We start from the raw sequence: 57,671 nt of genomic DNA, 5'->3' as shown, positions 1-57,671 counted from the left end.
GTATCCTCATCCTCTGGTATGTCCTTCTGCGTTGATTGACGATTATTGCTAACCTCGACCCTGTAAACACATTTTGCAGGCTATTGTAAGGAGACTTATTGTGTCTGAGCTGTCTCAGTTATCCACACAACCACTATGGGATATTTTTGCCCGCATCTGTGCCATCCCTCATCCGTCCTATCATGAACAACAGCTCGCTGAATATATCATGGGATGGGCGAAAACGCGGGGATTAGAGGCAGAACGCGATCAGGCGGGTAACATTCTTATCCGTAAAGCAGCGACGCCAGGTATGGAAAACCGTCAACCCGTCGCTTTACAGGCACATCTTGATATGGTGCCACAGAAAAACGACGATACTGCTCATGATTTCACTAAAGATCCGATTCAGCCTTATATCGACGGTGAGTGGGTCAAAGCGCGTGGCACCACGCTGGGGGCAGATAACGGCATTGGTATGGCTTCCGCACTCGCGGTGCTGGCCGATGATAACGTCGTTCATGGCCCGTTAGAAGTACTATTGACAATGACAGAAGAGACCGGCATGGAGGGCGCGTTTGGTTTACAGCCCAACTGGCTGCAGGCCGATATTCTGATTAATACCGACTCAGAAGAGGAAGGCGAAATCTACATGGGCTGCGCGGGAGGGATCGATTTTACCTCTCAACTGACGCTGATCCGTGAACCCATTCGCCCTGGTTTCCAGTGTGTTAAATTGACCTTAAAGGGCCTGAAAGGGGGTCACTCCGGGGGAGAGATCCACCTCGGTCTAGGGAATGCCAATAAATTACTGGTTCGTTTTTTTGCCGAATATGGCCAGGATCTGGATTTACAATTGGTGGATTTCAACGGTGGCTCATTACGCAATGCCATCCCACGCGAAGCGTTCGCGACTTTCGCTGTCGCTGCCGATAAATGGGATCTGCTGCAAACACGGGTCAATCATTACCAGCAAATCCTGAAAAATGAACTGGCAGAAAAAGAACCGAATCTGCAATTACTCAGCGATCAAGTCGCCGATGATCGCCGCGCACTCAGCACACAGTCCGCTGATACATTTATCTATCTGCTGAATGCGATGCCGAATGGTGTGATCCGTAACTCCGATGTCGCAAAAGGCGTCGTTGAAACTTCACTGAATGTGGGTGTGGTGACCATGACGGAAGATAATGTGGAAATTCATTGTCTCATCCGTTCACTGATCGACAGTGGCAAAGCCTATGTTGTCAGTATGCTGGACTCGCTGGGGAAACTGGCCGGTGCCCGCACACAAGCGAAGGGAGAGTATCCCGGCTGGCAACCCGATAGCCACTCACCCGTGATGCACCTGGTACGTGATACCTATCAGCGCCTGTTCCATAAGACGCCGAATATCCAGATTATTCATGCCGGGCTGGAGTGTGGCCTGTTCCGCAAACCCTATCCTGATATGGATATGGTCTCCATTGGGCCGACCATTACCGGCCCACACTCTCCGGACGAACAAGTGAATATCGCCAGCGTTGGCCATTACTGGAAATTACTGACGGAAGTACTGAAAGCGATCCCTGAAAAATAAGCGATTTGCGATTCAGAGCGTGTCTCTCCTGTCATCAACCGATGATGGCAGGAGTCAATGATAGATCCGGTTAAAATTAAAGCGCGAGTGACAATTGCTGATCCCGCTGAGGATCGATTAAGGTCACATGCAATCCCACCAGCCGTACACCACGTCCACGCCGTCGTTGATGCCAGGTGTGATAAGCGGTGGTCAGCAAATCCTCTTTATTCAGACAGGGCCAGATATGCTCCTGAGTGGTCAGCTGAAAATCATTGAATTTTAGCTTAACCCCCTGACGGGCAATCAGCAGGTCGGGTTTTACCTTCGCCAGTCGCTGTTCCAGTTTCTGATACAGCGTGTTAATAATCGCGGCACAATCATCCCATTGATAAATATCCTGCGCCAGTGTGCGTTCAACACCTATCGATTTACGCTGCCGGGTGCTGATCACTTCACGTTCATCGATACCGTGGCTGCGCTGCCATAATATGCGGCCCAACTGGCCAAAGTGACGAAGGAGTGTTAATAAATCACTCTTTTGTACATCCTCACAGGTATGTAAACCCATTTTTTCCAGCCTGGCGGCAGAAGCCTTCCCCACACCAGGGATACGGATAAGCGGTAGCGTTTTTACAAATCCCTCGACCTGATGTGGCGTAATCACAAACTGGCCATTGGGTTTATTGATATCTGAAGCTATTTTGGCCAGAAATTTAACCGGCGCAATCCCCGCAGAGGCTGTCAGTTGCAGTTCGTCATATATCGTCTGACGAATTTCTGCCGCTATTCGCGTAGCAGAACCCTGACAATGAGGACTGTTACTGACATCAAGGTAGGCTTCATCCAGTGAAAGCGGCTCAATCAATGAAGTATAACGGGAGAAAATCTCGTGGATTTGGCACGATACTTTTTTATAGGCTTCAAAGCGGCCTGGCAGCAGTGTCAAATGTGGGCAGCGTTTAAACGCCAGGGCGGTTGGCATGGCGCTATGAATGCCAAACTGACGCGCCGGATAGTTCGCGGTGCTGATCACGCCACGCTGCATAAGGCTGCCACCGACCGCCACAGGAATATCCCGCAAAGCCGGGTTATCACGCATTTCAACTGCGGCAAAGAAACAGTCCATATCAATATGGATGATTTTACGCATCATGACCCCCATCAATACCTGTATAATAATACAGTATTACGCTGACAATACAGGGGCTAAGAAGGAAAAAATCTCAGGATAAGAACCTCCCTTGCGAAAAAAATAGCGGAGTGATAAAGTATGACATCGAGTACAAAAAATACCCGCCCCTGGATTTTTCTTGCCGTTCTGGCAAAACGATTGGTGATTTATCAAGGAACAAGCTGTATGCGTAAAATCGCACTCTTTATTGCGATACTTCTGTTGCCATGCATATCATTTGCTGGCTTACTGAATAATAGCAGCCCTAATAAGCTGACTAATAAAGAATATAAACAAAAGTTTATCGGTTCACCGGTTTATCTTGAGCTGTTCAAAGAAGAGCGCATGCTCAATCTTTATGTCAAAGCAGGCGAAACCTATCAGCTGCTGGATAGCTACCCAATCTGTAACTACTCCGGCGGTCTCGGGCCGAAAAAGCGCCAGGGGGATTTAAAAAGTCCGGAAGGGTTTTATAACGTGACCCGTAGCCAACTCAAACCCGATAGCCAGTATTATAAAGCCATTAATATTGGCTTCCCCAACAGCTATGATCGTATACATGGCTATAAAGGGGACTATCTGATGATCCACGGTGCCTGCGTCTCAATAGGCTGTTATGCCATGACCGATGCCAGTATTGATGAAATTTTTCAGTTTGTTACCGGTGCACTGGTATTCGGGCAGCCGAGTGTGCAGGTCAGTATTTATCCTTTTCATATGACCAATGAGAATATGGAGCGTCATAAATACTCTCGTTATGCAGATTTCTGGAAACAGCTAAAACCGGGTTATGACTACTTCCAGCAAACCCATCAGCCGCCGAGTGTCGCCGTGATGGATGGACGCTATATTGTCAGCCAGCCACTCAGCAGTGATATGGCTCAGCCGCAACTGGCATCAAACTACACGTTCACCCATATAAAATAGCGCCCACTCGCCGGGCATTATCTTATTCCATGTCTCATCACCCGTCAGTGGCTGGGTGGCAATCACGGAAACCACATCATTCGGTGTGGTTTCCTGTTGAAAATCGATTTTGACGTCTCTGTCAATCAGTGTCGCCATCCCAAAGGGCGCCCGACGCGTGATCCAGTACAGGCTGGTCGAGCAAAATGCCATCACATAGCAACCATCCGACAATAACATATTGAAGACGCCCTTCTGGCAAAGCTCCCCGGCCAACGTGGCGATATATCTGAAGACACGCATCCGGTCTTGCGGAGAACCAGAATAGTGTTCAGCCAGGCCGTGTAATAGCCAGCAGAAAGCGCGTTCGCTATCGGTTTCACCAATTGCCTGAAGTTTCCCTGTCGCCAGCGATTCATAATCATTCAGCTGGCCATTATGGGCGTAAGTCCAGTTACGCCCCCAGAGTTCACGGGTAAAGGGATGGGTATTTTCCAGCGCGACGATACCACGATTAGCCTGGCGGATATGAGCAATTACTGAGCACGATTTAATCGGGTAGTCCTGCACCATCTTCGCTATCGGCGACTGAAAGCTGGGGCAGGGATCTTTAAAAGTACGACACCCCTTTCCTTCATAAAAAGTGATCCCCCAGCCATCTTTATGCGGGCCGGTTCCCCCACCGCGCTGAATTAATCCGGAAAAACTAAAGCAGATATCTGTCGGCACATTGGCACTCATGCCAAGCAATTCGCACATATTCCCGTCGTCCCCTGCCCCCCTTTTCAGGGTTTGAGCATCTCTTTTTCAATCAGCATGATCAGAATATGGATAACTTTAATGTGGATTTCCTGGATCCGATCAGCATAACCAAAATGCGGCACCCGAATCTCTACATCGGCATAGTCGGCTAATTTACCCCCATCCTTTCCGGTTAACAGGATCACTTTCATTCCCCTGGCACGCGCCGCTTCAGCGGCAAGGATAACATTGGCGGAATTACCGGATGTTGAGATGCCAAGCAGGACATCCCCTTCCCGACCAACGGATTCGACGTAACGGGAGAAGACATACTCATAGCCAAAATCGTTACTCACACAGGAGAGATGGCTGACATCAGAAATGGCGATCGCCGGATAACCTGGGCGATTCTCACGATAGCGTCCGGTTAACTCTTCTGCAAAGTGCATGGCATCGCAATGAGAGCCCCCGTTGCCACAGGAGAGCACTTTACCCCCGGCTTTAAAACTGTCCGCCAGCAGTACCGCAGCACGCTGAATGGCCTGGATATTGGCTTCATCCTGCATGAAATGCGTCAGCGTTTCCGCCGCTTCATGCAGTTCATTACGAATAACAACCTGGTACATAAGGAGGGTCCTTTAATATAAAGAGAAAAACCTGCTCAGTTTACCGGATAGCAATCGAGGCGAGAAGCGGCAGAAGTCATGACAGAACAGATATATATACTGGTCGATCCACCGTTCAGCGCGTTAATAACACGCATTACTGGCCGCATACCTCATCGCTATGCGGCCATAAGTACAGCGGCTCCCCTGTTCGGGGATTGCCAGTGATGGCGAGATAGCTTACGGCTGATTAAATGAGATCACCATCCGACCAGTAAACTTACCTTGTTCCATCTCTTCAAAAATATCGTTGATCTCTTCCAGATGACGTAAGGTGACTTTAGGGACGACTTTGCCTTCTGCGGCAAACTGGAAGGCTTCCTTGAGATCTTCACGTGTACCCACCAGAGACCCCACCACCTCAATACCATCCAGCACTAAACGTGGAATGCTTAAATCCATGGTATCGACGGGCAACGCCACCGCGACAATACGTGCACCGGCTCTGACGCTGTTTACCGCAGAATTAAAGGCGGCTTTTGCTACTGCCGTAACGACCGCTGCATGGGCACCGCCGACTTCACGCTGAATGATCGCATCGACATCATCGGTTCTGGAGTTAAGCGTCATATCCGCGCCCATCTCACGCGCTAATGCCAGCTGTTTATCATTGACATCAATGGCGATAACTTTCGCCTGAAAGACGTTTTTGGCATATTGTAATGCTAAATTGCCCAGACCGCCTAATCCATAAATCGCGATCCATTGCCCCGGCTGAATATGCGAAACTTTGATCGCTTTATACGTTGTCACCCCCGCACAGGTAATACTGCTGGCGGCCTCCGAGCTTAATCCATCCGGCACTTTCACCGCATAATCTGCGACGACGATACACTCCTCAGCCATCGCTCCATCCGCGGTATATCCGGCATTTTTGACCTCACGGCAAAATGTTTCACGCCCGCTATTGCAATATTCACAATGGCCACATCCCTCGAAAAACCATGCAACACTGGCTCTGTCACCCACTTTCAGGGAGGTGACCCCCTCACCGACTTGGGTCACAACGCCGACACCTTCATGCCCTAATGTTACGCCAGTAACATCACCAAAATCGGCATTTTTAACGTGTAAATCAGTATGACAAACGCCACAACAGCACATTTTTAATAATGCTTCACCGTGTTTTAATGGCCGTAATTTTTTATCTTCAATGGCAACAGATTTATCTTTTGTGACAACCGCAGCTTTCATAATAACGACTCCTTATAAAATTACAGAAATGGCTCTTTCCTGAAAAATTCGATAAAAAATACTAAGTTAAAAACATAAAGAGGGTAAAGTTAATTAAATTCATCTCTGTCACCAGGGATGCGTTTTTGTGACAAACTTCATAAAATCCATGCTTATTTTTATCTTATTTATTTCCCGCGTAAAGGTTTTACGCTCTTTCAGCTGATAGACCCGGATAACCGGCGGTTTGTGCTCATCCTCCTCATCGTACTCAACCGCCTTCAGTTCACTGACCGGAAAGCCCATCCCCGGATGAGGGGCAAAACACACCGGATCATCGGCCGGATGACTGGTGGAACCCATCGGCGACCGGTGCGGATGATGCTTCTCCAGCAACTGGCAGAAACGATAAAAATTTATCTGCTGAAGGTCAGCCGGGAATACGGCGGTTGTGTTTCTCTTGCCATTCCAGACGCTCTCCGGTCGGTTGCAGGATGATAATCAGACGGTTAAACAGATAGATATCGGTATACAGAGCGAAGAAGCGGCTCAGCATCTCGCCAAACAGGCAGATATCACCGCGCCCGGCAAAACCGTGGCTGTCGAGCGTCACTTCAATCTGCCCCCCTGCACCAGGTAGCCCTGCTCAAAGCGTTCGGTTTCGCTGTGCCGGACGTCGGTAATCGCTTCGAGACGGCGGCGGTTCATCTCGCTGTCGGTCCACTCGTACAACGCCAGGGTGCCGCGCAGCACTTCGGCATTGTCCATCATCGACAGGAAGCTGCTGCCGAGGTGGCTCAGTACACGCCAGTGAAAACGGTCCTGCGCTGGCGGATAGCAGGGCAGCGTCGGCGCACAGAGGTTGCGGACGCCGAGGCTGGCCGAAAGGGGTTTCATTATCATGTCCAGCACGGTACTCTGCAGCGCCCGGCGTGGCAGCTGGCCATTGGTGCCGGTAAGTGTCGGCGGATCGGATTCTAGCGGAAACAGGTTAATCACGGGCACGCAGTTCAGGCGCAGATGCTTTTCGCTGAAACTGAAATCGTGCGCCCAGCGCTCCGCCAGCACCATCTCGATCTCAAACCACGGGAGTTTCGCCGGCAGAACCACCTTCTCCAGTCCGCGCAGCCCGCAGCCCGGTGAACATAAATTTCTCGCGGAAGGTGAAATACTCCAGCAGCAGCTGGTAGCCACTGAAACTGCTGCCGCTCTTCGGCCACAACGTGTCATCATCGCCAAAGCCCAGCGCGGTAAAATAGCCGTCGAACGCTCTTCTGTCCGGGTCGCCCGACATCCGCAGCCACAGCCGATCAACATTCATGGTAAAGGCTTCATGCATCGCGCAAGCCAGCGGCGCGTCGGCGTTGAAGTACAGCGGGAGATGACTGAGCCCAGTCGGTAAGCGGACTGCAGCTGAAGCGCAGGCTGATGACCGAACGCCCGTCGGGGTCGGTCGACAGACGGGCATGCGCCAGCGACAGCGGCTGAAGGGTTATCGCCTGGGTGGTGGTGTAACGGCAACGGGTGCCCTTCTCACCCACCGGTCTGGAGAGCACCTCGAAACCTTTGTCAATGCGTATCGGCTCTTTCATTTCAAGCCAGTCGGGGGGAACTCGACCACAGACATCGACGGAATGGTACGCAGGTACTGCGGCCACAGCAGGCTGACCAGCCCTTCGGTCAGTTCCGGCAGGTCGTCATCAAGCTTTTCACGCAGGCGGCCCATCAGGAAGGAGAAACCCTCGAACAGGCGCTCGACGTAAGGGTCGCGCGCCCCCGCTTTATCAAGATTAAGCATCGCCGCCTGCTCTGGATGGGCACGGGCAAACTCTTCACCGGCCTCCAGCAGGTAGCGCATTTCAGCGTCGTAGTAACGCAGGGTTAAGTCATCCATATTTATTTCTGCTTAGTTAATTGCGATGTGATCAGCGATGACCGGTGTTCCAGAAAACGACAGTCTACTCCAGATAAAAAGGCTGTTCATCAGCAAGGTTGACGGGAGAGTGTTGTTTTCACATAACCCGTGACTGTGTCGGGCATCCTCCCGATGGAATGTATTAGGAAAACCGTCATGTTATCTAATTATTGGCACACCTTGTGATTCAAGGAGATAAATAAGAGCCTATCCCACCAGGCGTTATTGGCGCAGCCAGTTTGGACACGGACAGCGCGGAGAAACTGCAGCGTACACGGAGTACGTGAGGATTTCGAGCACTGCCCAGGGCCAAAATGGCCAGTAAAATAGCCTAATGGGATAGGCTCTAAGCCAATATTTATAATGGAAGCGCTAACAGAAACGGAAAATTGTTAATCAATCGCTTTCAGGTTGATTTAACTCAATATTTATAAATTAAAAATATCCATTCATTACAAAATTATCGTGTTAGCGTAAAAGGTAATATAAGAAAGTACGCAGGATGGCGGGAGGCTATATCCACATTTAACGTGAGAAATAAGGTATAACAGTGAATACAGAAAAGAAAAAGCCCACGCTATTAATAGCATGGGCCTGAATAGTGGCGGAACGGACGGGACTCGAACCCGCGACCCCCTGCGTGACAGGCAGGTATTCTAACCAACTGAACTACCGCTCCACTGGCTCTCATTTAAGAGAACGGGGCGAATGTTACGGATTCACCTTAATGCCGTCAATGCTTTTTCTTCGTTTTTTCACTTCTTGCTGTAAAAATCATCTGAACGTCTGTTTTTAAAACATATTTCATGCCATCAGGCACGCCATAAGCAAGATCCACCTTTCTTTTGTACTAAATCGAGCCGCGCTTCATGCGCCGCCACCTCTTCCTGAGTGGCATGAATGACCCGTAATTGACTGGCAGTACGCGCAATACGCTGAATTTCGATTTCACCACGCTGCTGCGAGTGCTCATTCTCGATTGAAAATGCCATTGCGGTCTGTCCGCCGGTCATCATCAGATAGACATCGGCCAGAATCCGGGCATCAAGTAATGCGCCATGGAGGGTACGTTTACTGTTATCTATTTCATAGCGCGAGCATAGCGCATCAAGGCTGTTACGTTTGCCTGGAAACATCTTTCGCGCCAGTGCGAGCGTATCCGTGACCTGACAAAAAGTATTCGTTTTCGCAATACCACGTTTCAGTTTATTAAACTCATAATCCATAAAGCCAATATCAAACATGGCGTTATGAATAACCAGCTCCGCACCACGGATGTAGTCCAGAAATTCATCCGCAACATCCGCAAAGACTGGCTTGTCGATTAAAAACTCATCAGCAATACCATGAACGTTGAAGGCATCAGGATCCACCAGCCGATCAGGTTTGAGATAAATGTGAAAATTGTTGCCAGTGAGGCGACGATTAATGATCTCCACCGCACCAATTTCAATAATTTTGTGTCCTTCATAATGCGCACCCACCGTGCTCATACCGGTCGTTTCAGTATCAAGAACAATTTGTCGCGTAATTGCAGTGCTCATATCCGCCATTTATGTCAGACTTATCCGTTATGTACCCATTCTATTTACAGGAAGTCTATCAGATATGCTGAAACAGGTAGAAGTTTTCACCGATGGATCATGTCTCGGCAATCCAGGGCCTGGCGGATATTGCGCGATTTTACGTTATCGTGGAAAAGAAAAAATTTTCAGTCAGGGTTATCATCTTACTACCAATAACCGTATGGAAATGATGGCGGCAATCGCTGCCCTGGAAGCCCTGACAGAGCATTGTACGGTGATACTCTGCACCGATAGCCAGTATGTTCGCCAGGGGATCACGCAATGGATCCATAACTGGAAAAAACGTGGCTGGAAAACCGCAGATAAAAAGGCGGTGAAAAATATCGATCTCTGGCAACGGATGGACACCGCCCTGTCTCAACATCAGGTTCAATGGCAATGGGTCAAAGGCCATGCCGGACATCCAGAAAATGAACGTTGTGATGAACTGGCTCGTGCCGCTGCAACCAGACCAACGCAACACGATACGGGCTATCAGCCAGAGAACTCATTCCGTCCATGATGCTACTGACGGGGAATGCCCAGCGCCTGGCGTAGTGGTATTTTGATTTTTATTAATTTTGTTGGCTTAAGCGTCAAGGGGAGCGTGCGTTTACGAGCGACAACCAATTGTAAGCGGCCAAATAGTGGCAGATGGGTATTCAGTAATCTGTCAACATGATCACTACCGGTCAGCACACCATAGCAACCATAGTGCAAAACTTCAAAATTCAGTAAAGCCAGCCAGTCCAGTTGACGTTTTAAGGTAAACATTCGACTGTTCCAGGGAACGCTTTTGCCTGCTAATGGCACCAGTTTACGTAGTCCCATCAAACTGATGGGATTAAATCCGCTTAATATCAGCCAGCCATTATCAATCAATACTCTGTCTGCCTCACGCAATAAACGATGCGGATCGTGACACCAGGGAAGAATATGCACCAGCAAACAGGCATCCACTGACTTTTCTGCAAAAGGGAGATAAAGCGGGTTCGCTTTCACCTGAAGCGGCGAACCCTGCAAAGAAATATTCACTTGATGTGGGATTGCGCAGGCTTCTGTATTGATTTGCGCACTCAAGTTACCAATCTTAAGCAGATGAGAGCCATATAACTTAGCCAGCCATGGCCTCATTTGCTGTTCCAGCAATCTGCAATAATATTCACCACATGGCATACTGGACCAGTTTTCTGGCGCTATAGCGAACTGAGGTATCTTTGCCTGCTTCATCGCGACCTTCCGCTACGACTATTGAGGAGTCATTTATGCATCTTACCAGCATTTCCGCGTTTGAGGATAACTACATCTGGGTTCTGAGTGAGGATAATGGTCGCTGTCTGATTGTCGATCCTGGTGATGCAGCGCCCGTACTGGCTGCAATAGAAGAAAATCACTGGCAACCTGAAGCTATTTTGCTGACTCATCATCATCACGATCATGTCGGTGGTGTCAGACAACTATGCGAGAGATTTCCTCATCTTACTGTTTATGGCCCGGTAGAAACACGGGATAAAGGAACCACCCATCTGGTGGCCGAGGGTGACCAGATCACTATTTTAGATCGTGATTTTTCTGTGTTTGCCACACCGGGTCATACGTCAGGGCATGTTGCTTTTTATTGCGCCCCTTATCTGTTTTGTGGTGATACGCTGTTCTCTGGTGGCTGTGGACGACTCTTTGAAGGTAGCGCAGAGCAAATGTATCAATCACTAAAAAAAATAAATACCCTTCCAGAAGATACGCTGATTTGTTGCGCACATGAGTATACGCTAGAAAACATGAAGTTTGCCTTGAGCATCCTGCCTCATGATGAGGATCTCATTCATTACTATAATAAAGTGAATGCATTACGTGCTAAAAAACAAAAAACGCTGCCTGTAACATTAAAAAATGAACGATGCATCAACCTGTTTTTACGTACTGATGATGATTTAACCACAAAAAATAAAAAAACAACAAATTTGCAACATGGCATACAGCAATTTACATGGTTAAGGTCAAAAAAAGATAACTTTTGATATTTAATTCTTGTCATTCGCCTCCTTCATCGTTATCCTTGCCCATCTTTTAGGCAACTATTGACACACACATGAAGGTACGAGCGATTTTACTCGTCTCTGTCTTGTTGTCAGGATGCCAGGTGTTTAAGCACGATGGTGTCCAGCAACATGCACAAAGCCTTTCTGCGGCTGGTCAAGGGGAAGCAGGTAAGTCAACAAGTCAAGCGCGCTGGTTAGATGATGGAACGTTCTATGCGCAGGACCAGGATCTGTGGACTTCCATAGGCGACGAGCTGAAGATGGGGATTCCGGAAAACACCCGGATTCGCGAAGAGAAACAAAAATATTTACGTAATAAGAGCTATCTCCACGATGTAACTTTACGGGCAGAACCGTATATGTACTGGATAGCCGGGCAAGTTAAGAAACGTAACATGCCAATGGAACTGGTATTAATACCCATAGTGGAGAGCGCTTTTAATCCGCATGCTACATCCAGCGCTAATGCGGCTGGTATCTGGCAGATAGTCCCGAAAACCGGACGTAATTATGGTTTAAAACAAACAGCAAGCTACGATGCGCGCCGTGATTTTATCGCCTCTACGACAGCAGCATTAGATATGATGTCGCGGCTGAACAAAATGTTTGACGGCGACTGGTTATTAACAGTCGCAGCTTATAATAGCGGTGAAGGCCGGGTGCTTAGCGCAATAAAAGCGAACCGTTTAAGTGGTAAACCGACTGATTTCTGGTCGCTACCCTTGCCGCAGCAAACCCGAGCCTATGTTCCTAAGATGCTGGCGTTAAGTGAGATTTTCAAAAACAGTAAAAGCTATGGTATGAAGTTACCGACTACTGATGAAAGTCGCGCACTGGCACGTGTTCATCTCAATAATCCGGTTGAGATAAACAAACTGGCTGATATGGCAGGGATCCCTGTTGATAAGCTCAGAACATTCAATGCCGGTGTAAAAGGTTCTACCCTTGGGATCAACGGTCCAAACTATGTAATGGTACCGCAAAAACATGCTGAGCAATTACGCGAATCGCTGGCCGCGAATGATGTTATTAGCGCTGCACAGCCTGCTGACTTAGCCAGCAAAAAAGCTATATTATTGAGCAGCAATAGCATCACTTATCGTGTACGTAAAGGTGACTCATTATCGAGCATTGCAAAACGTCATGGTGTAAAAATGCGGGATGTTATGCGCTGGAATAATGGTACAGGAGATCTGAAACCCGGTGATCAACTGACATTATTTGTCAAAGATAGTAATAATGCGGATTCGTGATCTATCTGATAAAAACCAAAGGTGCCTGTCGGCACCTTTTTTCTTAATATCTTACCATTCGAATGATAACCGCGACGCAAATACTTCTTATCTCAGCTAAGCGGTTGTCGGTATTACTCATGTATGTAGATATCTCGTTATTTATTCATAACTGAATTCAACCAGCAAAGGGTTATGGTCAGAGGCTTGTGTCACTAATATAGAGGCATCATTGACACCTAATCCCCGATAAAATACAAAGTCCAGTGGATGTCCAAATATACGGCTTCGTTGATCGTCAGCAAAATGCACTTCCTGTAAGGACATTTCATGTGCGAAATGATAAAGCGTATTTATACGTGGCCGACTCCAGGCATTAAAATCACCTGCCATAATCACCGGGCCACTGTGACGGGTGATCTGCTGACCGACTGATAATAGTTGTTTACTATAGACATTAACACCAAGACTAAAGTTAATCGCATGGATATTCACGACCATTAATAAACGCCTGTCCGGCAATGGATAAACGGTTATCAGCGCCGATTTCGCCAGGCGCAAAATCGGCTCCCGTTCACGAAAGGGGTAACAGTAAACAGGATTGACCAGAGCCATCGTCATCACACCCGATGGAGATTGAGGTAAATACAAAGCGGGAACTTGATCAGCTGCGCGGTAGTAGGTCGTAGCAAATTTAACCATCTCAGGCGTTGTTTGTGCTTCCTGTAACAACATCAGGTCGGTATCTTTGCCAAAACCTGTGAGAATAGACTGCCATTCAGCACGCTGCTGCTTAAAAATATTCCATACCAGGACACGAACGACTCCACGGGTACTTAATGTCGCAGCAACAGGAAGTATCTGATCAGTGCTGATAAAGGATGCCGGAGGCATAATTATCTTTTCAGGTTGTCCCGGTACATAGCGTATGGCATAAGTTTTCTTGTGCACTTTCAGAACTGAACCTCAGTAACATGAACTTAGCATGGCACTAGCCGTTTCATTTTTATATATTTTTTTACAATAATTTTCAATACGAGCGACGAAAATTATTTATCTGAGGTAAAGAGATATATGTGGGTAAAATCAATATGCAAAACAAGAAATATAGCCAAAGATGGAAGGTATTGCAGGCTGTTGAGAACCCATTGAGTGCTTGTTATTCTTTTCTGCATAGAAAAGAAAAATGCCATGCTAACAAGTAGCATGGCATTTTATTCTGGCGGAACGGACGGGACTCGAACCCGCGACCCCCTGCGTGACAGGCAGGTATTCTAACCAACTGAACTACCGCTCCAGCAACTCTTTCTGCTGTCACCGGCTTTTATACCGGTGTTCACTAATTTTAAAGCCTGGCAGCTCCCTGCTCTCGCATGGGGAGTCCCCACACTACCATCGGCGCTTCGGCGTTTCACTTCTGAGTTCGGCATGGGGTCAGGTGGGACCACCGCGCTGTCACCGCCAGGCTGATTCTTTCTAATCCTTCCTCGCTCTTCTTCCGGACCTCGCTGAAAATCTTTCTCTCTCTCTCCGCTCCACGCTTCCGATAAAACACCTTCGGCGTTGTAAGGTTAAGCCTCACGGGTCATTAGTATCAGTCAGCTCAACGTGTCACCACGCTTACACACCTGACCTATCAACGTCGTCGTCTTCAACGTCCCTTCAGGATATTTTCATATCAGGGATAACTCATCTCAGGGCAAGTTTCGGGCTTAGATGCTTTCAGCACTTATCTCTTCCGCATTTAGCTACCGGGCTGTGCCATTGGCATGACAACCCGTACACCAGTGATGCGTCCACTCCGGTCCTCTCGTACTGGGAGCAGCCCCCTCAGTTATCCAGCGCCCACGGCAGATAGGACCGAACTGTCTCACGACGTTCTAAACCCAGCTCGCGTACCACTTTAAATGGCGAACAGCCATACCCTTGGGGCCGCTTCAGCCCCAGGATGTGATGAGCCGACATCGAGGTGCCAAACACCGCCGTCGATATGAACTCTTGGGCGGTATCAGCCTGTTATCCCCGGAGTACCTTTTATCCGTTGAGCGATGGCCTTCCATTCAGAACCACCGGATCACTATGACCTGCTTTCGCACCTGCTCGCACCGTCACGCTCGCAGTCAGGCCAGCTTCTGCCATTGCACTATCCTCCTGATGTCCGACCAGGATTAGCTGACCTTCGTGCTCCTCCGTTACTCTTTGGGAGGAGACCGCCCCAGTCAAACTACCCGCCAGACACTGTCCGCAACCCCGCTCAGGGGCGCGTTAGAACATCAAACATTAAAGGGCGGTATTTCAACAGCGGCTCCATGCAGACTGGCGTCCACACTTCTTCGCCTCCCGCCTATCCTGCACATCAAGGCTCAAGGTTCAGTGTCAAGCTGTAGTAAAGGTTCACGGGGTCTTTCCGTCTTGCCGCGGGTACACTGCATCTTCACAGCGAGTTCAATTTCACTGAGTCCCGGGTGGAGACAGCCTGGCCATCATTACGCCATTCGTGCAGGTCGGAACTTACCCGACAAGGAATTTCGCTACCTTAGGGCCGTTATAGTTACGGCCGCCGTTTACCGGGGCTTCAGTCAGCTGCTTCTCCTTTCAGATTACAGCATCATTTAACCTTCCGGCACCGGGCAGGCGTCACACCGTATACTTCCACTTGCGTGTTTGCACAGTGCTGTGTTTTTAATAAACAGTTGCAGCCAGCTGGTCTCTGCGACTGACCTCAGCTCCACGCGTTAAGCGCTTCACCTTGCGTCAGCGTGCCTTCTCCCGAAGTTACGGCACCATTTTGCCTAGTTCCTTCACCCGGGTTCTCTCAAGCGCCTTGGTATGCTCTACCTGACCACCTGTGTCGGTTTCGGGTACGATTTCATGTTACCTGTCGCTTAGAGGCTTTTCCTGGAAGCAGGGCTTCTGTTACTTCGGCACCTCAGTGCCTCGTCATCACGCCTCAGTGTTATGGTGTTCCGGATTTGCCTGAAACACCCACCTGCACGCTTAAACCGGGACTTCCGTCACCCGGATAACATAGCCTTCTCCGTCCCCCCTTCGCAGTAACATAAAGTACGGGAATATTAACCCGTTTCCCATCAGCTACGCCTTTCGGCCTCACCTTAGGGGTCGACTCACCCTGCCCCGATTAACGTTGGACAGGAACCCTTGGTCTTCCGGCGTGCGGGTTTTTCACCCGCATTATCGTTACTTATGTCAGCATTCGCACTTCTGATACCTCCAGCATGCCTCTCAGCACACCTTCTTCAGCCTACAGAACGCTCCCCTACCCAGCAGCTTGCGCCACTGCCGCAGCTTCGGTGCATGGTTTAGCCCCGTTACATCTTCCGCGCAGGCCGACTCGACCAGTGAGCTATTACGCTTTCTTTTAATGATGGCTGCTTCTAAGCCAACATCCTGGCTGTCTAAGCCTTCCCACTTCGTTTCCCACTTAACCATGACTTCGGGACCTTAGCTGGCGGTCTGGGTTGTTTCCCTCTCCACGACGAACGTTAGCACCCGCCGTGTGTCTCCCGTGGTATCATTCTCCGGTATTCGCAGTTTGCATCGGGTTGGTAAGTCGGGATGACCCCCTTGCCGAAACAGTGCTCTACCCCGGAGATGAACCCACGAGGCGCTACCTAAATAGCTTTCGGGGAGAACCAGCTATCTCCCGGTTTGATTGGCCTTTCACCCCCAGCCACAGGTCATCCGCTGATTTTTCAACATCAGTCGGTTCGGTCCTCCAGTTAGTGTTACCCAACCTTCAACCTGCCCATGGCTAGATCACCGGGTTTCGGGTCTGTACCCTGCAACTAGTCGCCCAGTTAAGACTCGGTTTCCCTGCGGCTCCCCTATTCGGTTAACCTCGCTACAGAATACAAGTCGCTGACCCATTATACAAAAGGTACGCAGTCACCCCACCACTAAGCCCCCTCTGCTTCTTTTGGCGGCTGGGCGTCGCTCACGCCCCGCCTGCCCTGCCTTACAGCAAAGGATGCCTCGTGGAATCTCACCACTGGCTTAGTGGTGGGGCTTCCACTGCTTGTACGTACACGGTTTCAGGTTCTCTTTCACTCCCCTCGCCGGGGTTCTTTTCGCCTTTCCCTCACGGTACTGGTTCACTATCGGTCAGTCAGGAGTATTTAGCCTTGGAGGATGATTTTCCTTCTTCAGACAGGATTTCTCGTGTCCCGCCCTACTCTTCGAGTCCACAGCATGCGCGCTTTCGTGTACGGGGCTGTCACCCTCTTTTGCCGGACTTTCCAGACCGTTCCACTAACACCCATGCTGATTATGACTCCGGGCTCCTCCCCTTTCGCTCGCCGCTACTCGGGGAATCTCGGTTGATTTCTTTTCCTCGGGGTACTGAGATGTTTCAGTTCCCCGGTTCGCCTCGTTAACCTATGAATTCAGTTAACGATGATGTGATTACTCACACCGGGTTTCCCCATTCGGACATCGCCGGGTCACAGACCCATATCACCTCGCCGGCGCTTTTCGCAGATTTGCACGTCCTTCATCGCCTCTGACTGCCAGGGCATCCACCGTGTACGCTTAGTCACTTAACCTCACAACCCGAAGATGTCTCTTCCGGTCGCTTCGCTTTGAGAGACCCGGACACACTTCTTCGTGTGTCCTCTTTCAATTTTCAGCTTGATCCAGTTTGTTAAAGAGCAATATATTTCACAAATGACCTCCCGGCCATCTCTGAAATACAGTCCGGCTGTGCCTTTCACCCACAACCCGCAAGTGGCGTCCCCTGGGGGATTCGAACCCCCGTTACCGCCGTGAAAGGGCGATGTCCTGGGCCTCTAGACGAAGGGGACTCTCTGTCTCGTTCGCAAGACGCCTTGCTCAATCTCTCGTCAGACAATCTGTGTGAACACTTCAGAAATCCAGAACCCTCAGTTTAAGGAGGTGATCCAACCGCAGGTTCCCCTACGGTTACCTTGTTACGACTTCACCCCAGTCATGAATCACAAAGTGGCAGGCGCCCCCCTTTCGGTTAAACTACCTGCTTCTTTTGCAACCCACTCCCATGGTGTGACGGGCGGTGTGTACAAGGCCCGGGAACGTATTCACCGTGGCATTCTGATCCACGATTACTAGCGATTCCGTCTTCGTGGAGTCGGGTTGCAGACTCCAGTCCGGACTACGACGCACTTTATGAGTTCCGCTCACCCTCGCAGGCTCGCCTCCCTTTGTATGCGCCATTGTAGCACGTGTGTAGCCCTGGTCGTAAGGTATGATGACTTGACGTCATCCCCACCTTCCTCCAGCTTTTCACTGGCAGTCTCCCCTGAGTTCCCGGCCAAACCGCTGGCAACAGAGGATAAGGGTTGCGCTCGTTGCGGGACTTAACCCAACATTTCACAACACGAGCTGACGACAGCCATGCAGCACCTGTCTCACAGCTCCCGAAGGCACCCCTCCATCTCTGGAAGGTTCTGTGGATGTCAAGACCAGGTAAGGTTCTTCGCGTTGCATCGAATTAAACCACATGCTCCACCGCTTGTGCGCCCCCCGTCAATTCATTTGAGTTTTAACCTTGCGGCCGTACTCCCCAGGCGGTCGATTTATCGCGTTTGCTTCGAAAGCCACTCCTCAACGGGAACAACCTCCAAATCGACATCGTTTACAGCGTGGACTACCAGGGTATCTAATCCTGTTTGCTCCCCACGCTTTCGCACCTCAGCGTCAGTCTTCGTCCAGTAGCCGCCTTCGCCACCGGTATTCCTCCAGATCTCTACGCATTTCACCGCTACACCTGGAATTCCACCCCCCTCTACGAGACTCCAGCCTGTCAGTTTCAAATGCTGTTCCCGGGTTAAGCCCGGGGATTTCACATCTGACTTAACACACCGCCTGCGTGCCCTTTACGCCCAGTTATTCCGATTAACGCTCGCACCCTCCGTATTACCGCGGCTGCTGGCACGGAGTTTGCCGGTGCTTCTTCTGCGGATAACGTCAAAATGAAAGTGTATTAAACTTCCATCCTTCCTCACCGCTGAAAGTACTTTACAACCCGAAGGCCTTCTTCATACACGCGGCATGGCTGCATCAGGGTTTCCCCCATTGTGCAATATTCCCCACTGCTGCCTCCCGCAGGAGTCTGGACCGTGTCTCAGTTCCAGTGTGGCTGGTCATCCTCTCAGACCAGCTAGGGATCGTCGCCCAGGTGAGCCATTACCTCACCTGCAAGCTAATCCCGTCTGGGCACATCCGGTGGCGTGAGGCCATAAGGTCCCCCACTTTGGTCTTCCGACATTATGCGGTATTAGCTACCGTTTCCAGTAGTTATCCCCCTCCACCAGGCAGTTTCCCAGACTTTACTCACCCGTCCGCCACTCGTCAGCAAAGCAGCAAGCTGCTTCCTGTTACCGTTCGACTTGCATGTGTTAGGCCTGCCGCCAGCGTTCAATCTGAGCCATGATCAAACTCTTCAATTCAGGTCTGATCGCTCGTGAATTAAACTTCGTAAATGAATTACGTGTTCACTCAGAGACTTTTTAAATTTGCTTGACCGTCACCGACGGTCAGGCTCTGTCTTCCTGAGTGCCCACACAGATTGTCTGACTGATTGTTAAAGAGCGGTACTTCAATGAAGCGGGCGCATATAATACTCTCATGCGCTTCAGAGTCAAGTGTTTTTTTCACTTCCCCTGCCTGATTCCCGGTGGATTCGCTCCGTTATTCCGGGTCAGTGGGGGCGTATTATAAGGCGGGAACGAGGAATAACAAGCGAAAAAACAGAATTTCACTGCAAATGTTCACCTTTTACTCATAAGGCTTATTTTTTCTGCTTTTTGATCGTTTCAGGCAGTTCCGCCAGGCTATTAAGCACCCAATCAGCGGCATTTTCCGCTGCCGGGGTGAGCGCTTTGCCCGTCCGTACCAATACCTTAGTACCAATATTTGCAGCGGCAGCCGCTTGCATGTCTTCAAGTTTGTCACCGACCATATAGGAAGCAGACATATCAATATGCAGATAATCCCGTGCCGAGAGAAACATCCCGGGCAGGGGTTTACGGCAGTCGCAAACCTGGCGATATTCTTCTACAACACCCTGGGGATGATGAGGGCAATAGTAGATACCGTCCAGGTCAATACCACGATCAGCTAACGACCAGTCCATCCACTCGGTCAGTGTGTTAAACTGTGCTTCGCTAAATTTACCACGCGCAATACCGGACTGATTTGTCACCAGTACCAGCATATATCCCATTTCTTTTAGTTGTCGCATGGCATCAATGACGCCATCGATAAATGTAAAATTGTCAATTTCGTAAACGTAACCATGATCAATATTAATCGTACCGTCACGGTCAAGAAAAACTGCAGGCGCTAACTTTGCCACCGTTCTGCTCCAGATAAAGGTAAATAGTGCTAGTATCGCATGTCTGCACAGGTAAGAAAGTGCTCAATGCATCATACCAGATTGATTTAGACGTCTGGATGCCTTAACATCCATTTTATTAACAGGCATTACTGCTATCAGAGATAAAAAATGCCATCGCTAATGGTTAAACGATAATAAAATAGCTGATGATTAAACTTTCTAATGTTACCAAAGTATTCCATCAGGGGGATCATACTATCCAGGCACTGAGTGATGTGAGTCTGCATGTTCCTGACGGAAAAATTTATGGCGTCATCGGGGCTTCTGGTGCGGGAAAGAGTACCTTGATCCGCTGTGTCAATCTGCTGGAACGTCCTACGCAAGGGAGTGTTGTGGTAAACGGTCAGGAGCTGACGACGCTGTCCGGGAAGGAGCTTACCCATGCACGTCGGCAGATTGGTATGATTTTCCAGTACTTTAATTTGTTATCATCGCGTACTGTTTTCGGTAATGTCGCTTTACCGCTGGAACTGGGGAATACGCCGAAAGCGGAAATCAAGCGCCGGGTATCAGAACTTTTAGATCTCGTCGGCCTGCGCGATAAGTATGATATTTATCCGGCAAATCTCTCTGGGGGTCAGAAACAACGTGTCGCCATTGCCCGTGCCCTGGCCAGTAATCCCAAAGTATTGCTGTGTGATGAGGCCACCAGCGCGCTCGATCCTGCCACGACCCGTTCTATTCTTGAATTATTAAAAGATATCAACCGTCATCTTGGCCTGACCATTCTGCTGATTACACATGAGATGGATGTAGTGAAGCATATCTGTGATTGTGTTGCCGTGATTAGCAATGGCCAGTTAATTGAGCAGGATACGGTCAGCGTTCTCTTCTCTCATCCCAAAACACCGCTGGCACAACAGTTTATTCAGTCTACGCTGCATCTGGATATTCCTGACGATTATCAGGCCCGGCTTAAACCCGACGCGCAACCTGATAGCATCCCTTTGTTGCGTATGGAATTTACCGGTCAGTCCGTCGACGCGCCACTGCTTTCAGAAATCGCGCGTCGCTTCAATGTAAATAACAATATTATCAGTGCGCAGATGGATTACGCTGGCGGTGTTAAATTCGGCGTCATGCTGGCTGAAATGCAAGGCGCGCAGCAGGATACGGCAGCGGCCATCGCCTGGCTGCAGGGGAACCACGTTAAAATAGAGGTACTGGGATATGTCTGAAGCGATGATTTGGCTATTTTTGCGTGGTATATGGGAAACACTGGCAATGACTTTTGTCTCAGGTTTCTTCGGTTTTGTGCTTGGGCTCCCCATCGGCGTGCTGCTGTATATTACCCGTCCAGGACAAATTATTGCTAATGCAAAGCTGTATCGTACACTTTCAGCGCTGGTCAATATTTTCCGCTCAATTCCTTTTATTATTCTGCTGGTATGGATGATTCCGTTTACCCGAATCATCGTGGGAACATCTATCGGTTTACAGGCTGCCATCGTACCACTCACTGTCGGCGCTACGCCCTTTATCGCCCGGATGGTAGAAAACGCCTTAATGGAGATCCCAACCGGGCTGATTGAAGCATCCCGCGCTATGGGCGCGACACCATTGCAGATTGTACGAAAAATTCTGCTGCCGGAGGCACTGCCAGGGCTGGTCAATGCTGCTACCATCACGCTGATTACTTTGGTCGGTTATTCTGCTATGGGGGGCGCAGTCGGTGCCGGTGGTCTGGGACAAATTGGCTATCAATATGGTTATATTGGCTACAATGCCACTATCATGAATGCCGTACTGGTACTATTAGTGATTCTGGTTTATTTAATCCAGTTTACCGGTGAACGCATCGCCCGGGTGGTCACTCACAAATAGCACGCCTGATGATATACAACACACATTTTACATGAAGAGAATAATATGACCTTTAATTTTAAAACTATTGCAGCAATCGGTACGTTAATCGGTTCCCTTGCACTGATGGGATGCGGCCAGGACGAAAAAGACCCTAATCATATTAAGCTCGGGATCATCGTTGGTGCGGAACAACAAGTGGCTGAAGTGGCGAAAAAAGTGGCGAAAGATAAATACGGCCTTGATATCGAGCTGGTGACTTTCAATGATTATGTTCTGCCCAATGAAGCATTAAGTAAGGGTGATATTGATGCTAACGCCTTTCAACACAAACCCTACCTTGATCAGCAAATTAAAGATCGTGGCTACAAGCTGGTTGCCGTCGGCAATACTTTTGTTTATCCCATCGCGGGTTATTCCAGAAAAATCAAATCACTGGGTGAGTTACAGCCTGGTGCACAAATCGCGGTACCCAACGATCCCACTAACCTCGGTCGTTCTTTGCTGTTATTACAGCAAGTTGGTTTGATTAAGTTAAAAGAGGGGGTGGGTTTATTACCAACCTCGCTTGATATCATCGAAAATCCGAAGAGCCTGAAAATTGTCGAACTGGAAGCGCCACAGCTGCCCCGTTCTCTGGATGATGCACAAATCGCTCTGGCAATCATCAATACCACTTATGCCAGCCAGGTTGGTATGACTCCAGCAAAAGATGGTATCTTTGTTGAAGGAAAAGACTCGCCTTACGTCAACCTGATCGCAGCGCGTGAGGATAATAAAGACGCTGAAAATATTAAAAAATTAGTTCAGTCTTATCAGAGTGATGAAGTCTATCAAGCAGCAGATAAAATCTTTAATGGCGGTGCCATGAAAGGCTGGTAATCTTTTTTCTTCTTCATATTTATGTAAGGCGGGCGTTATGCCCGTCTTGTTATTTATACAAACGCCTGATTCAATAACGTCTTATGCTTTTATCATTGAGGAAATCCTATGCGTGCTTTACTGCTCTGTTTATTAGCACTCGTGTCAGGTGGGTGTACCATATCAGACAGATTTCCTGCTGAATCTGAGCCAGAGACCACCGCATCTCCGGTCAAAAAAAAACCGATCAAACCGCATACCCGCTCGTCTTTTTCTTCCGTGCGTATTTACACCAATGCATACGAGCTAACGGGTACTCTCTTTCGTGAGCTCGGTGATGTGACCGGTGAATCATGCCAGGTTTCAAATCAGGACTCGCCACCCAATATTTCAACAGCACGTAAACGCCTGCAAATCAATGCAGCAAAAATAAAGGCCAATGCGGTTCTGTTACATCGCTGTGATGTCACCAGTGGTACACCTGGCTGCTACCGTCAGGCCGTTTGCCTCGGTTCAGCACTGGATATTTCAGTACGATGAAAACCTGTCAGTTATCACAAATAGGCGTTATTCGCTCACCTTATAAAGAAAAGTTTGCCGTTCCCCGCCAGCCTGGATTGGTAAAGCATGGCACGGGTGAACTTCATCTGCTGGCACCCTATAACCAGCTCAATACGGTACGGGGGCTGGAAAATTTTAGCCATTTATGGATATTGTTTATCTTCCATCATACGATGACTCAGGGCTGGCACACCACAGTACGTCCACCACGTCTCGGCGGTAATACGCGCATGGGAGTATTCGCCACGCGTTCGACTTTTCGTCCTAATCCTGTCGGTATGTCACTGGTTGAGCTAAAAAGTATTCACCACCAGAAAGGACAAGTGATCCTGAAGCTCGGAAGCCTGGATCTGGTTGATGGTACACCCGTTATTGATATCAAACCTTATCTGCCTTTTGCTGAGGCGATACCCGATGCCAGCGCAGGTTATGCGCAACAAACACCGTCAGCCGTCATCGCCGTCAGTTTTACCCGTCATGTTGAAGCACAACTATTAGCGCTGGAAGAGCAGTATCCCTGTATCAGGACGTTTATTATCGAAGTGTTGTCTCAGGACCCACGCCCCGCCTATCGTAAAGCAGAAAAAGAAGGAAAAAATTATGCCGTCCGCCTGCTCGATTTTAATCTCCACTGGCGGGTTGTCGCATCCGGTTTTGAAGTCTTTTCTCTTGATCCGTGCTAATTTTGTGTTCTTCTCTTTTGCCATCTTTACCACACTGGTAAACTAGGCCATTTTTCGTTTCAGACTGCACTGCCAGTCTGCATCGTTCGCCCAAATGGAATCGTAATACATGCGTACTAGCCAATATTTGCTCTCCACCCTGAAGGAGACGCCCGCCGACGCCGAAGTGGTCAGTCATCAGTTGATGCTACGTGCCGGTATGATCCGCAAGCTGGCCTCTGGGTTATACACCTGGTTGCCAACCGGTTTGCGCGTGCTGAAGAAAGTCGAAAATATCGTGCGTGAAGAGATGAATAACGCCGGCGCGATTGAGGTGTCAATGCCCGTCGTGCAACCTGCCGATTTATGGCAGGAAAGTGGCCGCTGGGAGCAGTATGGCCCGGAATTATTACGCTTTGTTGATCGTGGCGATCGTCCGTTCGTGCTCGGCCCAACCCATGAAGAGGTGATCACCGATCTTATCCGTAACGAACTAAATTCTTACAAACAGTTACCGCTGAATTTTTTCCAGATCCAGACAAAGTTCCGTGATGAAGTACGTCCTCGTTTCGGTGTCATGCGCTCACGTGAGTTCCTGATGAAAGATGCCTACTCTTTCCACACTTCGCAGGAATCACTCCAGGCGACTTACGATAAAATGTATGAAGCCTATAGCAAAATCTTTACCCGCATGGGACTTGATTTCCGCGCAGTACAGGCGGATACCGGCTCAATTGGCGGTAATGCTTCCCATGAATTTCAGGTGCTGGCACAAAGCGGTGAAGATGATGTTATTTTCTCTGATCGCTCTGATTATGCGGCGAATATTGAATTTGCCGAAGCGGTTGCACCCAAAACACCTCGCGCCAATGCCACTCAGCCCATGACGCTGGTTGATACACCAGACGCTAAAACGATCGCTGAGCTGGTTGCACAATTCAACTTGCCCGTAGAAAAAACAGTCAAAACATTACTGGTCAGGGCGACAGAAGCGTGTGGCTATCCGTTGGTTGCCTTACTGGTTCGCGGTGATCATGAACTGAATGAAGTCAAAGCCGAAAAGCTGCCATACGTTGCCAGCCCACTGACGTTCGCCAGTGAAGAGGAGATCCGCGCGATTGTGCAGGCAGGGCCTGGTTCACTGGGGCCGGTGAATATGCCACTTCCTGTCATTATCGATCGTACTGTCGCTGTCATGAGCGATTTTGCGGCTGGCGCGAATATTGATGGTAAACATTACTTCGGCATTAACTGGGATCGTGATCTGCCGACGCCACAGATTGCTGATATCCGTAATGTTGTCGCCGGTGATCCCAGTCCGGATGGCCAGGGCACCCTGTTGATTAAACGTGGTATTGAGGTCGGTCATATCTTCCAGCTCGGCACCAAATACTCACAGGCACTGAACGCCGCTGTTCAGGGTGAGGATGGCCGTAATCAGATCCTGACGATGGGCTGTTATGGTATTGGCGTGACTCGTGTCGTCGCTGCCGCTATTGAGCAGAACCACGACTCACGTGGTATTATCTGGCCAGATGCCATCGCGCCATTCCAGGTTGCTATTCTGCCGATGAATATGCATAAGTCATATCGTGTACAACAACTGGCGGAAAAACTGTATCACGAGCTACGTGCGCAAGGCATTGAAGTGCTGCTGGATGACCGAAAAGAGCGTCCTGGCGTGATGTTCGCCGATATGGAACTGATTGGTATACCGCATACCATTGTGCTGGGCGATCGCAATCTTGATAACAATGATATTGAATACAAATATCGCCGTGATGGTGAAAAGAAGCTGATTAAAACCGACGATATTGTTGATTACCTGCTGACAGCCATCAAAAAATAATCTTACTTCGGCGACAACAGCGTCTATCGGCGCTGTTGTCGCTGACTGACAAAGCTTCTGTTTAACTGTCGTTTTTATTTTGCCACAGTATCTGTATGCCCTCGCCGTTCTGTGCTGCCCCTTCACGGGTGACAAACACATCCTCTGCTGCGGCAATCAGCGTTTCACCATAAAACAGCAGGGGTGTGGTATCCCGGAGCCAGGGAGCGATGGCCAGCTCCTGCCAGATTTTTTTTAGTTTGCGCCCGCCATCACGGCCCATAATATGCAGATGACCACGCGCCCGAAAACGTACTGTTATGACTTCATCGCGACGTGGCACACGTATTTTCCCGCCAGCCCGTAGCACCAGTTGACCCAGCCCTTCCGGGAGCAACAATGGCTGCTGATTATTACGCCAGGGAAGAATCATTTCGCTCAGATCAGGTCTGTATTTCACCCACCACAACCGCTGTTGATAACGCCGCACGGTATAGTCACTGAGACGTAAACAGGGGGTCGCATCTTCCCGCGCCAGTGCCACTTCATGCCAGATACGCGCTGGCATCTCACGAGATGGCATCATTGCATGATGGGTGGCCAGCCAGCGCCGTAATAGCGCGGCGCGGCGCGCGGGACTCATATTAATCAGTGGAGAGATCATTAACGATCCATCTTCAGCCATCAGCTGAGCGAGATCCTGCGCCAGTAATTCATTCAGCAGTTGTTCCTGCTCACCACACAGGCTGGCACTACGGGCAACGGCTTCGCTAAAATGAGGCCAGCGGCTGTTGAGTTGTGGGATAACATGCAGGCGAAGAAAATTACGATCATAAATATCGTTCTGATTACTCTCATCCTCAATCCAGTGGAGATGATGTTTCTGCGCCCAGTGCTGTAACGTTGCGCGTCGGGTATCCAGTAGCGGACGCAATAATTGTGTGGCCGCAAAATCAGAACAGACTGCCATAGCTGACAAGCCGGTCGGCCCACTACCGCGTTTGAGTGCCAGAAGAAAAGTTTCGCATTGATCATCAAGATGTTGTGCCGTCACCAGTACCTCCCCTGGCAGGAGTACCTGACGAAAAACCTGATAACGCGCCTTACGAGCCTGCGCCTCTGTTCCCAGTCCTTCATCCGCTAAGGTGACATATTCCACCGATAACGGTACTTGCCATTGCTGGCAGATCTGCTGGCAATGCGCCACCCAGCTATCGGCATTTTTACTCAGGCCATGATGCACATGCACCGCCCGTAGTTGTATTGCGGGCATCTGCTGACGCCAGCATACCAGTTGATGTAGCAGTACCGTCGAATCCAGTCCACCACTGAATGCGACCAGGAACTGTCGATAATGGCGTAATGTTTGTGTGATATCTAGCTGTTTCATAAGGCTATCTATTCCAGACAGGCATTACCGTTGATATAACTCCAGCGGTAAACCATCGGGATCATAAAAAAAAGTAAAGTGTTTACCGGTCAGTGGATCGATCCGGAGAGGTTCACAAATCACACCATGTGCGGCAAGACAGGCCATTGAGACGGCGATATCCTCAACACTAAAGGCCAGATGACGCAATCCGCAAGCTTCCGGATAACTGTGGCGGGCCGGTGGTGACGGGAAAGAAAACAGCTCAATCATATACTCACCATTTAACGCCAGATCGCCTTTCCAGGAATCACGTTCTGCACGATAGCATTCGCTAAGCAAGGTGAAACCGAGCAGATCACAATAAAAAGCTTTGCTGCGCGTATAGCTGGTAGCAATGATCGCGATATGGTGAATACCTTTTAATCTCAACATGATCAGGTTTCCTTCTGTTGATTTTCGGTATTCACCCTTATAGAAATGATTTGTTCTCTATGACTAAAACCTTCAGCGCTGAAAAATAGCGCCAGGTTAATAGCGGAAAGAATCAGACATAGCCATAATTCATTAACCGTTGATAACGGCGGTTTAGTAGCGCTTCCTGACTCAGAGAATCAAGATCAGCCAAATCAGACAGCAGTTGTGCTTTCAGACTGGCGGCCATCTCTTGTGGATGACGATGTGCGCCTCCCAGCGGTTCAGGAATAATCGCGTCAATCAGCTTCAGCTCTTTCAGTCGTGGTGCAGTGATCCCCATTGCTTCTGCGGCCAGCGAGGCTTTATCAGCACTTTTCCACAGAATGGAGGCACAACCTTCCGGCGAAATAACGGAATAGGTGCTGTACTGTAACATATTAACTTTATCACCGACCCCAATAGCCAGTGCGCCCCCCGATCCACCTTCACCAATCACGGTACAGATAATCGGCACACTCAGGTGGGACATTTCCCGCAGATTATGGGCAATCGCTTCAGACTGGCCACGCTCTTCTGCGCCTACCCCAGGATAAGCACCAGGCGTATCAATAAACGTAATAATCGGCATATTGAAACGCTCAGCCATTTCCATCAGGCGCAGTGCCTTACGGTATCCTTCCGGTGCCGGCATGCCGAAATTACGACGAATTTTTTCTTTTGTTTCACGCCCTTTCTGGTGACCAATAATCATGACCGGACGGCCATCAAGGCGGGCGATACCCCCGACAATTGCTTTATCATCCGCAAAAGCACGATCACCCGCCAGCTCATCAAACTCATCGAAGGCCAGCTGGATATAATCAAGGGTGTAGGGACGCCGGGGATGACGCGCCAGTTGCGCGATTTGCCACGCCCCAAGATCGGCGAATATTTTGCGTGTCAGCTCAACGCTCTTGTCACGCAGACGATGTACTTCTTCATCGATATTAATATCCAGTTTCTCATCCTGGCGGCTGACCGCGGTCAGGGAATCGATCTTCGCTTCCAGCTCGGCAATCGGCTGTTCAAAATCAAGGAAATTCAGACTCATAGTATTCCTGTGTTAGTCAAACTCCAGCTCTACCTGTTCCGGGCCAATAAGACCACGTAAATCGTTGAGTAAACGATCACCGGGAGAGACGCGCCACATGGTGCCAAAACGCAGCCGTGCCCGTGCGTCCGCCCTCTGGTAATAGAGGTTTACTGGAATAGTTCCTGAACGATACGGCTCCAGAGACTGACGGAGTCGGTTTAAAAGCTGGTCATCAATTTGCCTGTCTGTCAGTGAGATAGCAAGCCCGCGAGCATATTTTTCCCGAGCCTGGTCAATATCCATCACTTCGCGGGCCGTCATTTTAAGCCCGCCGCTGAAGTCATCGAAGCTGACTTGTCCACTGACGATAAGTATGCGATCTTTCTCCAGCAGCTGCTGATATTTCTCCAGCGCATCCGTGAATAGCATCACTTCCAGGCGCCCGGAACGGTCATCCAGCGTACAGATGCCGATACGATTGCCGCGTTTGGTCACGATTACTTTTGCGGCAATCACCAGTCCGGCAGCGGTGGTTACTTTACCACGTTCTGTCGGATGCATCTCTTTTAGTCTTATGCCTCCGGCATAGCGCGCAATTTCTTTCAGATACTGGTTAATAGGGTGTCCGGTCAGATAAAGCCCTAAGGTTTCACGTTCCCCCTCTAAGACGACCTGTTCCGGCCACGGTGGACAACTGGCATAAGATTGCTCAACTTGTTCCGGCGCTTCCGCCAGTACACCGAACATATCGGCCTGACCGGTTGCTTCTGCCCTGGCGTGTTGATCGGCGGCTTTTAAGGCGTCACCCAGCGAGTTCATCAACGCTGCTCGATGTGGCCCAAGACGATCAAACGCCCCGGACATAATCAGTTTTTCCAGTACCCGACGATTGAGTTTTTTAATATCGGTGCGGGCGCACAAATCAAATAATTCACGAAAATATCCGCCCTGACTGCGCGCTTCGATAATCGCCTCAATCGGCCCTTCACCAACACCTTTAATCGCACCAATACCATAAACGATTTCGCCGTCATCATTAACGTGAAAATGGTAGAGCCCGGAGTTAATATCAGGCGGCAGGATCTTTAACCCCATTCGCCAGCATTCGTCTACCAGTCCGACCACTTTTTCGGTATTGTCCATATCGGCAGTCATCACCGCGGCCATAAATTCGGCAGGATAGTGCGCTTTCAGCCACAATGTCTGGTAAGAGACCAGCGCATAAGCCGCAGAGTGCGATTTATTAAAACCATAACCGGCAAATTTCTCTACCAGGTCAAAAATTTTCATCGCCAGTTCGCCATCAATGCCGTTTTTCTTCGCGCCTTTCTCAAAAGTACCGCGCTGCTTAGCCATCTCTTCGGGTTTTTTCTTCCCCATCGCGCGGCGCAGCATATCTGCACCACCGAGCGTATAACCAGACAGCACCTGCGCTATCTGCATTACCTGTTCCTGGTAGAGAATAATGCCGTAAGTGGGCTCCAGTACGGGTTTCAGGCTCTCATGTTGCCACTGTACATCGGGATAGGAGATCGCTTCACGACCATGTTTGCGGTCGATAAAGTTATCCACCATTCCTGATTGTAACGGTCCGGGACGGAACAGTGCTACCAGCGCGATCATATCTTCGAAGCAGTCCGGTTGCAGGCGCTTAATCAGATCTTTCATCCCCCTCGACTCAAGCTGGAAAACCGCTGTCGTCTCAGAGCGCTGCAACATATCGAAGCTTTTCTTGTCATTGAGTGGAATGGTGGCAATATCCAGCGGCGCTTCACCCTGTTTTGCGCGACGAGCATTGATCATATCCAGCGCCCAGTTGATGATAGTCAGCGTGCGCAGACCAAGAAAATCGAATTTTACTAATCCGGCATATTCGACATCATTCTTGTCAAACTGGGTGACCGGATAGCGCCCCTCTTCATCGCAATATAACGGGGCAAAGTCCGTAATTTTAGTCGGCGCAATCACCACGCCCCCGGCGTGTTTCCCGGCGTTACGTGTCACCCCTTCGAGCTTACGCGCCATATCGATCAGTGCTTTGACCTCTTCGTCAGCGTCGTACAGCTCCGGCAGTTGTGGTTCTGCGTCAAAGGCTTTCTCCAGCGTCATGCCAGGATCAGGAGGCACTAATTTGGCAATACGATCCACAAAGCCATAAGGATGGCCGAGTACACGTCCGACATCACGGATCACCGCTTTTGCCGCCATTGTACCGAAGGTGATAATCTGCGATACCGCATCGCGGCCGTACATTTCGGCCACATGTTCAATCACCTGATCGCGTTTTTCCATACAGAAATCAACGTCAAAGTCAGGCATGGAAACACGCTCTGGATTCAGGAAACGTTCGAACAGCAGATCCAGCGCCAGCGGATCAAGGTCAGTAATTTTAAGCGCGTAAGCCACCAGTGAACCCGCACCGGAACCACGACCAGGGCCCACCGGCACACCATGATCCTTCGACCACTGAATAAATTCCATCACGATCAAGAAATAACCAGGAAACCCCATCTGGTTAATCACCTGCAATTCGACATCCAGACGCTGGTCATATTCCGGACGTCGCCGGGCACGCTCATCCGCATCGGGGAACAGAAATGCAAGACGCTCTTCCAGTCCTTCCTGCGATTTTTTTACTAAATACGCTTCTGTCGTCATCTCCCCGGTCGGGAATTGCGGCAAAAAATATTCTCCCAGCCGCACAGTGACATTGCAGCGTCTGGCTATTTCCACGCTGTTTTCTAAAGCTTCCGGGATATCAGAGAATAATTCACACATTTCATCTTCGCTGCGCATATATTGCTGCGGCGAATAGTTATGCGGGCGTTTCGGATCATCAAGCGTAAAACCGTCGTGGATGGCGACACGAATTTCGTGAGCGTCGAAATCATCACTCTCCAGAAAGCGCACATCATTGGTGGCAACAACAGGGATCCCGCGCGTGACGGCCAGCTGAACAGCCGCATGTAAATAGGATTCTTCATCGCTACGGCCGGTACGAATCAATTCGAGATAGTAGTGATCAGCAAAATGTTGCTCATAGAAAGCGAGACATTGCTCGACCAGCGACATATTGCCACGTATCAATCCAGTACCAACATCACCTTTATGGCCGCCAGAGAGCAGAATCAGCCCTTCCCGGTGCTCAATAAGCCAGTCACGGTCAATCCACGGCCCTTGAGCACCATAACCACGCTGGTAAGCCCGGGATATCAGGAGCGTCAGATTTTGATAGCCCTGGTTACTGGCGGCCAGAACCGTCAGTTCTGTCAGTTCATCACCCAACAGATCGCACTGTACATGCAAATCTGCGCCAATAATCGGTTTCATTCCTGCGTCATGGGCGGCACCATAGAACTTCACCAGTCCACACAGATTAGTAAAATCCGTGATCGCCAGCGCAGGCATGGCAAGAGAAGCCGCTTTTGCCACCAGTGACTTGACTTTCGCCAGCCCATCGATCATCGAATAGTCGCTGTGTACCCGAAGGTGAACGAAGCGTGGTTCAGCCATTTTACGATCCTGTGTGTTTAATGGGAGGCGTAGCTCAGTACCCGTTTCACCGGAGCAAAACTACGCCGATGATATTCAGTGGCACCGTGGATCATCAGTCTTTCCAGATGAAAGGCGGTTGGATAGCCCTTATGTTGCGCAAAACCGTATTGTGGGTATTGCCGATCCAGCACAACCATTTCCGCATCACGGGCAACTTTAGCCAGAATAGATGCCGCACTGATCTCTGCTACCCGGCTATCTCCTTTGACCACCGCCTGAGCAGGCACCGGCAGAGACGGGCAACGATTGCCATCGATCAACACAAACTCCGGTACTATCGTCAATCCAGCGACAGCACGCTGCATTGCCAGCATGGTGGCATGAAGGATATTCAGGGTATCGATTTCAGCGACTTCTGCCCGGCCAAGACTCCAGGCCAGTGCTTTTTCTTTGATTTCATCACTGAGTGCCTGGCGACGCTTTTCGCTTAGTTTTTTCGAGTCCTTCAGGCCGATAATCGGGCGAGCAGGATCGAGGATCACCGCAGCGGTGACCACGGCACCGACGAGCGGCCCCCGCCCTACTTCATCAACACCTGCAACCAGACGCGTATGCGGGTAGACAAATGGCATCATTTTGCTAACTCCAGTACAGCATTCGCCGCCTGCTGGTCAGCATTACAGCGAATTTGTTGATGCAGCGCACGGAAAGTCTCCTGTATGGCAGGACGGGAGTTATCCGCCAGCAGTGGCCGTAATGCATCGGCAAGCCGTTGTGGCTGACACTCATCCTGTAACAGTTCTTTCACCAGTTCCCGCCCGGACAGTAAATTGGGCAACGCAACATACTGGGTTTTCACCAGTCGTTTCGCCAGCCAGAAAGTCAACGGTTTCATACGATACCCCACGACCATCGGGCATTTCGCTAACATGCACTCAAGGGCTGCCGTTCCCGAAGCCAGCAGGGCAGCGTCACTGGCGCTCATCGCATCGCGCGCCTGACCATCCAGCAGGTGAAGCGTCAGATCTGGTGCCGTTTGTTGCTGAATCCGGATAAACTGTTCCCGCCGCCGGGCATTCGCCAGCGGCACCAGAACCTGCAAATTCGGCTCATCCTGGCGTAATATCTGTACTGTTTTGAGAAAATCAGCGCTCAGCATTTCAACTTCTGAACTACGGCTCCCAGGCAGCAATGCCAGACAGCGCGCATTCTGGTCAATTCCCAGGCGCTCACGCGCTGCATTTTTGTCCGGCTCCAGCGGCATCGAATCCGCCATCGTATGGCCAATAAAACGGCAAGGAACGTTGAATTTATCATAAAACGCTTTTTCAAAGGGCAGAAATGCCAGTACCAGATCCGTTGATCGGCCAATTTTGAAAACACGCTTTTGTCGCCACGCCCAGACGGATGGGCTGACATAATGAATGGTCTTAATACCCCGCTTTTTCAGCGCATCTTCCAGCGTAATATTAAAATCAGGTGCATCGATACCGACAAAAACATCGGGGCGTAACGCACTGAAACGACGAGTGAGATCAGCACGGATATGCAGCAACCGGGGTAAGCGTCCCAGCACTTCCACAATCCCCATGACCGCCAGTTCTTCCATTTCATACCAGGCTTCGCATCCTTCCGCCTGCATAAGGGGCCCGGCGACGCCGACAAAACGAGCATCAGGCACCTGTGCTTTCAAGGCGCGAATCAGACCCGCGCCAAGAATATCGCCGGAAGTTTCTCCGGCGACCAGGGCAATAGTCAAAGATGGATACGGCGTTGTCATTAACGAATCAGACCACGGGTAGAACGGGCAAAGAAATCAACAAAAGGCTGAACTTCCGCATGCTGCTCTGCCAGGCGCACAATTTCTGGCCGGGCTTCATCCAGCGTTTTACCACTGCGATAGAGCAATTTATAGGCGTTACGGATAGCGTTAATCGCCTCACGACTAAAGCCCCGACGTTTCAGCCCTTCAATATTGATACCAAATGGCGTCGCATGATTACCCTGGGCAATGATGTAGGGAGGAACATCCTGAGCAACGCCAGAACATCCGCCCACCATGACATGGGCACCAATCACACAGAACTGATGCACGGCGGTCATGCCACCAATGATAACAAAATCATTCAGTGAGACATGCCCGGCAAGCGTCGCGTTATTGGCCAGAATACAGCGATTGGCCACCTGGCAATCATGTGCGATATGTGCGTTGATCATCAGAAGGTTATCGCTGCCCACTTGCGTGACGCCGCCCCCCTGCACTGTGCCTCGATGAATAGTCACACTTTCACGGATACGATTGCGATCACCGATCACGACGCGTGTCGGCTCTCCGGCATATTTCAAATCCTGATTCACTTCACCGATAGAGGCGAATTGATAGATCTGATTATCGCGACCAATTTTAGTGTGTCCATTAACAACGATATGCGATTTAAGTACCGTGCCTTCACCAATTTCAACATTCGCACCAACAACGCAGAATGGACCTATATGGACATTGGCACCAATAACAGCACCTTGTTCCACCAGGGCTGTTGGATGAATAAAGGCCGTTTTATCAATCACGTATCAGGCCTCCCGGCTACGGGCGCACATCATCGTTGCTTCACAAACTACTTTACCATCAACCAGCGCGACTCCCTTAAAGCGAGTCAGCCCGCGACGGGTTTTCTCGAATGTGACTTCCATGATCATCTGATCACCGGGTACCACCGGACGTTTGAAGCGTGCTTCGTCAATGCCTGCGAAATAATAGAGTTCACCGGGCTCCAGCTTACCCACGCTTTTAAACGCCAGAATACCCGTCGCCTGCGCCATCGCTTCCAGAATCAGGACACCAGGGAAAATCGGTTTACCGGGGAAATGTCCCTGGAAAAAAGGTTCATTGACAGAAATATTTTTTACTGCACGCAGAAAATGACCTTCTTCAAAATCCAGCACTCTGTCTACCAGCAGAAACGGGTAACGGTGAGGCAGATATTCCAGAATCTCTTCAATATGCAGAGTATGAGTGTCAGTCGTCAAAATACTCTTCCTGTATAAATTTGCTATCAGACAATAATAACACGGCCTGTAGCAATCCTATGAATGCAACAGGCCGAAAATTTAATACGATCCACTAACGAATTAATCTTGTTGATTAATTTTACGCTCTATCGTTTTAAGGCGTTTGTTCATAGTATCAATATTCATCACCAGCGCAGCCGTTTTACGCCATATCTTATTAGGCTGCAGTGGAATACCTGACGAATAGACACCTGGCTCAGTAATCGGACGCATAACCATTCCCATTCCTGTTACCGTGACTTTATCACAGATTTCCATATGTCCATTGATAACACTGGCACCCCCGATCATACAATAACGACCGATTTTCAGGCTGCCAGCCATGATAACACCACCCGCAACCGCTGTATTGTCACCAATCACTACGTTATGTGCGATCTGGCACTGATTATCAATGATAACACCATTGCCAATCACCGTATCATCCAGGGCGCCACGATCAATCGTCGTACAGGCACCAATCTCAACATGATTACCAATCATCACCCGGCCTAACTGCGGTATTTTCACCCAGTTGCCACGATCATTAGCATAGCCAAAACCATCTGCGCCAATCACCGTACCCGACTGAATCAGGCACTCTTCACCTATTTCAACCTGATGATAAACAGTGACATTAGCCCACAGTCGCGTGCCTGCGCCAATGATCGTATTCTTGCCGATGAAACATCCGGCACCAATGATGACGTTATCGCCCAGCACCACATCGGACTCAATAACGGCATGAGCCCCAATCGCAACGTTTTTACCCAGACTGACGCCAGGATCAATCGCTGCCGACGGTGCAATATTCTGTGCTGGTTGTGGTGTGGTATCGAGAAGCTGTGCGATATGCGCATAAGCCAGATAAGGATCACGCACAACCAGTGCTGCACAGCGGGCAAAGGGTAAATCATTCTGCGTCATCACAATAGCAGAAGCGTGACAACCAGCCAGATGCTCACGATACTTAGCGCCTGTCATGAACGTAATATGACCTGCTTTTGCGCGCTGCATAGACGCTACACCGGTGATGACGATATCACCATCACCGTGTAATTCGGCTTCCAGGCGCTGCGCCAGATCGGCCAGTCGAATTGAAGGCATTACTTAGTTAACCTGTTTTAGCACATCAGCGGTAATATCTTTAATGCTACTGCTGTTAAATGCCACCGCATTAGAGTCGATGATCAGATCAATACTCTGACTGCTGGCAACGCTTTTCACTGCAGTCTGGATACGCGTCACTACTTTGCCACGTTCTTCATTAGAACGACGAGCTCGATCCTGCTCAAAAGATTGTGCTTTCTGAGCGAAAGTCTGACGCTGAGCAACAATATCTTTTTCCAGTTTGCTGCGTTCGCTGCCCGCTTTCATCGATTGTAAGCGCTGTATTCTGGATTGCAGGTCATTTTCCATACCCTGGAGCTCGCTTGCACGGCCCTTGAATTCATTTTCCAGCGTGTTGGAGACGCCCATTTTCTGAGCGACCTGTTGAAACAAACTGTTCATATTCACTAACGCGATTTTATCTGCCGCCTGAACAGAAGCAGCCATTGATAATCCCAGCCCCGCAGCTAATAACCATTTTTTCACAATTCACTCCTTCCATACTATGAGTACCGACAAGGTACCGTTATTGACGGTGAGTCAACAATAATCGTAATTTACCGTCTGAAATCAACGTTATACCGCACTTACATTCCGTTGTCGTCTACAATCACCAGGTTTTACCAATGTTAAACTGGAACTGTTCGGATTTGTCTCCATCATACTTCTTAAACGGTTTGGCATAAGAAAAGACTAACGGTCCTAACGGCGACATCCACTGAATAGCAACACCCGCTGATACCCGAATATCACTCGGGTCACCGTAATCAGGATAGCCTGCATATGCCGTCGAATCCCAGTGGGTATCCCACACTGTCCCGGTATCCATAAATAAGGAAGTACGAACCGAGTTGGCATACTTATCATCCAGCAACGGTGTGGGCGTGATCAGCTCCAGACTGGCAACCGCCATTGCATTACCACCGATGGCATCACTGGATTCACAAGGCGCCGATGCAGTACTCTTGCATTCGTTATTGTAATGACCGCTACTGTGGTGGTTTGAAGGGAAGTAGACCGCTTTCGGACCAATCGTATTGGACTGGAGCCCACGCACTGTACTCGACCCCCCGGCGTAAAAGTTTTCATAGAATGGCATCTCTTTACCACCTAAACCATTACCGTAACCAAAGCGGGTGCGCCCCAGGACAACCCATTTATGATCATCATCGATCGGTATGTAGCTCGCCGTATCCAGCGTTGCTTTATAATATTCGTTATCCGAACCTGGCAGTGTTACTTTGCCGTTCAGGCTGACACGTGCCCCCTGGGTCGGGAAGAAACCGCGATCAAGGTTATTGTATGTCCACCCATAATTGAACGTGAAGTCGTTCGCGCTGAAGCTATTACTGTTATGCGTTGTCGCCGGATATTGTCCGACTGAGTTCAGATAACGCCACATCGCGACCTGGGGTTTCATATCGGACAGCCCGTTATGGACATACCCCAGCCCGGCACGCAACATATTATTTTCGTTGATCGGGAAGCCCAGTGTGACATCTGTACCATAACTTTTATTGGTATAATCAGAGAGGTCAGCATCACTCGCATCGAAATCATTATAGAAGAGACGACCGCCGAGGCTGACACCATCAACGGTGAAATAGGGATTGGTTACCGATAATTCGGTATAAGTCTGATAGTCATTCTTAGTCCCGTTAATACCGACCGAGTATCCTGTACCCAGCCAGTTGTCCTGCTGCACTCCCGCCTGGAAACTGACGCCACTTTCCGTACCATAGCCGATACCAAAGTTGATACTCCCGGTATTACGCTCTTTGACTTTATAGATAATGTCTACCTGATCCGGGCTACCGGGTACACGCTGTGTATCGGTATCAACCGTTTCAAAATAACCCAGTCGATTCAGCCGCTCTTTACCTTGATCAACCAGATCGCTCCCTAACCATGCCCCTTCCATCTGGCGCATTTCACGGCGCAAAACCGCATCTTTCGAAGAGTCATTACCTTCAAAGCGTACTTTACGAACATAGTAACGGTTACCGGCATCAACATTGATATGTAATCTGACCGTCTTATCATTATCGTTGATTTCAGGCTGAGACTGGACGCGCGGGTAGGCATAACCGTAACGACCAAGAAGTTTCTTGATTTCATTCTCTATTCTGGTGACTTTAGTACCGCTGTACAGCTCACCGGCTTCCACTTTAGCTAATGACTCAATTTCTGTCGAATGGCCAGCCAGATTGCCAGTTATCTGCACACCCGTCAGCTTGTATTGCTCACCTTCTGTAATATTGATGGTGATATAAATACTTTTTTTATCCGGTGTCAGACTGACTTGTGTTGAGTCAATATTAAAACGTGCATAGCCATGATCCAGATAGAAACTGCGCAACGTTTCAAGGTCACCGGTCAGTTTCTGTTTCTGGTATTTACGATCTGCGACGAGGTTCCACCAGGGTACATCGTCACGTAACTGAAAGTCTGAGATTAATTTATCTGTGCTGAATGCGTGGTTTCCTACGATATTGATCTGTTGTATTTTCGCCGAAACCCCTTCCTGGAAAACCAGTTTCAGATCAACCCGATTACGTGGTAACGGCGTAACCACTGCTTTTACGCTGGCGCTATATTTACCCACACTATAGTAGAAATCTTCCAGGCCTTTCTCGATATCGGCAAGCGCTGTGCGATCCAGTGATTCCCCGACCCGCACCCCTGATGCTTCGAGATTTTGCTTGAGCATGTCATCTTTAACGGACTTATTACCGGAGAACGTCAAGCTGGCTATGGTGGGTCGTTCTTTCACCTGTACCAGTAAAGCATCATTATCACGTAGCACACGGACATCTTCGAAATTACCGGTAGCAAACAGCGCGCGAATAGTGTTACTGATATCATCATCAGTCACTGTATCACCAGGCCGTACCGGCATGCTGAGAAGAGCCGCACCAACAGCGACACGCTGCAAGCCTTCGAAATGAATATCTTTCACTACGAACCCTTCAGCACTGTATACGGTTGCGCTACTGAACAGCAGCGACGCTATAAATAACTTTTTTATCGCCATCGTTATTATGCATTCTTCCTAACACGTTCTCTCATATTCGAGAGAAATCATTGAAAAGTGCAAGCCCCATTAACAACACCAGCAATATTGAGCCAATGCGATAACTAAAGTCTTGAACTCGCTCAGATACCGGATAGCCCTTTAGCTTTTCAATCGCCAAAAACAACAAATGTCCTCCGTCCAGCACGGGAAGCGGAAACAGATTGATCACTCCGAGATTCACGCTAATCAGCGCCAGAAACATCAAATAGTAAACCAATCCCGACGCCGCTGACATTCCAGCCCCCTGGGCGATAGAAATCGGCCCACTAAGGTTATTCAGTTTAACATCACCGGTTATTAATTTCCCCAGCATTTTGACCGTTAACACCGTCAGTTGCCAGGTCTTGCCTGCCGCTTCAGTCATCGCAGCCAGTGGGCCATACTGACGCACTGTTTTATACTCATCAGGTAGTGGGATAACTTCAGGTATAACACCTGCAAAGCCTGCCACTTTGCCTTTTTCAGATCGCGAATCCGGAGTCAATATCACTTGTAACGGATGATCCTGCCGCAGGATATCCAGTACCAGCGGATGTCCTGGATTATTACGCACCAGATTAACCAATGTCATCCACTGTGTTAGTGGCTGCCCATTGACTTTAACGATCCTGTCCTTCACTTGCAAACCAGCACGTTGTGCCGCTGAGTCGTTTTGTATTTTGGCTAATACCGTATCCAGTCGCGCACTTTTGGGATAAATACCTAACGCCATCAACGGATCTTGCTTACCCGGATCGATTTCCCAGTGTTGTAAATCCAGGACTTTATCCTGACGCTGCTGACTACCAAAAGGCGCAACGGTCACCACGACATGTGGATTACCTATCTTCGACACCAGCGCCATACGCACAGTATCCCAGTCAGGTGTATCGATACCATCTATAGCTTTAAATTCACTCTCTTTACTGATTTGCGCCTGCGCAGCAATCGAATCCGGTTTGATATCACCTGCCACCGGGTATACCGACGGCACACCGAGGATAAACACAATCCAGTAAGCAAAAATAGCAAAAATAAAGTTGGCCATCGGCCCGGCAGCGATCACCGCCATACGTTGCGCAATGGTTTTAGTGCTGAAAGCATAACGGCGCATCTCCGGCTCTACCGGCTGATCACGCTCATTAAGCATTTTGACATAACCGCCGAGGGGGATCAGTGCAATGACAAATTCTGTTCCATGTCGGTCAACACGTCGCCATAACACTTTGCCAAAACCGATAGAGAAGCGTTCAATATAAATGCCACAGCGACGAGCCACCCAGAAATGACCATATTCATGTACGGTGATGAGTACACCTAATGCAATGATAAAAGCAATCAGATTCCAGAGAATGCCGGACATAACACCTTCCATCAAATTATTCTGAATACCAGCAATAGCAGGCATGCAAATACAGGCACTGCCGCTGTCAGACTATCAATGCGATCCAGCATTCCCCCATGACCCGGTATTAAATGACCACTGTCCTTAATGCCAGCTTCACGCTTAAACATACTCTCTGTCAAGTCGCCCAGTACAGACGCAAGTGTCGCAATCACGGAACAAATCAGTAATACCCTGGGCGCGACATCCAGATTGACCCATCGGCCATAACCCCATGAAATAATGGCGGCAGTTATCAGCCCACCGATAAAACCCTGCCAGGTTTTTCCGGGAGACACTTTCGGCATCAGCTTATGTTTACCAAAGAGTTTACCAAATATGTAAGCGCCAGAATCGGCACCCCATACCAGCACCATGACATACAGCAGCCATTGCGCACCACTGTACTGATTTTCTGGATAATGCCAGCCACGTAATACGATCATTCCCCAGAAAAATGGCACGATAGTCAGCAGGCCAGAGAGTAAACGTAACCCACGGGAATGTCGCCAGAAGACCGCAGAGGAAGGATAATAAATAACCAGCAGCAATGCTGCTATCCACCAGCCAAATGAGATCCATAACCACCCCGCCACCAGCGGTTGCCGGGCATCAGTAGCCGCACCTGGCATCAGGAAAAACAGCAATGCCAGCAGTAAACCGCAGAACAGTGATAATCCGGTACGTTGCGTTCTTTTCGTGAAGCCACTTAATGGCCCCCACTCCCATGCGGCCAACATACAGACTATCAACGTGGCGATAGCAAACCCCATCAGCGGCAACCAAAAAAGTACGGCAATCACCAGGGGGATCAGGACGAAAGCCGATATCAGGCGATACTTCAGCAAAAGTAACCCCCATCAAGCATAATTGTTTTCGGTTCCAGTACCACCAAAACGACGTTCTCTATTAATAAAGGCATGGAGCGCCCCTTCAAAATCCTGTTCAGTAAAATCGGGCCAAAGAACATCGGTAAAATAAAGTTCAGCATAAGCAATTTGCCAAATCAAAAAATTACTGATGCGATGCTCTCCCCCGGTCCTAATCACTAAATCTACAGGTGCCAGTTCATGCATACAAATCTGCTCACTCAGCATCTGTTCCGTAATCTGTTCAGGCCGGAGTAATCCATTATGAACCTGAGTCGCCAGCGTGCGGACACCCTGAATAATATCCCAGCGTCCGCCATAGTTTGCAGCGATATTCAGCGTCAGACCTGTATTATTCTCTGTCAGCGCTTCTGCTTTCCGAATACGATCCTGTAGCCGGGCATTAAAACGCCGCGTTTCACCCATAATCCGCAGGCGAATATTATGCCGATGCAGACTTTTGACTTCACTATCCAGCGCCCGTACAAACAGTTCCATCAAGGCGCTCACTTCCTGTTCCGGACGGCGCCAGTTTTCACTACTGAACGCATATAATGTTAATGCTTCAATACCATTATTTACCGCGAAGGAGACCGCCCGACGAACGGACTTTACTCCAGCCTTATGACCAAATGCACGGATCTTCCCCTGTTTTTTCGCCCAACGACCATTGCCATCCATAATAATGGCGATATGACGGCAGCCATGTGCGAGAGGTAATTCGCTGACAATTTGATTTGCAGACAACATACGCGTTTTCAGTCCGTAATAAGGATTAAACTCAATAACTCAACGCAAGCAACCCGTCAGCGCGATACAGGCACTTTTCCCCGTGTTGAAGCGCTAACACCCGCTATACGCCAGGTCTAACACGAAGAGTCGTGTTCTATCACGAGCCTCTATCTTTAACTTACAATGATAAGGTGGCGCAGACTATATCACCGATACTCAGTGCCCACAAATATCGCCGTCATCCTGCTGACGGCATCTGTATTGGCCCGGTTATCCGCCGCTTTTACACCATATTGCCTGGGCGCTTGCGCGCAATCACTACCCTATCGCCCGCTTTTTTATCTGTTGCTGCGCATGAATCCGGGCTTCCGCATCAATCTTTAGCACATCCTCAATACTGTGCGGTTCTGCCGAAGATTGTTGCTCCAGTACCGCAAGATTAACGGCCGCGATATCCGTAAAACGGATCTTACTGTCCAGAAAGGCGGCTACGGCGACCTCGTTGGCAGCATTTAATATCGTTGTCGCGGCCTGACCGCTATCAAACGCATCTATCGCCAACTTCAGACAGGGATAGCGCTCATAATCTGGCCTACTAAAGCTCAGGTTAGTCAACTGACAGAAGTCTAATGCCAGTACACCAGAGTGCAGACGATCAGGCCAGCCCATCGTATAAGCAATAGGCGTGCGCATATCGGCGATGCCCAGTTGTGCAATAACACTGCCATCAAGATAGCGTACCATCGAGTGGACCACCGACTGTGGATGGATTAATACTTCTATCTGTTGCGCTGAAGCGTTGAACAACCAGCGTGCTTCAATATACTCCAGCCCTTTATTCATCATTGTGGCAGAGTCGACAGATATTTTTCGTCCCATTGACCAGTTAGGATGCTGACAGGCCTGATCCGGTGTTATCGTTGTCAGTTCTGATAGCGGCGTTTCACGAAAAGGGCCACCGGAACCAGTCAGTAAAATGGATGATACTCCCTGTTCAGTGAGATCCGCATAGCCGAGATGGTGTTGAATATTGAGCGGCAGGCTCTGATATATCGCATTATGTTCACTGTCGACAGGCAACAAACGCGCTCCATATTGCCGGACAGCATCCATAAATAAATGGCCACAAGTGACCAGTGACTCTTTATTCGCCAGCAACACCGTTTTGCCTGCACAGATCGCCGCCATCGTCGGCACCAGCCCGGCAACACCAACGATAGCAGCCATAACCTGATCCACTTCGTCGAGGGCCGCCATCTTCGCTGCGTCTTGCTGACCACTCAAGACTTGAGTACGGCTTCCCGATTCCCGTAACCGAATACGTAATGCATCCGCACTATGTTGATCATCCATCACCGCGTAGCGTGGGGAAAACTCCAGACATTGCTCCGCCATACGATCAACATTTTTGCCAGCGACCAGGGCCATAACAGAAAAACGATCACGGTTATGACGCACGACATCCAGCGTACTGCAGCCAATTGAGCCGGTCGAACCCAGGACAGTTAATTGTTTCATGAGACATCCCGAAGAATTGAGACAAAATAAAAACGCCGCCGGTCAATCGCTCGCAATCTGACCAACGGCGTTGGGATCATACCCACTTATCAGAACTTCATGAGTTCTGCCTCTTTATCCGCCAGGGCTGCGTCCACTCTTTTAATCGCCGCATCGGTTATTTTTTGCACATCTTCCTGAGAGCGACGATCATCATCTTCGCTAATCTCTTTATCTTTAAGTAATGCTTTCACTTTGTCGTTGGCATCACGACGCACATTACGGACGGATACACGAGCCTGCTCTGCTTCTGCACGCACGATCTTCGTCAAATCCTTACGACGCTCTTCTGTCAGCGGTGGCAGTGGTACGCGAATATCACTGCCAGCAGAGTTGGGATTCAGACCGAGATCGGAAACCATTATCGCTTTCTCAACCGCCTGACTCATCGAGCGATCAAACACATTAATTTTCAGCGTCCGGGAGTCTTCTACAGTAATACTGGCCAGTTGACGCAACGGGGTGGGCGTACCGTAATACTCGACAACAATACCATCCAGCAGACTGGGGGAAGCACGACCCGTGCGTATTTTGCTGATTTGAGTTTTGAATGCTTCAACGCATTTCTCCATGCGTGCTTCTGCATCTTTTCTGATATCGCTAATCACGTTAGAAATCCTTGAAATTTTATCTCAGACAAACCCGACAGCGACTCATCATCGTCAGGTTTAATGAAAATTATCGGGGGGGACACCCCCATGAAGTCAAGCAGAATATTACCTGCATTTAGCACAATCGGGAATCACTCCGCTATTAATGTTCCCTCTTTTTCACCCATCATCACACGACGCAATGCCCCCGGTTTATTCATATTAAATACACGAATCGGCAATTTATGGTCACGCGCCAGGGTAAAAGCGGCTAAATCCATCACTTTTAACTCTTTCTCAAGAACCTCATCATAGCTGAGTTGCTCATATAACGTCGCGGAAGGATCTTTCATCGGATCGGCGGTAAAGACACCATCGACTTTCGTCGCTTTGAGCACAACATCGGCTTCAATTTCAATACCACGCAAACAGGCAGCGGAGTCAGTGGTAAAAAATGGATTACCGGTCCCTGCGGAAAGGATCACCACACGATTATTACGCAGCAAACTAATCGCTTCTGCCCAGCTATAGTTATCACAGACACCATTCAGCGGAATGGCTGACATCAGACGGGCATTCACATAAGCACGATGAAGGGCATCACGCATCGCCAGGCCATTCATCACTGTGGCCAGCATCCCCATATGGTCACCCACAACCCGGTTCATGCCAGCTTTTGCCAGCCCGGCGCCACGAAACAGATTACCACCACCAATCACTACGCCAACCTGAATCCCCAGCTCAACCAGTTCTTTAATTTCCTGGGCCATACGATCAAGTATGCTTGCATCAATACCGAAGCCTTCTGAACCCTGTAGCGCTTCGCCACTTAACTTAAGCAGAATACGTTTATAGACGGGTTTTGCATTGGTAGCCATATTTCTTTCCTGAGCCGGTCAATGAATGAGATAAATGAGGTTCTGGCGATATTGTATCTCGTTTTTCAGTACAATAATGATAATCCGTTATCGGAATTCACCAGATGAGTACAAAAAGAAGCCGCCATCAGGCGGCTTCTTGCGGAACATTAAGATTGCTTAGACATGGCTGCCACTTCGGCAGCGAAGTCAGATTCGACTTTATCAATGCCCTCACCGACTTCAAAGCGGATGAAGCCCGTAACATCGGCATTGTGCGCTTTCAGCAGCTGACCGACAGACTGGTCGGTATTCATGACAAAAGGCTGTCCGGTCAGAGAAACTTCGCCGGTAAACTTCTTCATGCGGCCAGCAACCATTTTCTCAGCAATCTCTTTCGGTTTACCAGACTGCATGGCGATATCCAGTTGCACCTTATATTCTTTGTCGACGACTTCAGGAGAAACATCTTCCGGGTGAATAAATTCTGGCTTACTGGCTGCGATATGCATTGCCAGCTGCTTAACCAGCTCCTGATCAGCCCCTTTCGCCGCAACCAGAACACCGATACGCGCACCGTGCTGATAGGCACCTAAAACATCACCTTCCAGAAGAGACACACGACGAATATTAATGTTTTCACCAATCTTCGCTACCAGTGCCACACGTTCTTCTTCAAACTGTGCTTTCAGTACATCAACATCGGTGATTTTTCCGGCAACCGCGGCATCCAGTACTTTATTAGCAAAGGCCTGGAAACCACTGTCTTTGGCAACAAAGTCAGTCTGGCAGTTAACTTCCAGAATAATGCCGTAGTTACCCTCGATTTTGGTAATAATGACACCATCTGCCGCCACGTTACCGGCTTTTTTCGCCGCTTTGATGGCACCGGATTTACGCATATTTTCGATTGCCAGCTCAATATCACCGTGCGCTTCGGTCAGCGCTTTTTTGCAATCCATCATGCCTGCGCCAGTACGTTCGCGCAGCTCTTTTACCAGGGATGCGGTAATTTCAGCCATTGTTTAATCCTCGGGAAAGCTAACCTGCCTGGCTCATCAACCAGACAAATTGAAAAGTGAAAAAGGGGCCACATACAGGCCCCTGTCTATATACGATACGTAATAAGGGCGAGACCTTATTATTCCGCCTCGACGACGAAACTTTCTTCTACTACCTGAGATACCTGATCCTGAGAGCGAGCCTCACGCACGGTGGCGGAGACAGCGCCCAGATACAGGCTAACAGCCCGGATAGCATCATCGTTACCAGGGATAACGAAATCCACACCGTCTGGATCAGAGTTAGTATCGACGATCGCAAATACCGGAATACCCAGGTTATTGGCTTCTTTAATGGCGATATGTTCATGATCGGCATCGATAATGAATAATGCATCCGGCAAACCGCCCATATCTTTGATACCGCCCAGGCTATTTTCCAGCTTAACCAGCTCACGGGCACGTAACAGCGCTTCTTTTTTGGTCAGTTTATCGAAAGTGCCATCCTGAGACTGAGTTTCCAGATCTTTCAGGCGTTTAATGGACTGACGAACGGTTTTCCAGTTAGTCAGCATACCGCCCAGCCAGCGGTGGTTGACAAAGAATTGATCGCAGCTCTCAGCCGCTTCTTTTACTGCTTCACTTGCCGCACGTTTGGTACCCACGAACAGAATTTTACCTTTACGGGCAGCAATTTTGTTCAGCTCAGCCAGTGCTTCGTTGAACATCGGTACGGTTTTTTCAAGATTAATGATATGAACTTTGTTACGCGCACCGAAGATATACGACTTCATTTTCGGGTTCCAGTAACGAGTCTGATGACCGAAGTGAACGCCCGCTTTTAGCATGTCGCGCATGGAAACAGTTGCCATGTTTAAAACCTCTATCGATAAAGTTGGGGTTATGCCTCCACGTATCCCATATTACCGACCCCTACAGGGCACCCCGGAATATGTGCCGATACGTGTGTGTTATTGACACAAGTGAGATTAATGCTTCCATCACCGTACAAAGACAATGGAAGTCCGGCGCGCTTTATACCACAAAAGAGGCCCAGAAACCAACTTTTGTTGATGCGAACAATCTGTCCGCGCCACACCAGAGGCAAAAGATCACGATGGAAAGTATCGTGTCCAGGGTTGCTGGACGAACAATAAAAGTAGACAATACGGGTTTATTATTTAATTTAGAGCTTAGCCCACCAGACGTTATTCACACGGCCACGCCGTATACGAACAGCATAACATACTGATTTTTCGTCTTATCCGTCAGGACAATAGCGCGGATAGTTCAGACTATTACTCTTTTTTATACCAGGTTGACATATTATTATGAAGATAGATCTTTCCATCGCAATAACAACATCGTTACTTTCGGCGAGCCTGATTATTGTTGCCAGTTATCTTAATATTCCTGCATGGGCTGGATTTCTGGGCTGTACAACCTATTTTGCCATTAATAAACATAGCTACCAGGCGCTTATTATTTGTGCACTCACGCTCACGTCAGGTATTCTTATGGCCTGTATTTCTTCCGCTGTCGCCGGGTATTATTCAGGATCATTGATTGCCCTGTTTATCGTGACAGGCGCTATTGCATTTATCATGTGCATCCAGGCACGACTGGCCTGGTTGTCATTTGTCCCGGCAGCGTTCATCGGCTCCTGCACCGTATTTGCCGGATCAGGACAATTAATCAGTGCATTAGAAGCGCTGTTTATCGGTCTTGTGACCGGTTATCTCATGAAATTATCAGGTTACAAATTACATCAGCTCACACAATCGACAAATTCACCCACGATCTCCAGCACGGAAAAAGGTGAAGCCTGATGCGCTCCTGACGCACCTCTTTTACCTGCGGGTGACGATTGATTTTACAGACGTTTCTCTGTGCTAGCTCATCGGTGAGCCCTGCGCACAGAGAAACTATCGCGTACCGGACTGATGCGACGCTGTCCGGTACGCTTTGATGACGATAGGTTTAATACAGACCGATAATTTTCCACCACGCCAGGCCAATACCAAAGAACACCGACTGATTGAGCAGGCTGACGATGAACCCGGTTTTCCACCATACTCCTGTCGGCACATAACCGGCACCAAATAAAATGGGGCCACGGGCATGGGTATATTGCGTCAGTGAGCAGTACAGACTGCTGGTAAAAGCAAGCATCAACGCCATCGGGGCGGCAGGGATATCCAGATTAATCCCCACACCGAGGAATACCGCATAGAGAGCTGCGATCTGCGCATTACCACTGGCAAAGAAATAGTGAGTATAGAAGTAAGCGGCATTCAGAATTAACAACACCAGAACCCAGTTGGTATCGTGCATAACATAACCGATAGAGTCACCAATCAGATCACCAAACCATTTTGTGAAGCCCAGTTTTTTAAGCTGATTCGCCATCATTAACAGTGCGGCGAACCAGATTAATGTATCCCATGCTCCTTTTTCACTTTTAACATCCTCCCAGCTCAGGACGCCAGAAAGCAGTAATACTGAAAGGCCAACAAACGATGCGGTAGTGGGATCGACGCCGAACTGAGTACCAAAAATCCATAGCACCAGTAATAAAACAACGGTGCCCAGCATCACCCATTCGCCACGCGACATCTTGTCCATTTTGGCCAGTTCAGTGATCGCGATTTTCGGCGCATCAGGCGTATGTTTGATTTCTGGTCGCGTGATCGCGTACACCAGCAACGGAACCAGGATAAATGACACTAAACAAGGAACCACCGCCGCTAAAAACCATCCTCCCCAGCTTAATACCACCCCCGCATTGGCGGCGAGCTTCACCGCCAGCAAATTACCGGTATAGGCGGTCATAAACATGGCGGCCGTGACGTCATTAACATTACCAATACAGGTGACGAGGAAAGTACCGATTTTACTGCGTGACTCATCTTCAGGATAAGATTGAAAACTGCGCGCCAGCGAGTCCGCGATGGGATAGATAACACCACCACAGCGCGCGGTATTACTCGGCATAGCTGGGGCAAGGATTAAATCCGCAAAAGCCAGGCCATAAGCTAATCCTAAAGTCCGCTTACCGAGGATGCGAATCATATATAATGCAATACGCCGCCCCAGCCCGGTTTTAATAAATCCACGAGCGATCATAAAGGCGACCACGATCAGCCAGATCAATGAACTATTGAGATCGCTCAGCGCCGTTGTAATCGCTCCCGAAGCACTGCTATCCCCTGCGGCATAAGTCAGAGCAAAAACCGTGATACCAATTAAGCCAACCGCACCAATCGGCAATACTTTGGCCACGATACTGGCAATAGTGGCAACAAAAATAATTGCCGAGTGCCATGCGGGCTGACTCAATCCTTCGGGACTAGGGCATTGCCATAACAATATTGCCATGATGATAATGACAATAAAAGGTATCCATCTGACACCACTTTTTTCTCCTGGCATAATAATCTATTCCTTAAATAAAAATATTTTACCTATCTGGTATGTTGCAAATAAAAAATTAAGATGTTAACTAAATCCAATCTATCGTTACTGATATATTCATTACTACATTGCCTTATAAAACATCCTGTATACTTAACATGATATAAACATTTATTGTTATATCAGAGTATTACCTTTAGTTTCTGTGATATGTTTTACATTAACAGCAATAAACGCCGATCTCTCTTCTCTTTATCCTCTTGCTATTAATTAGCAATGAAATTATTTATTTGTAATAATATTGAATGTCTGATCTGAACATAAAGTAGCCACGATTCAGGATATATTATGATCTCAGGCAGGGAGTGAAAACGGAGAGCGCCGGGATATCAGGCCAATGCCGGCTCTGTCATTGGCCTGTTTATCAGCGCGGTTGTAGAGTCAGTTTAGAGCGATTTCGCCAGTCGTTCGACAGCCGTCAACAGTCCTGCTTCCGATACGGTCGAGTAGGACAGGCGCAGAGTGCGGGTATCCGGCTGGTCATTATAAAACGCCTCACCTGGCACATAGACGACACCATTTGCCAGGGTTTTATTTAACCATGCCATGGTATCAAACGGATAACGAAAACGGACCCACAGGAACATACCGCCTTCAGGACGTGTAAACGTAATATGTTCACCAAGATGAGACTCCAGCGCATCGGCCAGCGCCATACATTTCTTACGGTAATCTTCGCGGATCAGTGCTATCTGATGATCCAGACGGTTCATGGCCAGGTACTGTGTCGTAATCACCTGCGACAACATATTGGTATGCAAATCAGCTGCCTGTTTGACGATAACCGCCTGTTGAGATAACCACTCTGGCATCACAATCCAGCCAATCCGCATCCCTGGCGCCAGAATTTTAGAGAAGGTCGAGGTATAGACCACCTGCTCTTCACAACCCAGTGCGACCGCATGCTGATATAGCGGACGATGAACAGCATCCGTGAATTTAATTTCACCATAGGGATCATCTTCAATGATGATAAAATGATGCTGTTTTGCCAGCTCAACCAACCGGCGACGACGTTGCTCGCTGAGATTTTTGCCGCCAGGATTACCGAAAGTGGGCACCAGATAAACCGCCTTAACAGGGTGATTTTCCAGTAACGTTGCCAGTTGTTCAACCTGCATCCCATTATCATCGGTATCGACGCTGAGAATATTCGCTTGCGCCAGCTGGAATACCTGTAATGCGGCCAGATAGGTCGGGCGCTCGACAACAATCATATCGCCCGGATCAAGCAGTGTCCGGGCAATAATATCCAGTGATTGTTGTGAACCTGAAGTAATATAAACACGGCTCGCCGGGCAAGCGATACCCCGCCTCTGACACAATTCACTGACTGCCTGACGCAGAGGAGGATACCCTTCCGTTAAGCCATACTGAAATGCATCATTAAAATGGCCGCTCATAACCTGCTGTACCGCCAGGTTCAGCCCCTCGTGGTCAAAAAGCTCGGGTGCCGGGATACCGCCACCGAGAGAAATAACCCCCGGTAATTTGCTGTGTTTCAGCAGTTCGCGAACTGCGGAAGGTTTTAATTCTCTGGCACGAACGGCAAGTCGCTGATCGGCGCTGTTATTTTTCCTTTCCATTTTATCCTGTCTTATTGTTATGTTTGCGGGTTTAGTACATCCTGATGAGCCGATCTTATTCCCCGAACAGCCCTTGCGGTGCTCTTCGGGGTCGCTGTTATTGGTCGTCGCTATCTCTCAGGACAATGAGCGGTTCAATATCGCTCTCTTTTTTAACGACCAGTGAATCATCACCACGCAGGCATGTTCCACCGTAACTGCCGCCAACAGTAAAAGTGCATACCTGAATGTATTTACCATCTACTTTTGGCAGGCACCAGAGTTGCTGATAGATATTCTTACGATCAACAAACTGGCCACTGGTTTTATCCAGCACCTCATCCTGTGGACTAATCAGATCAATATTACTTCCGCAACGCCCGGAAATCGGCTTCACGGCATAACCTGTTTGTGCCAGCTCTTCGTTAACCACAAAATCGGTATCCAGCAAATAGCGATGATGTGGAAATAGCGACCATAATACCGGTAAAATCGCTTTATTACCGGGGATAACGGTCCAGAATGGTTCAAATACCATGACCTCAGGGCGTAGCAGGACATCAATTAATCGCATCTCACCCTGGCGGTATCCGGTGCGAATCGGCACCGCAGCATACTCCTCGGCGCTGACTTCACGTACCTGTTCAATAATCGTCTCCCATGCCCAGGTTTTCCAGACACAATTGACCAGACGTCCTTCATTATCAATAAGCTGCCCGGTAGCATCCCATTGCAGCTCATCAAGACCAAAGAGGATTTTGCTGTCAAAACCAGCTTCAGTCAGCGAACGCTGAATAAAACGAGCATGATAGCTTTCCTCGGCATCCTTATCCTGCATGATATGAACAAAAAGTCGCGCACTACTGTGTTTCCAGGCATCCGCCAGATTACTGAGCAGATTTTCTCCCGGATTATAGCCGTTGCCATCATACCCCTGTTTCAGCCACTGTTCGAGGATCAGACCCGCTTCAGCATGGCAGGACGCGGAATCAGCATTATATTCATATACTTTCAGACCACGTTCATCCATGCAAAAATCCATCCGGCCGGTGATCATGTGATGACGTCGCCACGCCCATGACAGACGTAAACGTGGCCAGAGGATTTTTGGGATATCAAACAGTGCCAGAAGATTGTCATCTTTCATCACTTTATCGGTGGCATGCAGATACATCAGATGCAGCTCATTCGTGGCTTTGACCAGCTCCTGTTCGGCGCTTTCACTGATGGTGAAATACTGATAAGGGTCCTGATTAATGACTTGCCCATTGGCGGCAATATAGGTTTGCTGTAACGGATCTTTCTCATCAAGCCAGTCACCGCTAAACTGCCCCTTATCCGGCAGGCGCGCGCCTTTGATCGTCATGGCATCACCGGACATCACCGGTTGTGGGATGCTATATTGGGTATCGTCAGTCTGGATCATCCAGCCCAATATTTCAGTATCAGCAAATGTATCCTTGATAGTATAAAAACCGTCATTAACTTCCAGCGTTAATTCCCGTGTCCATTGCTGGCCCTGGGGAAGTAGCGTATGAATCACGTTTTGTTCAGCAATTCTCACTTTATTACCGATGAGCTGGGTAATTACCGCCACATGGCCTGTATGCCTGAACTCGCCGCCCTTATGCCAGATCAGCAAAGATCCCGCCATCGGCGGGCGACGGGAACCGTTGGCAAAAGCCTGAAGCGGTAAAATATTGTCATTCACCACTTCGCGCAAAAAGCGTATTGAGAAGATCTCATAGGCCATATCGACATCAGTAAAGACAACACCATAATTAAGAAACAGAAAACGGCGGGCAAACTCGACACACTGCCATTTGTGCCCCATATACTCATTACCGATGTAACTACGAAACGTCGCATCGTTGGCATGATCCTGCGTCTTTAAACTACTGTAATTCGATGAATAGATGGCTACGCCGCCCGGTGCATAACCTAGCAATGTACCAAAAGGGGCATCGCTGCTTGTAAAACCTTTACTCATTAGCCTGACCTCAAATTAATACAATCCGGGAGCCGGATGAAACAAAACAGCCGCTGATTTATCCTGCCGACAACAGTGACCTGATAAGCTTATCATCATACCACGCCTGCGATTTATCCAACGCATGATGCAGCTGCAGGTGATAGTGGTAATTGAGCGATAACAAAAACATATCAGGAATAAACCATCAGCACACTACCCCATCGGGAGGTGTGCTGTTTTCGGTTATTCTTATCAAGGCAAGGGCGGCAGTACCAGGGAAAGCGTGGTGGGTTAATCAGCTTTTATCGTCTCTTCACCCACCAGACCAATTTTGAGATAACCCGCCTGGTGCAGTGTATCCATCACCCGCATGACGGTCTCGTAATCCACGGTTTTATCTGCCCGGAAGAAGACGGTAGTCTCTTTTTTTCCTTCGGTCAGCGCATCAAGGGCGTTAATCATGCTCTCTTCGGTTACGGGATCGTTACCGATAAACAGGGTTTTATCCGCTTTCACCGACAGATAGACCGGCTTTTCCGGACGCGGCTGCGGCTGACTGGTCGAGGCGGGAAGATTGACTTTGACATCTACGGTCGCCAGCGGCGCAGCAACCATAAAGATAATCAGCAACACCAGCATGACGTCAATAAATGGCGTCACATTGATGTCGTGCATTTCATTACTATCATCAAGGTTTTCGTTAAAATGCATCGCCATAAAACATCAACCTATGCGTAATTTGTGCGCCGGACGAACCGAATGACGATGATGATGGCTATCAGCCAGATCCAGATCACGACTTTGTAGCAGTAATATCTGCGCCGCGACATCTCCCAGCAGCGCCTTGTAACCGGCAATCATGCGGGCAAAAATATTATAGATAACCACCGCTGGGATCGCGGCAAACAGGCCGATCGCGGTCGCCAGCAACGCTTCAGCGATACCCGGTGCGACAACAGCAAGGTTGGTCGTCTGGGTCTGAGCAATACCGATAAAGCTATTCATAATTCCCCACACGGTACCAAACAGCCCGACAAAGGGAGAAATCGCCCCAATCGTTGCCAGATAACCGTTTCCCCGCCCCATATGACGGCAGATAAACGCGACCCGGCGCTCAAGACGAAACGCTGTGCGCTCTTTAATTCCTTTGTTGCTCTCGACACCGACCGAACGTTCCCGCTCATCCTGCGCTTCACCAATCAGTGATGTGATCAAGCTATGCGTATGAAAATCGCTGGCGATATCGCTCGCCTGCTCAAGAGAGCGTGCCGCACTTAATTGCTGTTGTTCACGTTTGAGGCGACGCTGACTGGAGAGAATTTCGGCGCCTTTGCCAAAAAAAATAGCCCATGTCACGACCGAGGCCAGAACCAGGCCGATCATGACTATTTTTACAACAATATCAGCATGATGATACATACCCCAGACAGAAAGATCCGTCGGCATTAAATTATTCCCCACGCTAAAGTCTCCACTCCATCAATCATTCAATCCAGAGACATCATATCAAAACAACCCTGAATTGATAGTCGTTCTCATTACTATTTACATCAGGTAGTCAATAATGGCGATATTGTCAACGAGTTAGCGCGAAAAAAAGGTTAACCTGCCACAGAACAAAATTTTGCCCTGTCATCGGGATACCACGGTACGTAACCGCAGATTCATGTTAATTTATCCCTCTGTACAGAGGGATAAAATCAGGGTAATTCTATGAAAGATAAACATCTTGCCACCACACTGGTCAACGCCGGACGGGGTAAAAAATATACTCATGGTGCGGTTAATAGTGTCATTCAACGGGCATCCTCATTGGTTTTCGATACCGTGGCGGCGAAAACACAGGCGGCCCATAACCGGGCAAATGGTGCGCTGTTTTATGGCCGTCGCGGTACACTCACCCATTTCGCTCTGCAGGAAGCCATGTGTGAACTGGAAGGTGGCGCAGGCTGTGCGCTGTTCCCTTGTGGTGCGGCGGCGATTGCCAATACGATCCTCGCTTTTGTCACCGCAGGTGATCATATTCTGATGACCAGCAATGCCTACGAAACGAGCCAGGATTTTTGTCACCAGATCCTCACCCGCTTCGGGGTGACCACCCACTGGTTCGATCCGCTTATCGGTGCAGATATTGCCCGGCTGGTTCAGCCTGATACCCGCATCGTTTTTCTCGAATCCCCCGGTTCTCTGACCATGGAAGTTCATGACGTACCCGCGATCGTTGCGGCGGTGCGCCGCGTGGCACCGGAAGCTATCATTATTCTCGATAATACCTGGGCGGCGGGCGTACTGTTCAAAGCGCTGGACTTCGGTATCGATATCTCTATTCAGGCGGGGACGAAGTATCTGATCGGCCATTCGGATGCGATGATCGGCACCGCCGTCGCCAATGCCCGCTGCTGGGATCAACTGCGCGAAAATGCCTATCTGCTGGGACAGATGGTCGACGCTGATACCGCTTATATGACCAGCCGCGGCTTACGTACCCTGGCTGTTCGCCTGCGCCAGCACCATGAAAGCAGCCTGCAAATCGCCGAATGGCTGGCACAACATCCTCAGGTGGCACGGGTTAACCATCCGGCGCTGCCTGGCAGTAAAGGGCATGCCTTCTGGCAACGTGATTTTAGTGGCAGTAGCGGCCTGTTCTCTTTTATTCTCACTAAACGACTTACCGATGCTGAACTCTCCGCTTACCTGGATCATTTTCGCCTGTTTCATATGGCCTACTCCTGGGGGGGCTTCGAGTCGCTGATCCTCGCCAGCCAGCCAGAACAGATCGCCGCTATCCGCCCTGGTAGCGAGATCGATTTCAGCGGAACACTGATTCGACTCCATGTCGGTTTAGAAAATGTTGATGATTTACTGGCTGATTTAGCAGCAGGATTCTCTCGTATCGTGTAAAGTGGTCGTCAATCATCATGGTCGTGATATTGAAGTACGAGCCGTTCATGGCTCGTTAGCATACGATATTCAGGAAAGTACATGGTTGTCATTCAAGAGATCATTGCCGCGCTCTGGCATCATGATTTTGCCGCGCTGGCCAATCCACAGGTTATCGAATTTATCTATCTGATCATATTTGCCACGCTGGTGCTGGAAAATGGCCTGCTCCCGGCTTCTTTTCTCCCTGGAGACAGCCTGTTGCTGCTCACCGGTGCATTGATCGCTAAAGGGGTGATGCATCCGGCTATCGCTGTCGCGATACTGACTGTCGCCGCCAGTCTTGGCTGCTGGTTCAGTTATCTCCAGGGGCGCTGGCTCGGCAATACCGCGACGGTCAAAGGCTGGCTCGCCCATCTGCCGCCCAAATACCATCAGCGAGCCACCTGGCTGTTTGATCAGTATGGTCTGCTGGCGCTACTCGCCGGGCGCTTTCTGGCTTTCATTCGGACACTATTACCGACGATGGCCGGTATTTCCGGTCTGCCCAACCGTCGTTTCCAGGTTTTTAACTGGTTGAGTGCGTTACTGTGGGTCTGCACGATCACCGGGCTGGGGTATCTTCTCAACATGATCCCTTTTGTCAAACGCCATGAAGATCAGGTCATGACCTGTCTGATGATCCTGCCCGTTGTTTTGTTGTGCGCCGGTCTGCTGGCGACACTGGCGGTGGTTATCAGAAAAAAATTCTGTCGCTCGTCAAAATAGCCTCCTCGCGGGAGGTGTTAGTCACTGACACATCCCGCCCAGGTTCCGATCGGGGAAAGGCTTCTTAACGGCGACCTTTCTTCGCTACTGAAGCAGGCTGCTGCTGATGTGTCATCGGCGCGTGCCGGGTCAGTGCCGGGCGACTATGACGATGGTAACGTCGCGCTTCACGCAGTTCATCACGGGTCGGTGCGGGCACCAGACAATCCCGGCGTGAGCCTATCAGATGGGATTTTCCCATCGCTTCCAGCGCCTGACGGATCAGTGGCCAGTTGGCCGGATCGTGATAACGCAACAATGCCTTCTGCAAACGACGCTGTTTATCCCCTTTCGGCACTACCACCTCTTCACTGTGATAGTCAACCTTAACCAGCGGATTCTTAGCGGTATAATACATGGTG

Annotated in this window: 48 protein-coding genes, 3 tRNA genes, 3 rRNA genes and 1 pseudogene (1 of these 55 running past the window's edge); 14 read left to right on the top strand and 41 right to left on the bottom strand. The window is 49.3% G+C overall.

Annotated features, from left to right (window positions below; translation table 11 throughout):
• Positions 1–100 precede the first annotated feature (100 nt).
• The gene (pepD, locus tag PT300_05440; protein MDF7680080.1) at positions 101–1,558 is read left to right on the top strand and encodes a beta-Ala-His dipeptidase; all 1,458 of its coding nucleotides are present in this window, start codon (positions 101–103) and stop codon (positions 1,556–1,558) included.
• 76 nt (positions 1,559–1,634) lie between these two features.
• Here the strand turns inward: pepD and dinB are convergent, their stop codons facing one another.
• Positions 1,635–2,690, bottom strand: a complete 1,056-nt coding sequence (dinB, locus tag PT300_05435) for a DNA polymerase IV (protein ID MDF7680079.1) — start codon at positions 2,688–2,690, stop codon at positions 1,635–1,637.
• 207 nt (positions 2,691–2,897) lie between these two features.
• Between dinB and dpaA the strand changes: the two genes are divergently transcribed.
• The gene (gene dpaA / locus PT300_05430; protein MDF7680078.1) at positions 2,898–3,638 is read left to right on the top strand and encodes a peptidoglycan meso-diaminopimelic acid protein amidase; all 741 of its coding nucleotides are present in this window, start codon (positions 2,898–2,900) and stop codon (positions 3,636–3,638) included.
• On the opposite strand, the gene PT300_05425 is transcribed toward dpaA, so the two are convergent.
• The 7 genes and pseudogenes from PT300_05425 to dnaQ form a co-directional block, all read right to left on the bottom strand.
• Positions 3,609–4,376, bottom strand: coding sequence for a class II glutamine amidotransferase (locus PT300_05425; protein ID MDF7680077.1), 768 nt, complete (start codon positions 4,374–4,376; stop codon positions 3,609–3,611). The genes dpaA and PT300_05425 overlap by 30 nt on opposite strands.
• Before the next feature lie 26 nt (positions 4,377–4,402).
• Positions 4,403–4,984 carry a D-sedoheptulose 7-phosphate isomerase gene (gene lpcA, locus PT300_05420; GenBank protein MDF7680076.1) on the bottom strand — a complete coding sequence of 194 codons (582 nt, stop codon included), beginning with the start codon at positions 4,982–4,984 and terminating at the stop codon, positions 4,403–4,405.
• 219 nt (positions 4,985–5,203) lie between these two features.
• The gene (adhP, locus tag PT300_05415) at positions 5,204–6,217 is read right to left on the bottom strand and encodes an alcohol dehydrogenase AdhP (GenBank protein MDF7680075.1); all 1,014 of its coding nucleotides are present in this window, start codon (positions 6,215–6,217) and stop codon (positions 5,204–5,206) included.
• 108 nt (positions 6,218–6,325) lie between these two features.
• Positions 6,326–6,592: a type VI secretion system baseplate subunit TssG gene (locus tag PT300_05410; protein MDF7680074.1), complete on the bottom strand. Its 267-nt coding sequence runs from the start codon at positions 6,590–6,592 to the stop codon at positions 6,326–6,328.
• A 34-nt stretch (positions 6,593–6,626) separates the two neighbouring features.
• Positions 6,627–8,090 (bottom strand): annotated as a pseudogene (gene tssF, locus PT300_05405) (type VI secretion system baseplate subunit TssF).
• A gap of 623 nt (positions 8,091–8,713) precedes the next feature.
• Positions 8,714–8,790: transfer RNA gene (locus tag PT300_05400), tRNA-Asp, on the bottom strand.
• A 133-nt stretch (positions 8,791–8,923) separates the two neighbouring features.
• Positions 8,924–9,655, bottom strand: coding sequence for a DNA polymerase III subunit epsilon (gene dnaQ, locus PT300_05395; protein MDF7680073.1), 732 nt, complete (start codon positions 9,653–9,655; stop codon positions 8,924–8,926).
• Between the two features lie 64 nt (positions 9,656–9,719).
• Here dnaQ and rnhA point away from each other — a divergent pair, with 64 nt between their 5' ends.
• Positions 9,720–10,199: a ribonuclease HI gene (gene rnhA / locus PT300_05390; protein MDF7680072.1), complete on the top strand. Its 480-nt coding sequence runs from the start codon at positions 9,720–9,722 to the stop codon at positions 10,197–10,199.
• A gap of 2 nt (positions 10,200–10,201) precedes the next feature.
• Here the strand turns inward: rnhA and PT300_05385 are convergent, their stop codons facing one another.
• Positions 10,202–10,906 carry a class I SAM-dependent methyltransferase gene (locus tag PT300_05385; GenBank protein ID MDF7680071.1) on the bottom strand — a complete coding sequence of 235 codons (705 nt, stop codon included), beginning with the start codon at positions 10,904–10,906 and terminating at the stop codon, positions 10,202–10,204.
• Positions 10,907–10,941: 35 nt separating this feature from the next.
• Here PT300_05385 and gloB point away from each other — a divergent pair, with 35 nt between their 5' ends.
• Together gloB and mltD are read left to right on the top strand one after the other, a co-directional pair.
• Positions 10,942–11,694, top strand: coding sequence for a hydroxyacylglutathione hydrolase (gene gloB, locus PT300_05380; protein MDF7680070.1), 753 nt, complete (start codon positions 10,942–10,944; stop codon positions 11,692–11,694).
• 71 nt (positions 11,695–11,765) lie between these two features.
• Positions 11,766–12,968, top strand: a complete 1,203-nt coding sequence (gene mltD / locus PT300_05375) for a murein transglycosylase D (GenBank protein ID MDF7680069.1) — start codon at positions 11,766–11,768, stop codon at positions 12,966–12,968.
• Between the two features lie 141 nt (positions 12,969–13,109).
• Here the strand turns inward: mltD and PT300_05370 are convergent, their stop codons facing one another.
• The 7 genes from PT300_05370 to gmhB form a co-directional block, all read right to left on the bottom strand.
• The gene (locus tag PT300_05370; protein ID MDF7680068.1) at positions 13,110–13,898 is read right to left on the bottom strand and encodes an endonuclease/exonuclease/phosphatase family protein; all 789 of its coding nucleotides are present in this window, start codon (positions 13,896–13,898) and stop codon (positions 13,110–13,112) included.
• Positions 13,899–14,167: 269 nt separating this feature from the next.
• Positions 14,168–14,244, bottom strand: a tRNA-Asp gene (locus PT300_05365).
• Between the two features lie 53 nt (positions 14,245–14,297).
• Positions 14,298–14,413, bottom strand: a 5S ribosomal RNA gene (gene rrf / locus PT300_05360).
• Positions 14,414–14,514: 101 nt separating this feature from the next.
• Positions 14,515–17,509 (bottom strand): 23S ribosomal RNA (locus tag PT300_05355).
• Between the two features lie 182 nt (positions 17,510–17,691).
• Positions 17,692–17,767 (bottom strand) — tRNA-Glu (locus PT300_05350).
• A gap of 84 nt (positions 17,768–17,851) precedes the next feature.
• Positions 17,852–19,390 (bottom strand): 16S ribosomal RNA (locus tag PT300_05345).
• Together the 16S, 23S and 5S rRNA genes with 2 tRNA genes alongside form the textbook arrangement of a ribosomal RNA operon.
• A gap of 341 nt (positions 19,391–19,731) precedes the next feature.
• Entirely contained in the window at positions 19,732–20,298 is a 567-nt protein-coding gene (gene gmhB, locus PT300_05340; GenBank protein ID MDF7680067.1) for a D-glycero-beta-D-manno-heptose 1,7-bisphosphate 7-phosphatase, read from the bottom strand.
• A 188-nt stretch (positions 20,299–20,486) separates the two neighbouring features.
• Here gmhB and metN point away from each other — a divergent pair, with 188 nt between their 5' ends.
• From metN to proS, 6 genes are all read left to right on the top strand, one after another.
• The gene (metN, locus tag PT300_05335) at positions 20,487–21,518 is read left to right on the top strand and encodes a methionine ABC transporter ATP-binding protein MetN (GenBank protein ID MDF7680066.1); all 1,032 of its coding nucleotides are present in this window, start codon (positions 20,487–20,489) and stop codon (positions 21,516–21,518) included.
• Positions 21,511–22,164, top strand: coding sequence for a methionine ABC transporter permease MetI (locus PT300_05330; GenBank protein ID MDF7680065.1), 654 nt, complete (start codon positions 21,511–21,513; stop codon positions 22,162–22,164). The genes metN and PT300_05330 overlap by 8 nt, the downstream gene beginning before the upstream one ends.
• Positions 22,165–22,209: 45 nt before the next feature.
• Positions 22,210–23,025 (top strand): MetQ/NlpA family lipoprotein, encoded by an 816-nt coding sequence (locus PT300_05325; GenBank protein MDF7680064.1) that lies wholly within the window; start codon positions 22,210–22,212, stop codon positions 23,023–23,025.
• A 108-nt stretch (positions 23,026–23,133) separates the two neighbouring features.
• Positions 23,134–23,544: an Rcs stress response system protein RcsF gene (rcsF, locus tag PT300_05320; GenBank protein MDF7680063.1), complete on the top strand. Its 411-nt coding sequence runs from the start codon at positions 23,134–23,136 to the stop codon at positions 23,542–23,544.
• On the top strand, positions 23,541–24,248 hold the full coding sequence (gene tsaA, locus PT300_05315; GenBank protein ID MDF7680062.1) for a tRNA (N6-threonylcarbamoyladenosine(37)-N6)-methyltransferase TrmO: 708 nt from the start codon (positions 23,541–23,543) through the stop codon (positions 24,246–24,248). Before rcsF ends, tsaA begins: the two co-directional genes overlap by 4 nt.
• A gap of 109 nt (positions 24,249–24,357) precedes the next feature.
• Positions 24,358–26,076: a proline--tRNA ligase gene (gene proS / locus PT300_05310; GenBank protein ID MDF7680061.1), complete on the top strand. Its 1,719-nt coding sequence runs from the start codon at positions 24,358–24,360 to the stop codon at positions 26,074–26,076.
• A 61-nt stretch (positions 26,077–26,137) separates the two neighbouring features.
• On the opposite strand, the gene tilS is transcribed toward proS, so the two are convergent.
• The 19 genes from tilS to rpsB all read right to left on the bottom strand — a co-directional run bounded on the left by tilS (position 26,138) and on the right by rpsB (position 47,483).
• Positions 26,138–27,445 carry a tRNA lysidine(34) synthetase TilS gene (tilS, locus tag PT300_05305; protein ID MDF7680060.1) on the bottom strand — a complete coding sequence of 436 codons (1,308 nt, stop codon included), beginning with the start codon at positions 27,443–27,445 and terminating at the stop codon, positions 26,138–26,140.
• Positions 27,446–27,469: 24 nt separating this feature from the next.
• On the bottom strand, positions 27,470–27,859 hold the full coding sequence (locus tag PT300_05300; protein ID MDF7680059.1) for a VOC family protein: 390 nt from the start codon (positions 27,857–27,859) through the stop codon (positions 27,470–27,472).
• Between the two features lie 112 nt (positions 27,860–27,971).
• Positions 27,972–28,931 carry an acetyl-CoA carboxylase carboxyl transferase subunit alpha gene (accA, locus tag PT300_05295; protein MDF7680058.1) on the bottom strand — a complete coding sequence of 320 codons (960 nt, stop codon included), beginning with the start codon at positions 28,929–28,931 and terminating at the stop codon, positions 27,972–27,974.
• A gap of 12 nt (positions 28,932–28,943) precedes the next feature.
• Complete coding sequence (gene dnaE / locus PT300_05290; GenBank protein ID MDF7680057.1) at positions 28,944–32,426, bottom strand: DNA polymerase III subunit alpha; 3,483 nt, start codon at positions 32,424–32,426, stop codon at positions 28,944–28,946.
• Between the two features lie 17 nt (positions 32,427–32,443).
• Complete coding sequence (gene rnhB / locus PT300_05285) at positions 32,444–33,043, bottom strand: ribonuclease HII (protein MDF7680056.1); 600 nt, start codon at positions 33,041–33,043, stop codon at positions 32,444–32,446.
• Positions 33,040–34,188 carry a lipid-A-disaccharide synthase gene (gene lpxB, locus PT300_05280; protein ID MDF7680055.1) on the bottom strand — a complete coding sequence of 383 codons (1,149 nt, stop codon included), beginning with the start codon at positions 34,186–34,188 and terminating at the stop codon, positions 33,040–33,042. The genes rnhB and lpxB overlap by 4 nt, the downstream gene beginning before the upstream one ends.
• Positions 34,188–34,976, bottom strand: a complete 789-nt coding sequence (lpxA, locus tag PT300_05275; protein ID MDF7680054.1) for an acyl-ACP--UDP-N-acetylglucosamine O-acyltransferase — start codon at positions 34,974–34,976, stop codon at positions 34,188–34,190. Before lpxA ends, lpxB begins: the two co-directional genes overlap by 1 nt.
• Before the next feature lie 3 nt (positions 34,977–34,979).
• Positions 34,980–35,435, bottom strand: a complete 456-nt coding sequence (fabZ, locus tag PT300_05270; protein ID MDF7680053.1) for a 3-hydroxyacyl-ACP dehydratase FabZ — start codon at positions 35,433–35,435, stop codon at positions 34,980–34,982.
• Between the two features lie 102 nt (positions 35,436–35,537).
• Positions 35,538–36,563, bottom strand: coding sequence for a UDP-3-O-(3-hydroxymyristoyl)glucosamine N-acyltransferase (lpxD, locus tag PT300_05265; protein MDF7680052.1), 1,026 nt, complete (start codon positions 36,561–36,563; stop codon positions 35,538–35,540).
• Positions 36,564–36,566: 3 nt separating this feature from the next.
• Positions 36,567–37,052: a molecular chaperone Skp gene (gene skp / locus PT300_05260; GenBank protein MDF7680051.1), complete on the bottom strand. Its 486-nt coding sequence runs from the start codon at positions 37,050–37,052 to the stop codon at positions 36,567–36,569.
• Positions 37,053–37,176: 124 nt separating this feature from the next.
• The gene (gene bamA / locus PT300_05255; protein ID MDF7680050.1) at positions 37,177–39,600 is read right to left on the bottom strand and encodes an outer membrane protein assembly factor BamA; all 2,424 of its coding nucleotides are present in this window, start codon (positions 39,598–39,600) and stop codon (positions 37,177–37,179) included.
• A 31-nt stretch (positions 39,601–39,631) separates the two neighbouring features.
• The gene (gene rseP, locus PT300_05250; GenBank protein MDF7680049.1) at positions 39,632–40,984 is read right to left on the bottom strand and encodes a sigma E protease regulator RseP; all 1,353 of its coding nucleotides are present in this window, start codon (positions 40,982–40,984) and stop codon (positions 39,632–39,634) included.
• An 11-nt stretch (positions 40,985–40,995) separates the two neighbouring features.
• Positions 40,996–41,853: a phosphatidate cytidylyltransferase gene (gene cdsA, locus PT300_05245; GenBank protein MDF7680048.1), complete on the bottom strand. Its 858-nt coding sequence runs from the start codon at positions 41,851–41,853 to the stop codon at positions 40,996–40,998.
• A 12-nt stretch (positions 41,854–41,865) separates the two neighbouring features.
• On the bottom strand, positions 41,866–42,624 hold the full coding sequence (gene ispU, locus PT300_05240) for a (2E,6E)-farnesyl-diphosphate-specific ditrans,polycis-undecaprenyl-diphosphate synthase (GenBank protein ID MDF7680047.1): 759 nt from the start codon (positions 42,622–42,624) through the stop codon (positions 41,866–41,868).
• A gap of 300 nt (positions 42,625–42,924) precedes the next feature.
• Positions 42,925–44,124: a 1-deoxy-D-xylulose-5-phosphate reductoisomerase gene (gene ispC, locus PT300_05235; protein MDF7680046.1), complete on the bottom strand. Its 1,200-nt coding sequence runs from the start codon at positions 44,122–44,124 to the stop codon at positions 42,925–42,927.
• Between the two features lie 89 nt (positions 44,125–44,213).
• Positions 44,214–44,771, bottom strand: coding sequence for a ribosome recycling factor (gene frr / locus PT300_05230; protein MDF7680045.1), 558 nt, complete (start codon positions 44,769–44,771; stop codon positions 44,214–44,216).
• Positions 44,772–44,905: 134 nt separating this feature from the next.
• Positions 44,906–45,631: a UMP kinase gene (pyrH, locus tag PT300_05225; protein ID MDF7680044.1), complete on the bottom strand. Its 726-nt coding sequence runs from the start codon at positions 45,629–45,631 to the stop codon at positions 44,906–44,908.
• A 149-nt stretch (positions 45,632–45,780) separates the two neighbouring features.
• Entirely contained in the window at positions 45,781–46,632 is an 852-nt protein-coding gene (gene tsf / locus PT300_05220; GenBank protein ID MDF7680043.1) for a translation elongation factor Ts, read from the bottom strand.
• A 119-nt stretch (positions 46,633–46,751) separates the two neighbouring features.
• Positions 46,752–47,483: a 30S ribosomal protein S2 gene (rpsB, locus tag PT300_05215; protein MDF7680042.1), complete on the bottom strand. Its 732-nt coding sequence runs from the start codon at positions 47,481–47,483 to the stop codon at positions 46,752–46,754.
• Between the two features lie 459 nt (positions 47,484–47,942).
• Here rpsB and PT300_05210 point away from each other — a divergent pair, with 459 nt between their 5' ends.
• A complete protein-coding gene (locus PT300_05210) occupies positions 47,943–48,440 on the top strand; it encodes a DUF1097 domain-containing protein (GenBank protein ID MDF7680041.1) in 498 nt (165 codons plus the stop codon).
• A gap of 151 nt (positions 48,441–48,591) precedes the next feature.
• Here the strand turns inward: PT300_05210 and PT300_05205 are convergent, their stop codons facing one another.
• The 5 genes from PT300_05205 to exbB all read right to left on the bottom strand — a co-directional run bounded on the left by PT300_05205 (position 48,592) and on the right by exbB (position 55,083).
• Positions 48,592–50,043, bottom strand: a complete 1,452-nt coding sequence (locus tag PT300_05205; GenBank protein ID MDF7680040.1) for a DASS family sodium-coupled anion symporter — start codon at positions 50,041–50,043, stop codon at positions 48,592–48,594.
• A 428-nt stretch (positions 50,044–50,471) separates the two neighbouring features.
• Positions 50,472–51,671, bottom strand: coding sequence for a PLP-dependent aminotransferase family protein (locus tag PT300_05200; GenBank protein ID MDF7680039.1), 1,200 nt, complete (start codon positions 51,669–51,671; stop codon positions 50,472–50,474).
• Between the two features lie 97 nt (positions 51,672–51,768).
• A complete protein-coding gene (gene gss / locus PT300_05195) occupies positions 51,769–53,640 on the bottom strand; it encodes a bifunctional glutathionylspermidine amidase/synthase (GenBank protein ID MDF7680038.1) in 1,872 nt (623 codons plus the stop codon).
• 273 nt (positions 53,641–53,913) lie between these two features.
• Positions 53,914–54,339, bottom strand: a complete 426-nt coding sequence (gene exbD, locus PT300_05190) for a TonB system transport protein ExbD (protein MDF7680037.1) — start codon at positions 54,337–54,339, stop codon at positions 53,914–53,916.
• 6 nt (positions 54,340–54,345) lie between these two features.
• Entirely contained in the window at positions 54,346–55,083 is a 738-nt protein-coding gene (gene exbB / locus PT300_05185) for a tol-pal system-associated acyl-CoA thioesterase (GenBank protein ID MDF7680036.1), read from the bottom strand.
• Between the two features lie 252 nt (positions 55,084–55,335).
• On the opposite strand from exbB, the gene metC reads away from it, so the two are divergent.
• Together metC and PT300_05175 are read left to right on the top strand one after the other, a co-directional pair.
• Positions 55,336–56,523, top strand: coding sequence for a cystathionine beta-lyase (gene metC / locus PT300_05180; GenBank protein MDF7680035.1), 1,188 nt, complete (start codon positions 55,336–55,338; stop codon positions 56,521–56,523).
• 81 nt (positions 56,524–56,604) lie between these two features.
• Positions 56,605–57,270: a DedA family protein gene (locus tag PT300_05175; protein ID MDF7680034.1), complete on the top strand. Its 666-nt coding sequence runs from the start codon at positions 56,605–56,607 to the stop codon at positions 57,268–57,270.
• Positions 57,271–57,334: 64 nt separating this feature from the next.
• Here the strand turns inward: PT300_05175 and PT300_05170 are convergent, their stop codons facing one another.
• Positions 57,335–57,671, bottom strand: the final stretch of a protein-coding gene (locus PT300_05170; protein ID MDF7680033.1) for a YgiQ family radical SAM protein. The gene runs 1,823 nt beyond the window's last position; 337 of the gene's 2,160 nt are visible here — the last part of the coding sequence; its start codon lies beyond the right edge, outside the window — the gene reads right to left on this strand; its stop codon occupies positions 57,335–57,337.

The organism is Enterobacteriaceae bacterium ESL0689, assembly GCA_029433525.1.
Classification (GTDB): domain Bacteria; phylum Pseudomonadota; class Gammaproteobacteria; order Enterobacterales; family Enterobacteriaceae; genus JAQTIF01.
This window is presented reverse-complemented; position numbering and strand designations above follow the sequence as displayed.

What these genes read in the sequence shown, in the direction of transcription:
- PT300_05210 (MDF7680041.1), top strand. Translation starts at nt 47,943, where the DNA reads ATGAAGATAGATCTTTCCATCGCAATAACAACATCGTTACTTTCGGCG.
- PT300_05175 (MDF7680034.1), top strand. Translation starts at nt 56,605, where the DNA reads ATGGTTGTCATTCAAGAGATCATTGCCGCGCTCTGGCATCATGATTTT.
- metN (MDF7680066.1), top strand. Translation starts at nt 20,487, where the DNA reads ATGATTAAACTTTCTAATGTTACCAAAGTATTCCATCAGGGGGATCAT.
- gss (MDF7680038.1), bottom strand. Translation starts at nt 53,640, where the DNA reads ATGAGTAAAGGTTTTACAAGCAGCGATGCCCCTTTTGGTACATTGCTA.
- metC (MDF7680035.1), top strand. Translation starts at nt 55,336, where the DNA reads ATGAAAGATAAACATCTTGCCACCACACTGGTCAACGCCGGACGGGGT.
- rnhA (MDF7680072.1), top strand. Translation starts at nt 9,720, where the DNA reads ATGCTGAAACAGGTAGAAGTTTTCACCGATGGATCATGTCTCGGCAAT.
- dnaE (MDF7680057.1), bottom strand. Translation starts at nt 32,426, where the DNA reads ATGGCTGAACCACGCTTCGTTCACCTTCGGGTACACAGCGACTATTCG.
- rpsB (MDF7680042.1), bottom strand. Translation starts at nt 47,483, where the DNA reads ATGGCAACTGTTTCCATGCGCGACATGCTAAAAGCGGGCGTTCACTTC.
- lpxB (MDF7680055.1), bottom strand. Translation starts at nt 34,188, where the DNA reads ATGACAACGCCGTATCCATCTTTGACTATTGCCCTGGTCGCCGGAGAA.
- PT300_05205 (MDF7680040.1), bottom strand. Translation starts at nt 50,043, where the DNA reads ATGCCAGGAGAAAAAAGTGGTGTCAGATGGATACCTTTTATTGTCATT.
- PT300_05325 (MDF7680064.1), top strand. Translation starts at nt 22,210, where the DNA reads ATGACCTTTAATTTTAAAACTATTGCAGCAATCGGTACGTTAATCGGT.
- mltD (MDF7680069.1), top strand. Translation starts at nt 11,766, where the DNA reads ATGAAGGTACGAGCGATTTTACTCGTCTCTGTCTTGTTGTCAGGATGC.
- PT300_05300 (MDF7680059.1), bottom strand. Translation starts at nt 27,859, where the DNA reads ATGTTGAGATTAAAAGGTATTCACCATATCGCGATCATTGCTACCAGC.
- PT300_05200 (MDF7680039.1), bottom strand. Translation starts at nt 51,671, where the DNA reads ATGGAAAGGAAAAATAACAGCGCCGATCAGCGACTTGCCGTTCGTGCC.
- ispC (MDF7680046.1), bottom strand. Translation starts at nt 44,124, where the DNA reads ATGAAACAATTAACTGTCCTGGGTTCGACCGGCTCAATTGGCTGCAGT.
- pyrH (MDF7680044.1), bottom strand. Translation starts at nt 45,631, where the DNA reads ATGGCTACCAATGCAAAACCCGTCTATAAACGTATTCTGCTTAAGTTA.
- bamA (MDF7680050.1), bottom strand. Translation starts at nt 39,600, where the DNA reads ATGGCGATAAAAAAGTTATTTATAGCGTCGCTGCTGTTCAGTAGCGCA.
- dnaQ (MDF7680073.1), bottom strand. Translation starts at nt 9,655, where the DNA reads ATGAGCACTGCAATTACGCGACAAATTGTTCTTGATACTGAAACGACC.
- PT300_05330 (MDF7680065.1), top strand. Translation starts at nt 21,511, where the DNA reads ATGTCTGAAGCGATGATTTGGCTATTTTTGCGTGGTATATGGGAAACA.
- adhP (MDF7680075.1), bottom strand. Translation starts at nt 6,217, where the DNA reads ATGAAAGCTGCGGTTGTCACAAAAGATAAATCTGTTGCCATTGAAGAT.
- rnhB (MDF7680056.1), bottom strand. Translation starts at nt 33,043, where the DNA reads ATGATGCCATTTGTCTACCCGCATACGCGTCTGGTTGCAGGTGTTGAT.
- ispU (MDF7680047.1), bottom strand. Translation starts at nt 42,624, where the DNA reads ATGTTGTCTGCAAATCAAATTGTCAGCGAATTACCTCTCGCACATGGC.
- tsaA (MDF7680062.1), top strand. Translation starts at nt 23,541, where the DNA reads ATGAAAACCTGTCAGTTATCACAAATAGGCGTTATTCGCTCACCTTAT.
- tilS (MDF7680060.1), bottom strand. Translation starts at nt 27,445, where the DNA reads ATGAAACAGCTAGATATCACACAAACATTACGCCATTATCGACAGTTC.
- exbD (MDF7680037.1), bottom strand. Translation starts at nt 54,339, where the DNA reads ATGGCGATGCATTTTAACGAAAACCTTGATGATAGTAATGAAATGCAC.
- PT300_05425 (MDF7680077.1), bottom strand. Translation starts at nt 4,376, where the DNA reads ATGTGCGAATTGCTTGGCATGAGTGCCAATGTGCCGACAGATATCTGC.
- accA (MDF7680058.1), bottom strand. Translation starts at nt 28,931, where the DNA reads ATGAGTCTGAATTTCCTTGATTTTGAACAGCCGATTGCCGAGCTGGAA.
- lpxD (MDF7680052.1), bottom strand. Translation starts at nt 36,563, where the DNA reads ATGCCTTCAATTCGACTGGCCGATCTGGCGCAGCGCCTGGAAGCCGAA.
- gloB (MDF7680070.1), top strand. Translation starts at nt 10,942, where the DNA reads ATGCATCTTACCAGCATTTCCGCGTTTGAGGATAACTACATCTGGGTT.
- rcsF (MDF7680063.1), top strand. Translation starts at nt 23,134, where the DNA reads ATGCGTGCTTTACTGCTCTGTTTATTAGCACTCGTGTCAGGTGGGTGT.
- rseP (MDF7680049.1), bottom strand. Translation starts at nt 40,984, where the DNA reads ATGTCCGGCATTCTCTGGAATCTGATTGCTTTTATCATTGCATTAGGT.
- dinB (MDF7680079.1), bottom strand. Translation starts at nt 2,690, where the DNA reads ATGCGTAAAATCATCCATATTGATATGGACTGTTTCTTTGCCGCAGTT.
- lpcA (MDF7680076.1), bottom strand. Translation starts at nt 4,984, where the DNA reads ATGTACCAGGTTGTTATTCGTAATGAACTGCATGAAGCGGCGGAAACG.
- dpaA (MDF7680078.1), top strand. Translation starts at nt 2,898, where the DNA reads ATGCGTAAAATCGCACTCTTTATTGCGATACTTCTGTTGCCATGCATA.
- tsf (MDF7680043.1), bottom strand. Translation starts at nt 46,632, where the DNA reads ATGGCTGAAATTACCGCATCCCTGGTAAAAGAGCTGCGCGAACGTACT.
- proS (MDF7680061.1), top strand. Translation starts at nt 24,358, where the DNA reads ATGCGTACTAGCCAATATTTGCTCTCCACCCTGAAGGAGACGCCCGCC.
- PT300_05385 (MDF7680071.1), bottom strand. Translation starts at nt 10,906, where the DNA reads ATGAAGCAGGCAAAGATACCTCAGTTCGCTATAGCGCCAGAAAACTGG.